We start from the raw sequence: 43,871 nt of genomic DNA on the forward strand, positions 1-43,871 counted from the left end.
AGCAGGATCATCCCGGAGCCGACGAGGAAGGGGACGGCGGGGATCGCGTCCTCCCCGGACTCCTCCGGCTTCTCGGACGGCTTTCGCAGCCCGGTCGCGTCCACGCCGGCCGCCCGGAACGCGGCATGCGGAAACGGGTGAAGAAATCTCTCCGGAATCGGCCCGGCCAAAAACCCGGAAGGCGGCTCCGGGAATTTCTCTATAAATCCGATTCCGTTACCTTCCAGTGGCGTTCGGCGGCCGGGGAATGTGGCGTTCCCGACAGTTCTTGCGGGGGCGACGGCCGGGCCGGACGGAGGGCCGGTCACGCCCTGAAGCAGGCAGGGGGCGGCTATGAGCAGGGGGGTCGCGAGGATCAGCGCGCTCAGGCGGTTGTCCGCTACCGGTCTCACGTGGGTCCGGCTCCTTTCGCGATCCCGGGGTCGTCGCTACGGATTATCGGCGCGATTCCCGGGATCTCCCCGGTGTGGAGGGGCCTTGGCATCAAAGCGTTATGTGATAATTAGACATATATCCATGAATCGCCTGAATTTTTCTGTGATTCATGGAGGCGCTTGTGGCCTGCATGACGCTCCGGAAGCCCGATCGCGCAGGTGAGAGCGCTCCCAAGGGCCGGACATGTCCTCCTATGGAGGAATCAACCCTCCGGTGGTGATGTTGTCGCCAGGAGGAGACCCGTGGGAGGTCCCGGCGGGTACCGGCCATAAGCTGGGCCCCCTGCCGGTGCGGACGGATGTGAGGAGGTGACGCCCCGTGCTGCGAGACTCGTTCGGCCGGGTGGCGACTGATCTGCGGGTGTCCCTCACGGACCGCTGCAACCTGCGCTGCTCCTACTGCATGCCCCCCGAAGGGCTGGAGTGGCTGCCCAAACCCGAGCTGCTGACCGCCGACGAGATCGTCAGGCTGGTGACCGTCGCCGTGGAACGGCTGGGCGTCACTGAGGTCCGCTACACCGGCGGTGAGCCGCTGCTGCGCCGCGAACTGGTCGACATCGTGGCCCGCACCTCGGCCCTGCGCCCCGCGCCCCAGGTCTCCCTGACCACGAACGGCATCGGCCTGGCCAGGCTGGCCGTCCCCCTGGCCGAGGCGGGCCTGAGCCGGGTCAACGTCTCCCTCGACACCCTCGACCGGGAGACGTTCAGGAGACTCGCCCACCGCGACCGGCTGCCCGACGTGCTCGACGGCCTGGCCGCCGCCGACGCCGCGGGACTGCGCCCGGTGAAGATCAACTCCGTGCTGATGCGCGGCGTCAACGACCACGAGGCCGCCTCGCTGCTGCGCCACTGCCTGGAACGGGGCTACGAGCTGCGCTTCATCGAGCAGATGCCGCTGGACGCCCAGCACGGCTGGCGCAGGGAGGACATGATCACGGCCGAGGAGATCCTCGCGAGACTGCGGGAGAGCTTCGACCTGACCGAAGCCGACCCGGGGGAGCGCGGCAGCGCCCCGGCCGAACTCTTCCTGGTCGGCGGCGGGCCGGCCAGGGTCGGCGTGATCGGTTCGGTCACCCGCCCGTTCTGCGGCTCCTGCGACAGGGTACGGCTCACCGCCGACGGCCAGGTCCGCAACTGCCTGTTCGCCACGGACGAGTCCGACCTGCGTGCGGCGATGCGTGCGGGCGCGGACGACGAGGAGCTGGCCGAGCGCTGGCTGGCCGCGGTGCGCGTCAAGAAGGCAGGGCACGGCATCGACGACCCGTCCTTCCTGCAACCGTCCCGCCCGATGTCCGCCATCGGCGGATGAGCGGGATGAGCGTCCGTCACGACGCCTGCATCCTGGCGGGCGGCATGGCGAGAAGGCTCGGTGGACAGGACAAACCGGGCCTCCACGTCGGCGGACGCCCACTGGTCGAGCGGGTCGCGGCGGCCGTACCGGACGCGGGGCGGCTGATCGTCGTCGGTTCCCCCCGTCCCGGCCTGCCCGGGGCCGTCTTCCTGCGCGAGTGCCCGCCGGGCGCGGGGCCCGTCCCCGCGCTGCGGGCGGGGATGACCGCTGTGACCGCGCCCTGGGTCGCGCTGCTCGCCGCCGATCTGCCGTTCCTGACGGCCGGGCACGTCTCGGCGCTGTTCGCCGCCGCCGAGGGGGCCGCGGGGGCGGTGCTCCTCGACGAGGAGGACAGACAGCAGTGGCTCGCCGGAGTCTGGCGTACGGCGGAGCTCACCCGGGCACTGGACGGCTACGAGGGGCGGTCGCTGTACGGACTGCTCGGCCCGCTCGGGCCCGTCGGGCTCCGCCTTCCCGGGAAACCGTGGTTCGATTGCGACACACCGGATGATCTGCTGCGTGCCGGAGGCGGTGAGCCGGGCGCGGCGGAGAACGCCGACAAGGCCGTCGACGAGGAGCGAGCGATGAACGTGCTGGAGGAGTGGACCGAACTGGTCTGCCGGGAACTGGGCGTCGACCCGGCGCGGGTCGACAGGGACGCGGTGCTCGACCTGACGAAGGAGGTCGCCCACGGGGTGGCACGCCCGGCCGCCCCGCTGACGGCTTATCTGCTGGGCCTGGCCCAGGGAGCGGGAACCGCGGGCGACGACACGCTCAAACGGCTGATCGAACTCGCTCAGGAATGGGAGAGAAAGACCGGAGACTGAGATTCCGGAGAAAAGGGCGACGCCGGGTGGTTACGGGGGCAAACCACCCGGCGTCGCTTCATCGGCGTTCCGACGGGGGCCCGGAACGCCGGCACCAGTGCCCCGACGGGGGACCAGGGCACTTGCTTAAAGCGTACACCTCCAACCCCTGAGATGCGTCAAGAGTTAGTCACGACCCGATCTCGCGTCGGTGGCGTGGGATCTCGTTCTGGCTGTCATCCGTAATGCCGAAGCCAGTTTCCGCCTCGCGACGTGGTGCGTTGGCCCCGATCACGGCAACATACGGTAAAAAGATCGCACCGGCGAAGAGCAGCAGTCTCACGGGCAGCGGGGCGGGCACCGTGAAGGCGAGGATGAGGCAGAGCAGCCGGATCCCCATCTTGATGAGGTAGTTCCTCTCACGCCTGCCGATGTCCTCGCTCAGGGAGGGCTGCGCGTCGGTCACCTGGTGGACCTGTCGGCGTCTGTGCCATTTCCTCACATCTCCAACCTAGACCTCGCCTCCGGCGGGCGGGAAAGCGCGTGCGACCCTGGCCTCCAGGGGCCTACGGGGGTCTCCGGGGCCTTCGGGCAAGGAGGACACGATGACGGATCGTACGTACCGGGTGACCGAGATCGTGGGCACGTCGGGGGAGAGCATCGAGGCGGCCGTGCGCAACGGTGTCCGGAGGGCCTCGCAGACCCTGCGTCACCTCGACTGGTTCGAGGTGACCGAGGTCAGGGGGCACATCGTGGACGGTGAGATCGGGCACTTCCAGGTCGGCCTGAAGGTGGGCTTCCGCCTGGAGGACGACGCCTGAGGCCGCGCGGCGCCCGGGGCCGTCCGTGGGGGACGGCCCGCGGGCGCCGCGGAGGGCTCAGCTGGCCTGGCTGACCGTCGACATGTTGAAGTCGGGGACCCGCACCGCGGGCATGACGGCGCGGGTGAAGTAGTCGCTCCACTCACGGGGCAGCGTCCGCTCGGCGGCGCCGACCTCGGTGAGGCGGCCGAGCAGGCCGACCGGGCTCTCGTTGAAGCGGAAGTTGTTCACCTCACCCACGACCTCACCGTTCTCGATCAGGTAGACGCCGTCGCGGGTCAGGCCGGTCAGCAGCAGGCTCTGCGGGTCGACCTCGCGGATGTACCACAGACACGTCAGCAGCAGGCCCCGGTCGGTCGAGGCCACCATCTCGTCGAGCGAACGGCCGTCCCCGGGACCCGTCATGATCAGGTTGTCCGTCGCCGGGGTGACGGGCAGACCGGTCAGCTCCGCCGAGTGCCTGGTCTGCAGCAGGTTCGCCAGCCTGCCGTCGGAGATCCAGTCGGTCGGCGCCAGCGGCAGTCCGTTGTCGAAGACCGAACTCTGCCTGTTCGAGGAGTGCGCCACCACGAAGGGGGCGGACTCGACGCCGGGCGCCGCGGGGTCGCTGCCCAGACGGACGGGCAGCGGGCAGAGCGTGTCCCCGACACGGGTGCCGCCACCGGGCCTGGAGAAGACCGTGCGGCCCTCCATCGCGTCCCTGGCCCCGGCCGTCCAGTACAGGTAGATCATCAGATCGGCGACGGCCGACGGCGGAAGCAGCGTCTCGTAGCGGCCCGCGGGCAGGTCGATCCGCCTTCTGGCCCATTCGAGACGTGTGGCCAGTGAGGCGTCGAGCGCAGCCACGTCGACGTCGGAGAAGTCCGGGGTCGCCACACCCGCCCAGGCCGAGCGCCGCATGTCCGGCGACTTGGCGTTCAGCTCCAGGCGCCCCGTCGGCTGTGTGTGGCGGAGCCTGGTGCCCGCCGAGGTGCCGACGAAGGTGGTGGTGACGAGGTGCTCGGCGAAGCCGTACAGCCTGCGCCCGCCCGACTCGGCGGCGGCGAACGTCTCGCCGAGCGCCGGGGCGAACGCGCCGAAGACCCCGATGGAGGTCGGCTCGGCCGCCTCCTGCCAGTCGGCCGACTGGGCGCCCTCGGCCAGTGGCCTGGCGTCCTCGGACGGCCTGGCGTCCTCGGCCGCGTGGTCGGCCGCCGCGACGATGTCGGCGAGCTGCTCGGGGCGGGCCGCCGCCCGCGAGACCACGCCGACCCCCCGTCCCGCGACCGAGATCACGGTGAGCTGCGACGAGCGGGTCACGCCGTTGGTCGTGAGCGTGTTGCCCGCGAACCGCAGGTTGGCGCTTGAGGTCTCGTCCACGATCACGACGGTCTCGTCGGCCGTGGACAACTCCAGTGCCCTCTCGATGATTTCCTGGGGACTCATCCCACTCCTTGCCCGGTGGTCCGCAGGGGCGTCCCCCGGCGTGCGGTGTTCGTCGGTTGCCCGCTCGTGGGCGTGCTCTCCAGGCCCGGGCCAGGGAGGGCGCACCCGTCTCCCCACCGGCTCACGTGCCACTCTCCCGCAGGGTATTCAGGACACGCACATCCCGGAAGAGCGCCGTGGGGCAGCCGTGGCTGACCGGGGCCACCTGGCCGGGCTGGCCCTTGCCACAGTTGAACGCGCCGCCGAGCACGTAGGTCTGCGGTCCGCCGACGGCCGCCATCGACCGCCAGAAGTCGGTGGTCGTCGCCTGGTAGGCGACGTCGCGGACCTGGCCGGCGAGCCTGCCGTTCTCGATCCGGTAGAACCGTTGCGCCGTGAACTGGAAATTATATCGTTGCATGTCGATCGACCAGCTTTTGTCACCGACCACGTAGATGCCGCGTTCGACCCCGGAGATGAGCTCCTCGGTCGAGGGGCCCTCGGGGGCGGGCAGCAGCGAGACGTTGGCCATGCGCTGGATCGGGGGGTGGCCGGGGGAGTCGGCGAACGCGCAGCCGTTTGAGGCGCCGAGCCCCTTCAGCAGCGCCATCCTGCGGTCGAGCTGGAAGCCGGTCAGGACGCCGTCCGAGACGATGTCGAACCGCCTGGCCGCCACGCCCTCGTCGTCGTACCCGATCGTGGCCAGGCCGTGCTCGGCGGTGCGGTCACCGACGACGTTCATCGCCCGCGAGCCGTACACCAGGGTGCCGAGCTGGTCGAAGGTGGCGAAACTGGTCCCGGCGTAGGCCGCCTCGTAGCCCAGGGCCCGGTCGAGCTCGGTGGCGTGCCCGACCGACTCGTGGATCGTCAGCCACAGGTTCGACGGGTCGATCACCAGGTCGTAGCGCCCGGCCTCGACGGAGGGGGCGGCGAGCTTCTCCGCGAGGTGCTCGGGGATGCGGGCCAGCTCGCCGGGGAAGTCCCAGCCGGTGCCGGTGAGGTACTCGTAGCCGCGCCCGACCGGAGGGGCGAGCGTGCGCATCGACTCGAACCTGCCGTCCTGGGTCCGTGTCGCCTCGAGCTGGGGGTGCACACGCACCCGCTGCTGCGTGATCGAGGCGCCCGCCGTGTCGGCGTAGAACTTCTGCTCCTTGACCTGCATCAGCGAGGCCTGTACGTGATCGACCCGCGGGTCTCGCAGCAGCCCCTCCGACCAGGCCGCCAGCAGGGCGACCTTGTCGCGCATCGGCACCTCGAACGGGTCGACGTCGTAGGAGGAGACCCAGGTGACCTCCGAGTGGACCGGCTCGGGGGCCAGCTCGACCGGCTCGCGGTTGACCGGCGCGCAGACCACGGCCACCTCGACCGCCTGCTCCGCGACCCGCGCGGCCGCCTCCGCGGTGAGCTCGACACCGGCCGCGAACCCCCAGGTGCCGTTCTTGACGACCCGTACGGCGTAGCCGAGGTCGTCGGCGTCGGAGGACCCCTCGGGCAGCGCGTCGGACAGGTTGAGCGTCTCCGCGCGGACGCGCTCGAACCGGAAGTCGGCATGCTCGGCGCCGAGGTCGCGGGCGCGCTGCAGGGCCGCGTCCGCCAGTCGCCTCATCGGCAGGGCGAGGAAATCGGGATCGATCTGGCGCATGTCAACGATCCTAACCCTGTGATCTTGTCCCTCACGGACAAGAGGTTTACCGCCGGGTAGCCGCTAGCGTCGTGTGCATGGCTCGATCTGTTCTCGTAACCGGCGGCAATCGCGGCATAGGCCTCGCGATCGCCCGCGAATTCGCCAGGGCCGGTGACTCCGTCGCCGTGACCTACCGCTCAGGGCAGCCCCCGGAGGGTCTGTTCGGCGTGCGCTGCGATGTGACCAGCATGGCCGACGTCGACGCGGCGTTCGGGAAGATCGAGGCCGAGCACGGCCCGGTCGAGGTGCTCGTCGCGAACGCGGGCATCACCAAGGACACGTTGCTGCCGACGATGAAGGAGGAGACCTTCACCGACGTCATCGACGCCAACCTGACCGGCGCCTACCGGGTCGCCAAGCGGGCCACGCGCGGCATGCTCAGGCTCAAGCGCGGCAGGATCGTGCTCATCTCCTCGGTGGTCGCCATGCTCGGCTCGGCCGGGCAGAGCAACTACGCCGCCTCGAAGGCCGGGCTGATCGGCTTCGCCAGGTCGGTGGCCAGAGAACTGGGCTCGCGCGGCATCACGGTCAACGTGGTCTCGCCCGGGTTCGTCGAGACCGACATGACGGCCGAGCTCGAAGAGGCCTACCAGGAGCAGATCCGTAAGAACATCCCGCTGGGACGCTACGCGAGCACCGAGGAGATCGCGCGCGTGGTCGGGTTCCTGGCGAGCGAGGACGCCGCCTACATCACCGGGGCCGTGATCCCCGTGGACGGCGGCCTGGGAATGGGGCACTGACAATGGGAATTCTCGAAGGCAAGCGCATTCTGGTCACCGGTGTCCTGACCGAGGCCTCCATCGCGTTCTCCGTCGCCAAGCTGGCCCAGCTGGAGGGCGCGCAGGTCGTGCTGACCGGCTTCGGCAGGCTCAGCCTGGTCGAGCGCATCGCCAAGCGGCTGCCCGAGAAGCCGCCGGTGATCGAGCTGGACGTGCAGAACACCGAGCACCTCGACTCGCTGGCCGACCGGGTCGGCGAGCACCTCGACGGTCTCGACGGCGTGGTGCACTCCATCGGCTTCGCCCCGCAGAGCTGCCTCGGCGGAAACTTCCTGAACACCTCGTGGGAGGACGTGGCCACTGCGGTGCACGTCTCGACCTACTCGTTCAAGTCGCTCGCCGTGGCCTGCCTGCCGCTGATGAAGGAGGGGGGCGCGGTCGTCGGGCTCGACTTCGACGCCAGCAAGGCGTGGCCGGTCTACGACTGGATGGGCGTGGCCAAGGCCGGGCTTGAGTCCTGCTCCCGCTATCTGGCCCGTGACCTGGGCAAGCACAACATCCGGGTCAACCTGGTGGCCGCGGGGCCGCTGCGCACGATGGCCGCCAAGAGCATCCCGGGCTTCGCCGAGTTCGAGGACAGCTGGCCGGAGAAGGCACCGCTCGGCTGGGACCTGCGCGACACCGTGCCCGCGGCCAAGGCCTGCCTGGCGCTGATCTCCGACTGGTTCCCCGCGACGACCGGGGAGATCGTGCACGTCGACGGCGGCGTGCACGCGATCGGCTGACCCGGCGGCTCAGGCCGTCCTGTGCCGCTTCATCCGCAGCGGCTCAAGCGGGATGGACTTCTCGCCGATCCGCCTGACGTACAGCAGGCGGACGGCGAGGATCGCGGCGAGCAGCAGCACGGCGGTGAACGCCGTGCCCAGCGGGTCCGGTGTCCTGGTCGGCGTGACGGCCCGCTGGAACGTGCGCATGACCGGGCCCGCGGGCCACAGCAGCTCCAGCCGGGGCGCCTCGGCGTCGACCGTGGGCGGCGGGGTCTCGGAGCCGGTGACCTCTCCACGCCTGCCGTCGCGCTCGTCGCCCCCGTCGGTCTCCGCCACGTGCCTGCGGGTCTGCGGAGGACGCGCCTGCTCACTCGGCGGCCGCCGCGTGGTCTCGTCCGCGGGTACGGTTCCGCCGTCGTGGGAGGGCAGAGGGCTCGGGGAGGCGTGCGGGGACGGTGTCGTCTTGTGGGCCGGGCTCGCCGAGGTGCCCGCGCATCCGGGGGAGTCGGACAGCGGGGAGCAGGCGCCGCCCGGGTTCTGGGACGCCGGGACGTCGTTGTCCGCCGGATCCTGGATGTCGGGGACGTCCTGGACGTCCGCGGTGTCCTCGCCCCAGGGGGTCATGAGGACCTCGGGGACCGTGTCGGGAAGGACGGACGGCTGGGGCTGGTCCAGAACGCTCTCCGCGTCCAGCACGTCGGCCCCGCTCTGCGCCTTTCCGATTTTATCGCCTTTTTTAGCGTTATCGTCTTTCTTGCTTTTTTCGGCTTTTTCGGTATGCGGTGGAGTTTCCGTGCTCTGTCCGTAGCCGTAGCCGTGGCCCTCCCCGCCGGGAGAGGGGCCGCCGGCCGGTCCGCTCGCGGGGCCGCTCGTGGCATCACTCATGGCGCTGTTCATGGCTCCGCCCGGAGTGGCGCTCACGGTGTCGTCCGGCGGGCCCCCCGCCGTGTCGCTCACGGTGGTGTCCGCGGTGGAGTTCACGGTGTCGTCCACGACGACGACGCCGCCGAGCGGGGCGCCGCTCACAGCGTCGTTCACGGTGTCGTTCACAGTGTGATTCGCGGTGTCACTCACGGTGTCGCCCAGGACGCCGACCGCCTCGCACAGGCCGCCGGTCACCCCGCCGAGAAGTCCGCCGCCCTCACAGTCACCCGCCTGGGTGACGGCGCTCACGGGGGCGGGTGCGACGGCGAGCAGTACGCCGCCGAGTGTCAGCGCTAAGGCGCCGACGGAGATCGCGGTTCGCAATTGTCCCCCTTGTGCATCGGTGACGGAACGTCGCTGACACCTGAGTGCCCCTCCTGTCACCATTGACAGTTTTGTGGGGAGGCCAGGGTTTTCCACGTAAAGTTGCCATTCGGTATCGAGTAGTGATACGCGAGATGGATTCTCGTTCTGTTCGGGCTCGCTTTCCTCGTTTCGAGTTCCTCAGTCCGCCGAGACGTCGTCAAGGGCCTCTCTGATCTCCACCGGCAGGACGAGGTCCTCCGACTGGAGCACTCCGGTCAGCTGGGCACAGGTCCTGGCGCCGACGATCGCCGCCGTGACCCCCGGCTGGTCACGTACCCAGGACAGGGCGACCGACAGTGGCGAGACCCCCAGCCCCTCGGCCGCGGTCGTCACCGACTCCACGACCCGCCGGCACCTCTCGTCCAGGTACGGCGTGACGAAGTCGGCGAAGTGCGGGGTCGCGGCCCGGGAGTCGGCGGGGATGCCGGTGCGGTACTTGCCGGTGAGGACCCCCCTGCCCAGGGGCGACCAGGCCAGCACCCCCGCGCCGACGTGCTCGGCCGCCGGGACCAGCTCGCGCTCGGCCTCCCGCGTCAGCAGTGAGTACTCGACCTGGGCCGCGACGATCGGCGTCCGCCCGGGGACCGCCCGCTGGCTGACGGCCGCCGCCGCGAGCTGCCAGCCCGTGTAGTCGCAGACACCCGCGTAGGCCGCCCTGCCTGAGGACACGATGGCGTCCACCGCGGCCAGGGTCTCCTCAAGCGGCACCTCCTGGTCGAAGGCGTGCAGCTGCCACAGGTCGACCTCGTTGACCCCGAGGCGACCGAGGGAGGCGTCGATGGCCGAGATCAGGTGCCTTCTTGAGGCGTCGCGCGGCCTGTGCCCGGCCGGGGTGAGCACGGCCTTGGTCGAGATCACCAGCTCGGAACGGGGCACCGAGTCCCGCATCATCCGCCCGAGCAGCCGCTCCGCCTCGCCGCCCGAGTAGACGTCCGCGGTGTCGATGAGGGTGCCGCCGGCTTCGGCGAACGTCCGGAGCTGCGCCGCGGCCTCCTCCGCGCCGGTGTCGCGTCCCCATGTCATCGTCCCGAGTCCGAGGCGGGACACCGACAGGCCGCTCCGGCCCACATAGCGCTGCTCCATGATCCGGCCAGGGTACCGCCCGGCCGGTTAAAAGTAGTGGAGCGAGGCCTGCAAGACTTGCCCGCGTGACGACCCTGTTGCTGGCCAGACACGGCCTGACCCACCTCACCGGTCCCGTGCTGGCGGGCTGGACGCCAGGACTCCACCTCAGCGACGCGGGCCGGGCCCAGGCCGAGGCGCTGGCCGTACGGCTGGGCCCGCTGGAGCTGGACGCGATCGTCTCCAGCCCGCTGGAACGCTGCCAGGAGACGGCCGGAGCCGTGGCGGCCGGGCGGGAGACGGAGGTGGTGACCGACGAGCGGTTCGGGGAGTGCCGCTACGGAGACTGGACCGGCCGCCCGATCGCCGAGCTGGCCAAGGAACCCCTGTGGCGGGTCGTGCAGACCCATCCGAGCGCCGTGACCTTCCCCGGCGGGGAGTCGCTGGCCGCCGTACAGCACCGGGCGGTGAGCGCCGTCAGGGAGTGGAACGAGCGGCTCGGCCCGAAGGGGGTCTATCTCGTCTGCAGCCACGGAGACGTGATCAAGGCCATCGTGGCGGACGCGATGGGCCTGCACCTTGACCAGTTCCAGCGGATAACCGCCGACCCCGCCTCACTCACCGCGATCCGCTACACCCCCCTGCGCCCCTTCGTGCTCAGGCTCAACGACCTGGGTGGAGAGGTCGCCGGACTGCGCCCGCCAGAGGAAACCCAGGACGGAGCGGGGGAGAAGGACGGGGGACAAAACCTCACCGAGAGCGACGCCGCGGTCGGCGGCGGCGCCGGGACCACGTAAGGTCAGGGCTATGCCGGTCTTCGACTACGACCCACCTGAGAGATTCGTGGCCGGTGCCGTGGGGCAACCGGGATCGCGAGCGTTCTTCCTGCAGGCCCGTGGGCAGGGCCGGCTGACCACGGTCGGACTGGAGAAGTTCCAGGTCGCCGCGCTGGCCGACCGGCTGGACGAGCTGCTCGACGAGGTGCTGCGGCGCGGAGGGGCCCAGGTGCCCGCCGCCGCCCCCGCCGCGCTGACGGACAACGACCCGCTCGACGTGCCCATCAGCGAGGACTTCAGGGTGGGCGCCATGGCCCTGGCCTGGGACGCGGAGACCGCCCAGGTGGTCATCGAGGCGCAGGAGGCCGTCGCGGAGGACGAGGAGGACTTCGAGCCCTCCCCGCTGTCGGAGCCCGCGGTGCTGCGCGTGCACATCAGTCCCGCCGCCGCCAGGGCCTTCACCAGGCGTGCCATGGCCCTGGTCGCCGCAGGGCGCCCACCGTGTCCGTTGTGCGGCCAGCCTCTCGATGCGGATGGGCATATTTGCGTGCGCCTCAACGGTTACCGGGGTAGGAGCGCTTCACAGGCAGAAGGAGGCGAATGAGTGCCGAGGGCGAGTTCACGCTGAGCGCGGCTCCCATGGCGGGACTGGACGACGAGACCGCTCTGCGTCTGCTCCGCGACGGGCACCTGGAGGTCGAGGGCCGTCTGGTCGAGGCGAGCAACATGACGCTCTACTGTTCGGTCCGGCTCGGCGGCCTGTCCGCCGCCTGCGTGTACAAGCCGGTGCGTGGAGAACGCCCGCTGTGGGACTTTCCCGACGGCACCCTCGCCGCCCGCGAGGTGGCGGCCTTCGAGGTCTCCGCGGCCACCGGCTGGCGGATCGTCCCGCCGACGGTCTACCGTGACGGCCCGTTCGGCCCGGGAATGTGCCAGATGTGGATCGACGCCGACCCCGACGCCGACCTGATGGTCCTCATCCGCAGCCGCCAGCCCTCCCTGCGGCGGATGGCGGTCTTCGACGCCGTCGTCAACAACGCCGACCGCAAGGGCGGCCACCTGCTGCCGCTGCCCGGGGGGCACGTCCACGGCGTCGACCACGGGGTCTGCTTCGCCACGGAGAACAAGCTGCGCACCGTGCTGTGGCAGTGGCGCGGCAAGCCGCTGTCCCGTGAGGCCGTGAACGTCCTGGCCCGCCTCGAACGCGACCTGGAACAGGGAGGTCTCGGCCGCCGCCTGCGCGAGCTGCTGACCCCCGCCGAGGTCCAGGCGACGGGCGAACGGGTTCGCAGGCTCCTCGACACCGGCCTGCACCCCCTGCCCTCCCAGGACTGGCCCGCCATTCCCTGGCCCCCGATCTGAGGACCTTGATCTGAGGTCCCGATCTGAGGGGCCCGGTCCGACCCGTCCGGCGGCGGGGGCGTAGCCTGCCGGGCATGTGCACGGTTGTGGTCAGCGTCGATCCCGGCGCCGACGTTCCCCTGATCATGGTCGGAGTGCGCGACGAGTTCGTCGACCGGCCGTGGTCGCCCCCGGGGCCGCACTGGCCGGGCCTGTTCGGCGGCCGCGACCTGCTCGCGGGCGGGACCTGGCTCGCCGTACATCCGGAGGAGGGCAGGATCGCCGCGCTGGTCAACGGGCAGGGCGTGCCCGCCCCGCAGGAGGGCAGGGTCTCACGTGGGGGGCTGCCGCTGACGGCCGCGGCCGAGGGCGGTCTCACGGGCCTCGACCCCGCCGGCTACGACCCCTTCCACCTGGTCCTGGCCGACCGGGCCGGAGTCCGCCTGTGGCACTGGGACGGGACCGGGCTGTGGGACGAGGAGCTCCCCGGGGGAACGCACATGATCGTCAACAGCGGCTGGGAGCGCGGCGAGGAGAACGAGCGGGTCGCCTTCTTCCGCCCGCTGTTCGCCAAGGCCACCAGGCCGGACACCCTCGGCGGCCCCTGGCGGGAGTGGCGGGAGGCCGCCACCGGTGCGGGCCTGGCCAGGGACGATCCCCGGGCCATGATCGTCAGGCGTGAGCTGCCCGACGGGCGCGTCTTCGGCTCGCTGTCGGTCTCCCTGCTCGGGCTGTCCGCCGAGGGCGTCCGCTACGACTTCACCGGCGATCCGCGGGACCCGGCGGCCTTCCGTCGCGTCCTGCCGGAATGATCCACGGGGTCGCCGAGGTTGAGAAAGTGCCCCTGTACCACCCACCGTCCCTGCCTGACCGGGACGGTCTGTCTGCTGGATAGGCTCATCACATGAGATCGTGGTCTGCGCCGAAGGTCCCTCGGCTTCCCGGTGCCGGTGTCCCGTTGCGGTTGTTCGACACCGCCTCCGGGGAGACCGGCCCCACCAGGCCGGGCCCGACGGCGCGGATGTACGTCTGCGGCATCACGCCGTACGACGCGACCCACCTCGGGCACGCCAACACCTACCTCGCCTTCGACCTGGTCAACCGCGCCTGGCGGGACGCCGGTCACGAGGTCCACTACACCCAGAACGCCACCGACGTCGACGACCCCCTGCTTGAGCGGGCGGAGCTGACCGGCGTCGACTGGCGTGAGCTGGCCGAGCGTGAGATCGAGCTCTTCAGGACCGACATGGAGGCGCTGCGCATCCTCCCGCCGCGCGAGTACGTCGGGGTGACCGAGGTCGTCGACCAGGTCGCCGAGCTGATCGAGCGCCTGCGCGACAAGGGCGCGACCTACGAGCTCGACGGCGACGTCTACTTCGACGTCGCGGCGGCGCCCAAGTTCGGCGCCGTCTCCGGATATCCGGAGGAGCTGATGCTCACCCTGTCCCGCGAGCGCGGCGGCGACCCGGACAGGGCGGGCAAGAAGCACCCGCTCGACTGGCTGCTGTGGCGCGCCGAGCGTCCCGGTGAGCCGTCCTGGTCCTCACGCTTCGGCAGGGGCAGGCCGGGCTGGCACATCGAGTGCACCGCCATCGCGCTGGCCAACCTGGGCAGCGGGTTCGACGTCGCGGGCGGCGGCTCCGACCTGATCTTCCCGCACCACGAGTGCGGCGCCCACGAAGGTCACGTGGCCTGTGGGGAGTGGCCCTTCGCCAAGGCGTACGTCCACGCGGGAATGGTCGCCCTCGACGGCGAGAAGATGTCCAAGTCCAAGGGCAACCTGGTCTTCGTCTCCAAGCTCCGCCGGCAGGCCGACCCGATGGCCATCCGGCTGGCGCTGCTGGCCCACCACTACCGCGCCGACTGGGAGTGGACCCCCGACCAGCTGGCCTCCGCGGAGGTACGGCTGGCCCGCTGGCGCTCGGCGACCGGGCTGCAGACCGGCCCCGAGGCGCGTGACCTGCTCGAAGAGGTCAGGGCCAGGGTCGCCGACGACCTGGACGCCCCGGGGGCGCTGGCACTGATCGACGGCTGGGCGGAGCGGGCGCTGGCGGACGGCGGCACCGACCCGCAGGCGCCCGGGCTCGTCAAGGACATCACCGACGCGTTGCTCGGCGTCGAACTCTGAGAACGCGTGGGCCCGTGCCGCGGGAGAGCGGCACGGGCCCGAGGCCGGGACGCGCTACCGGAAGGGAATCCGGTGCTCCGGCGGGAGACCTGAGGTCAGGGTCAGAGGATCCGGACCTGCTCGGCCTGCAGGCCCTTCTGGCCCTGCGTGATGACGAAGCTGACCCGCTGGTTCTCCTCCAGGGAGCGGTAGCCCCCGGAGTCGATGGCCGAGTAGTGCACGAAAACGTCGGCGCTGCCGTCATCCGGCGCGATGAATCCGAAACCCTTTTCGGCGTTGAACCACTTGACGGTGCCTTCGGACAAAACCCACTTCTCCTCGTCGGGAGCCTCACCGGACCGCCAAGCCGGCGGTTCGGGGCTGCGTTGCGGGCCTCGCCTGCACCCACGAAAACCATCGGGAGAAACCGGAAAGCCCGCCGTCGGCGGACCTCATTGAGCACTTGAGATGATAAGGCTTGCTGAGAACTACGACTGCAACCGGGCGACTTTATCAGAATGGTTACCGTCTGACAAGTCACGAGTTGGCGGCGAAGAACCGTTCCCGCTCCTCCTCGGGGAGCCGGTCGACGAACAGGACGCCGTCGAGGTGGTCGGCCTCGTGCTGCAGGACCCGGGCGAGGGTCCCCAGGGCGCGGACGGTCACGGGCTTGCCGAACATGTCGCGGCCCCGGGCCGTGACCATGTAGGAGCGTTCCAGCGGCCACCAGAGGCCGGGCGCGGACAGGCACGCCTCGTCGGCCACGATCCTGCGCTCTGACGCCTCGACGCGCGGATTGACCAGATGCCCGGATCTGCCGTCGAGCTCGTAGACGAGGACCCGCAGCGAGACGCCGATCTGCGGGGCGGCCAGACCGGCTCGGCCCGAGCCCGCGCGCAACGTCGCCTGGAGCGACTTGACCAGGCCTCGCAGCTCGCGGTCGAAGTCGGTCACCGGTTCGGCCGCGGTCCTGAGCACCGGGTCTGTGAACAGTCTGATCGGCTGGACGGTCACGCGCACTCCCCGGGTCGGCGGGCGGACAGGCACACGATTCCCATTGTCGCCTCCGGCCAACCCCCGTGGGGGCCGCTTGGCGGTATGGGCGAAGGGGCGCACCGGCCTTCCCGGCCGGTGCGCGGGCTCACTCCGGCGGGGCGCCGCCGGCGGGGTCCTCGCCGGGGGCGCGCTCCAGGCGCAGCTCGCGGATGATCTCCTCGGCGCTGTCGTCCCGCGACGGCAGGAAGCCGGTGCCGACGAACATCTCGTAGTAGGCGTGGCGGAAACACCCGGCCAGCAGCAGCCGGGCGCTGGCCAGCGGGTCCGCGTCCGCCGAGATCCGGCCTATCCGCTGCTCGGCCGCGAGGTACTCGGCAAGGGGGACGACCTCGGACATGGGGCCCATCTCGCTGTCACGCATCGCCTCACGGAAGCGGACGGTGACCGAGGGGGAGGTGAAGGCGGGCAGCGCCGCGGCCTGGACCTCCAGGTAATAGTCGATGCCCGCCCTCGCGATGGGCAGCAGGTTGTCGTTCACCCGCCCTTTTCCGACGAGATACATGAGGTCGTCGAGAATGCGCACCCAGACCGGAAGCCGGTCCTGCAGCAGGGCGAGGAACATGTCGACCGCCTGCCCAGGGGTCGTGCCCCGCACATGAGGGTAGGAGGGGACGTTCTCACCGTCCTCACGTTTCATGATCACGGCCATCTCGAGGACACGGCGTCGCGCCTCCTGTGCCTTCTGGTGCGGATCGAGCTGTGGAGTGGCCATGATCGCCCTAACGTGCGCTGTCACGTGGACAATGTTCGGCGCGGTGACGGGCCCGTTCACCGGTGTTTACAGAACGGTGTTTCTCCTGGTCGTCCAAACGTCGTGAACCGGTTTTCCAACCCGGTGCGACCCGAAGGAAGACCCGGATGGTCACCGATTATCACTCTAAATCAGTGGAGAAAGGAGTAAACGATTATAACTATGTCGCGGGCGTCTCAGCCATCGCCGTCGCGATCTCTGCGCCGGAGATAGCGTTCGAACTCCGCGGCGATGGCGTCGCCGCTCGCCTCGGGCAGCTCGGCGGCGTCCTTGCGCTCCTCGAGCTCCTTGACGTAGTCGGCCACCTCGCTGTCCTGCGAGGCCAGCTCGTCCACCCCGTGCTCCCAGGCCCGCGACTCCTCCGCCAGGGCGCCCATCGGCATCGGGATGTCGAGAAGGTCCTCCATCCGGCTGAGCAGCGCCATGGTGGCCTTGGGGTTGGGCGGCTGCGCCACGTAGTGCGGCACCGAGGCCCACAGTGAGACCGCGTGCACCCCGGCGGTGCCGAGCGCGTGCTGGAGCACGCCGACGATGCCGGTCGGCCCCTCGTAGCGGTTCAGTTCCAGGTTGATCGCCCTGGCCAGCCCCTCGTCGGTCGCCGAGCCGACGATCGGCACGGGCCGGGTGTGGGGGGAGTCGTTGAGGAGCGCACCGAGCAGTACGGCCAGCTCGACGCCCAGCTCGCGGCAGATCACGACGATCTCCTCGCAGAACGAGCGCCAGCGCATGTTCGGCTCGATGCCGCGCACCAGCACCACGTCGCGGTCGGCGCCGGGAGGACGGGCGAAGGACAGCTTGGTCGTCGGCCACGTGATGGACCTGGTCAGGCCCTCACCCATCTCCACGATGGGGCGCGTCACCTGGAAGTCGTAGTACTCCTCCGGATCGAAGGAGACCAGCGGGGTGGCCTTCCACTCCTCCTCAAGGTGTGCGATCACTCCGCTCGAAGCCTCGCCCGCGTCGTTCCACCCCTCGAACGCGGCGATGAGCACCGGGTCGACGAGCTCGGGTAGACCTTCGAGTTCGATCACGCGCGGCCTCCTCCTGGTTTCCTCGCCGTACTGTCTATCCCGCTAAGCCTATGCTGTGAGGGGGCCTTTACGTCACCTTCCCAGGGGTGCGCATGATCGGGACGGGCACGGCACGTTCGCCCCGTCCTGCCCGCCGCAGGTGCCGTACGGCGGGGCGATGACGGTCGCAGGGGCCCCAGTAGTCTTGTCCCATGACGAGCACCCCGTCTTTCCGTGAGGCTCTGGCCGAGCGGGTGATGGTCGCCGACGGGGCCATGGGGACGATGCTCCAGGCCCACGAGATCACCCTCGACGACTTCGAGGGGCACGAGGGCTGCAACGAGGTCCTCAACGTCACCCGCCCCGACATCGTCCGCGCCGTGCACGACGCCTACTTCGAGGTCGGCGTCGACTGCGTCGAGACCAACACCTTCGGCGCCAACCTGGCCGCGCTGGGCGAGTACGACATCCCGGAACGCGTCTTCGAGTACTCGGAGGCCGGGGCCAGGGTCGCCAGGCAGGCCGCGGACCACTGGTCGGCGCCCGGCCGTCCCCGATACGTGCTCGGATCCATCGGGCCCGGCACCAAGCTGCCCACCCTGGGGCACCGGCCGTACGGTGTGCTGCGCGACGCCTACTACGACAACGCGGCCGGTCTGATCTCCGGCGGGGCCGACGCCCTCATCATCGAGACCTGCCAGGACCTGCTCCAGGTCAAGGCGGCCGTCGTCGGGGCGAAGCGGGCCGTGGCCGACGCGGGCGGGGACGTGCCGATCATCGCCCAGGTGACGATCGAGACCAACGGCGCGATGCTGCTCGGCTCCGAGATCGGCGCCGCGCTCACGGCCGTCGAGCCCCTCGGCGTCGACGTCATCGGGCTCAACTGCGCCACCGGCCCGGCCGAGATGAGCGAGCACCTGCGCCATCTGGCCAACCACGCGCGGGTGCGCCTGTCCTGCATGCCGAACGCGGGCCTGCCCGTGCTGACCTCGGACGGCGCCTACTATCCGCTCTCCCCGGAGGAGCTGGCCTCCGCCCACGAGACCTTCGTCCGCGACTACGGCCTGTCCCTGGTCGGCGGCTGCTGCGGCACCACGCCGGAGCACCTGCGCCAGGTGGTCGAGCGGGTACGCGGCCACGAGGTGCCCGCCCGCCGTCCCCGTCCAGAGCCGGGCGCCTCCTCGCTCTACCAGAGCGTCCCCTTCCGCCAGGAGACCTCCTACCTGGCCATCGGCGAGCGCACCAACGCCAACGGCTCCAAGGCCTTCCGCGAGGCGATGCTCGCGGGCGACTGGGAGGAGTGCGTCGAGATCGCCAGGGCGCAGGCCCGCGACGGCGCCCACATGCTGGACCTGTGCGTCGACTACGTCGGCCGTGACGGCGCCGGCGACATGCGGGAGCTGGCCTTCCGGCTGGCCACGGCCTCGACCCTGCCGATCGTGCTCGACTCGACGGAGCCCGCCGTGATCGAGGCGGGACTGGAGATGCTCGGCGGGCGCGTGATCGTCAACTCGGTCAACTACGAGGACGGCGACGGCCCGGACTCGCGCTTCCACAGGATCATGCGGCTGGTCCGCGAGCACGGCGCCGCGGTGACCGTCATGACCATCGACGAGCAGGGCCAGGCCCGCACCGCGGCCGACAAGGTCAGGATCGCCTCCAGGATCATCGACGACCTGCGCCGCGACTGGGGGATGCGGATCGAGGACATCGTCGTCGACACCCTCACCTTCCCCATCGCGACCGGCCAGGAGGAGACCAGGCGCGACGGCGCCGAGACCATCGAGGCGATCAAGGAGCTCAAGCGGCTGCATCCCGGCGTGCAGACCGTGCTCGGCCTGTCCAACATCTCCTTCGGCCTCAACCCGGCCGCGCGGGTGGTCCTCAACAGCGTCTTCCTCAACGAGTGCGTCAACGCGGGCCTCGACTCGGCCATCGCGCACGCCTCCAAGATCCTGCCGATGTCACGCATCCCCGACGAGCAGCGCCAGGTCGCCCTGGACATGGTCTACGACAGGCGCAGGGAGGGCTACGACCCGCTGCAGCGGTTCATGGAGCTGTTCGAGGGGGTGGACGCCGCCTCGGTCAAGGCCGACAGGGCCGCCGAGCTGCTCGCCCTGCCGCTGTGGGAGCGGCTCAAGCGCCGCATCGTCGACGGCGAGCGCAAGGGGCTCGAAACCGACCTCGACGAGGCCCTGACCCTGCGCCCCGCCCTGGAGATCGTCAACGACGTGCTGCTCGACGGCATGAGGACCGTCGGCGAGCTGTTCGGCTCCGGCCAGATGCAACTGCCGTTCGTGCTCCAGTCGGCCGAGGTGATGAAGACCTCCGTCGCCTATCTCGAACCCCACATGGAGCGGGTCGAGGGCGAGAGCAAGGGCCGCATCGTGCTGGCCACCGTCAAGGGCGACGTGCACGACATCGGCAAGAACCTGGTCGACATCATCCTGTCCAACAACGGCTACGAGGTCGTCAACCTCGGCATCAAACAGCCGGTCTCGGTGATCCTCGAGGCGGCCGAGGACAAGGGCGCCGACGTGATCGGCATGTCCGGCCTGCTGGTCAAGTCCACGGTCGTCATGAAGGAGAACCTGGAGGAGATGAACTCCAGGGGCATCGCCGGGCGCTATCCCGTGCTGCTCGGCGGCGCCGCGCTCACCCGCGCCTACGTCGAGCAGGACCTCGCCGAGCTCTTCCAGGGTGAGGTCCGTTACGCCCGCGACGCCTTCGAGGGGCTGCGCCTGATGGACGCCTTCATGGCGGTCAAGCGCGGTGAGGAGGGCGCCAGGCTGCCCGAGCTGCGCGAACGGCGGGTCAGGACCGGGGCGAGACTGGTCAGGACGCCGGAGGAGGAGCTGCCCGCCCGCTCGGACGTGGCCGCGGACAATCCCGTGCCGAGGGCGCCCTTCCACGGTGAGCGCGTCGTCAAGGGCATCCCGCTCGCCGACTACGCCGCCTTCCTCGACGAGCGCGCGACCTTCATGGGCCAGTGGGGCCTGAAGGCCGCGCGGGGCGGGGACGGCCCCTCCTACGAGGAACTGGTCGAGACCGAGGGCAGGCCCCGCCTGCGCATGTGGCTGGAGCGGATGCAGACCGAGGGCCTGCTCGAGGCGGCCGTCGCCTACGGCTACTTCCCCTGTGTCAGCGAGGGGGACGCGCTGATCGTCCTGGACGAGGCGGGCGGGGAGCGCACCAGGTTCACCTTCCCGCGCCAGCGCCGTGACCGGCACCTGTGCCTGTCGGACTTCTTCAGGTCCAGGGAGTCCGGTGAGACGGACGTGGTCGCCCTCCAGATCGTCACCATGGGCGGCCGGATCTCCGAGGCGACGGCCGAGCTGTTCGCCAAGGACGCCTACCGCGACTACCTGGAGCTGCACGGCCTGTCGGTGCAGCTCACCGAGGCGCTGGCCGAGTACTGGCACGCCCGGGTCCGCGCGGAGCTCGGCATCGGCGGCGACGAGTCGCTCGAGGACATGCTGAAGGTCAACATCACCGGGTGCCGTTACTCCTTCGGCTACCCCGCCTGTCCCAATCTGGAGGACCAGGTCCAGCTGACCCAGCTGATCGACCCGGCCAGGATCGGGGTGAGCCTGTCGGAGGAGTTCCAGCTCCATCCGGAGCAGTCGACGTCCGCGCTGGTCGTCCACCACCCTGAGGCCAAGTACTTCAACGTCTGACGTGTAAGGGGTTTTCAGGGTATGGACGCGGTTCTCTTCGACATGGACGGTCTGCTCGTCGACAGCGAGAAGATCTGGTTCCAGGTCGAGAGCGAGGTGATGGAACGGCTCGGCGGCGGCTGGGGGCCGACCGACCAGGAGAACCTGGTCGGCGGTTCGATGCCCTCGACCGTCGCCTACATGTTGAGGGCCTCCGGCTCCGACGCGGACCCCGCGGACGTGGCGGCCTGGATGCTGGAGGGTATGACCTCCAGGCTCGCCGAGGGGGTCGAGATGATGCCGGGCGCCGCCGAGCTGCTGGCGGCCGTACGGCGGGCGGGGCTGCCGACCGCGCTGGTCACCTCCTCGCTCAGGCCCATCGCCGAGGCCTGTCTCGACGGCATCGGCAGGCACAACTTCGACCGGGTCGTCACCGGGGACGACGTGACGAGGACCAAGCCGGACCCCGAGCCCTACCTGCTGGCCGCGAGTCTGCTCGGGGTCGGCCCGGCTCGCTGCGTCGTGCTTGAGGACTCCCCGAACGGTGTGACCTCCGCCACCGCGGCGGGCTGCCGGGTCGTGGCCGTGCCCAGTGTGCTGCCCGTCCCTGCGGCCCCGGGGCGCCTGGTCGTCGGCTCGCTGCGCGAGGTCGGCGTCGAGACGCTGCGGGAGCTGTCCGCCGCGAGCCTGTGACCCACCCGGACTCTTCCCTGAGAGGGTCCCCGGCGGCCCCCTAGGGGACGTTCCCTCCGCTGGGAGGAGGAACGGCCCTCGCGCGACATGCCAGGATGGATCGGGTAAGCCGACTTTGAGGGGCGGTCCGCATGTTGTCGTTCGGTCAGATCGCGTGGTTGCCACTGTGCGCCGGGGTCACCGGGGTGGGGCTGGTGCTGAGCTTCCTGGCGCTGCGCCGCAGAGGCGCGGCCGCGGGGCTGAGAGGGGCGGCCTGGTCGCTGCTGCCCATGGCGGCGTACCTCACCGGTGCGCTGCCCGCGCTCTGGCAGGCGGGCACGGCCATCGCCGGATTCCTCACCGGCCTGGTCTTCAACCCCATCGTGTGGTCGGGGGTCGCCGTCACGGGACTTTCCGCGCTGCTGTTCCTGGTGTCCGGCGTGCTGCGCCGACGCGCCGCCCCCAAGGCGGCCGCGGCTCCCGCGGCCTCCGCCGCCCCCGCCGCGCCCGGGGTCACGGCCGGGTCCCCGGCCACCCAGCCCCTGCCACGGCGTCAGCCCCAGGCCGGGGCGAAGCCGGGCGCCCAGACAGGTGCCAAGCCCGGCGCCCGGGGGGCCTCGCCCGCCGCAGACGATGACTTCTCGGATATCGAGGCCATTCTCAAGCGCCGCGGGATCGGATGACCCAGCGTCACCCCTTGGGTGCAATGTCACAAATCTGAGACACAAGCCGAACGGCTTCCGGACATTCGCTTCAAGATCAAAACAAATGAATTTCGCATGAATCACAGTTGAGCCACATGGTGTGCCAGGGGACTAGTCAGCGCAGATCAGCCCATAGATTCTGCGTCACGGGACCGTCAAACGGCCCATAGACTTCAGGCGCGCTACCCGACCCGGGCACGCGTAATAGGACAATGTCGTCTGGGACCCAGGGGGCCACTGGTATGACCGCACCGCTCGATGTCTCCGGGCAGGCCATGGAGGCCCAGCCCGAGGCCGTTCTCGAAGGGGCGGGCGGAAAGGCCATCGAAGGCCGTTCGCTCGGGCGGATCGCGTGGATTCGCCTCAAACGCGACAAGGCGGCGATCATCGGCGCCTTCATCGTGGTCTTCCTGACCTTGGTCGCCATCTTCGCCGAACGTCCCTTCGGGGGCCTGATCGCGTTGTTCGGTGACAACCCGAACATTCCGAACAACGACCTGATCGACCCGCTCACCAGCGCCCCCAGCGGCGCCTGGGGCGGCATCAGCCTGGAGCACCCGTTCGGCCTCGAACCGGTCAACGGGCGCGACCTGTTCGCCAGGGTCCTGTCGGGTGCCCAGATCTCGCTGCTGGTCGCCTTCCTCGCCACCCTGATGTCGGTGGTGATCGGCTCGCTGATGGGCGTGCTGGCCGGCTTCTTCGGCGGCTGGGTCGACACGCTGATCAGCCGCCTGATGGACATCTTCCTGGCCTTCCCGCTGCTGCTGTTCGCCATCGCCATCGTGGGCGCGCTGCCCGACTCGGCGCTCGGCCTGACCGGCAACGGCCTGCGGATCGCCGTGATCGTTTTCATCATCGGTTTCTTCAGCTGGCCGTACATCGCGCGTATCGTGCGCGGTCAGACGTTGTCGCTGCGTGAGCGGGAGTTCGTGGACGCCGCGCGTTCACTCGGCGCGGGCAACGGCTACATCATCTTCCGCGAGATGCTGCCGAACCTCGTGGCGCCGATCCTGGTGTACGCGACGCTGCTCATCCCCACGAACATCCTCTTCGAGGCCGCGCTGTCCTTCCTCGGAGTGGGCGTGAACGAGCCGCAGGCCTCGTGGGGCGGCATGCTGACCCGGGCGGTGGACTACTACCAGATCGCCCCGCACTTCATGATCGTTCCGGGCCTCGCGATCTTCATCACCGTCATGGCCTTCAACCTGCTGGGCGACGGGCTCAGGGACGCCCTCGACCCGCGCGCCCGATAGCGGAACACGACCGTTTCTCCATATCACTGTCACTCATGACAAGGGGTGTACCACCACGATGAGGAAGACCAACGTCCTGGCGCTCGCGGCGCTGGGCACCGTGCTGACGATGGGGCTCGCCGCCTGTGGCGGCACAGCCGGTGGCGGTGGCAACACGTCCCCCGCGAACAACAGCTCGGCGGGTGGCGACAACGCCTCGGCCGCCAAGTACAACGACGGCTACACCAAGGTCGTCAACCCGTCGGACGCCAAGGGCGGCACGCTCAAGTTCGCGCTGACCGACGAGCCGGACTCCGCCGACCCGGGCAACACCTACTACGCCTGGAACTGGAACTTCACCCGGCTCTACGCCCGCCCCCTGATGACCTACACGGCCAAGCCCGGCCCTGAGGGCCTGAAGCTGGTCCCCGACCTGGCCGAGGCCCCCGGTGAGGTCAGCGCCGACGGCAAGACGTGGACCTACAAGCTGAAGAAGGGCATCAAGTACGACGACGGCACCGAGGTCAAGGCCGCGGACGTCAAGTACGCCATCGCCCGCAGCAACTTCACCGCAGAGCTCACCGACGGTCCGAAGTACTTCGCGCAGTACCTCGACGCCGGCGACTACAAGGGTCCCTACAAGGACAAGAACCTCGACGACTTCAAGGGCATCGAGACCCCCGACGACTACACGGTCGTCTTCAAGCTCAAGGCGCCCTTCTCCGAGTTCGACTTCCTGGTCGCCAACCCGCAGTCCGCCCCGGTGCCGCAGGCCAAGGACACCGGTGTCGACTACGAGAAGGCCGTCGCCTCCACCGGCCCCTACAAGTTCGAGAGCTACGAGGTCGGCAAGCAGCTCAACCTCGTCAGGAACGAGAACTGGGACCAGGCGACCGACACCACCCGCAAGCAGCTGCCTGACCGCATCGAGGTGCAGTACAAGCAGAACGCCGAGGACATCGACAACCGCCTGATCGCCGGGCAGATCCAGGTCGACCTGGGCGGCACCGGTCTGCAGCCCGCAGGCCGCGCGAAGGTCGTCAGCAACCCGCAGCTGAAGGACTCGACGGACAACCCGTTCACGCCCTTCAACCGCTACGCGATGATGTCCACCAAGGTCGCGCCGTTCGACAACGTCGAGTGCCGCAAGGCCGTGCAGTACGCCACCGACAAGGTCGCCACCCAGGCGCCGTGGGGCGGCCCGCTCGGCGGTGACATCGGCACCACCGCGATGACCCCGACCACGGTCGGCTACAAGCCGTTCGACCTCTACCCGAACGGCGCCGACCACAAGGGCGACCTGGCCAAGGCCAAGGAGGCCCTGGCGGCCTGCGGTCACCCGGACGGCTTCTCGACCAACATCGCGGTCCGCGGTGACCGGACCAAGGAGGTCCAGGTCGCCGAGGCGATGCAGGCCTCCCTCGACCGGGTCGGCATCAAGCTCACGATCAAGAAGTACCCCTCGGGTGACTGGAGCGCGCAGTACGCCGGCAAGCCGGACTTCGTGCACAAGAACAACCTGGGCATCATGATCGCCGGCTGGGGCTCCGACTGGCCGTCCGGCTTCGGCTTCCTGTCGCAGATCGTCGACGGCCGGGCCATCAAGCCCTCCGGCAACTACAACATGATGGAGCTCGACGACAAGGCCATCAACGAGCTGCTCGACAAGGGCGTCCAGACCTCCGACGCCGCCGCCCGCAACGAGATCTGGGCCCAGGTCGACCAGAAGGTCATGGAGTCGGCCGCGTTCATGTCCTTCGTCTACGAGAAGACGCTGATCTTCCGTCCCGCCAGCCTCACCAACGCGTACGTGCACCCCGCCTGGGGCATGTACGACTACACGTGGCTGGGTGTCAAGCAGTAGTCCTTCTCTAGCTAGCCAAAGGCAGGTGAAGGCCTGACGATGCCCGGGAGTGACCCTCCCGGGCATCCCGGCCGAACGATCGTGGTCGCTTTCATCGTCCGCCGCGTGATCGCCGCCGTGCTGATGCTCGCCGTCGTCAGCATGGCCACTTTCGCGATCTTCTTCCTCATCCCGCGCGCCCTGGGACAGACCCCTGAGGGCATGGCGTCGCGTTACGTGGGAAGGGACGCCACACCCGAGGCGATCCAGGGAGCCGTCAAGCGGCTGCACCTGGACGACCCGCTGCTCGTGCAGTACGGGCGTTTCGTCAAGGGCATCGTCGCCGGTGAGGATTACTCCCTCGGCCCCAAGAAGGCCGAGTGCCCCGCGCCCTGCTTCGGCTTCTCGTTCAACAACAACCAGCCGGTCTGGCCGACGCTGCTCGACCGGTTGCCCGCGACGCTCTCGCTGGCCCTCGGCGCCGCCGTCCTGTGGCTCGCCACCGGTGTCAGCATCGGTGTCATCTCCGCGCTGAAACGCGGCACCGCACTGGACAGAGCGGCCATGACGATCGCCCTGGCCGGAGTGTCGTTGCCGATCTACTTCACCGGCCTGGTCTCCCTGTCGGTGTTCGCCTACACGCTCGGGATCTTCCCCGGCGGCGGCAGCTACACCCCGATCACCCAGGACCCGGTCATGTGGTTCCAGGCGCTCGTGCTGCCCTGGATCACCCTGGCCTTCCTCTACGCCGCCCTGTACGCACGACTCACCAGGGCGGGCATGCTGGAGACGATGGGCGAGGACTACATCCGTACCGCCCGCGCCAAGGGGCTCAAGGAGCGCACGGTCGTCACCAAGCACGCCCTGCGCGCCACGCTGACCCCCATCCTCACCATCTTCGGTCTCGACCTCGGGCTGCTGCTGGGCGGTGCGGTGCTCACCGAGAGCACCTTCTCCATCCAGGGAGTCGGCAAGCTGGTGATCGACGCGATCCGCGGCAACGACCTGCCGGTCGTGCTGGGGGTGACCCTGTTCGCGGCGTTCTTCATCGTCCTGGCCAACCTCATCGTGGACATCCTGTACGCGGTGGTCGACCCGAGGGTGAGGCTCTCATGACGACTCAGCCACCCGAGTCCTTCCTCGAACTGCGCGACCTGCGCATTCACTTCCCGACCGAGGACGGCCTGGTCAAGTCCGTCGACGGCCTGTCGTACAAGCTCGACCGGGGCAAGACCCTGGGCATCGTGGGCGAGTCCGGCTCCGGCAAGAGCGTGACGAGCCTGGGCATCCTCGGCCTGCACAAGGGCGGCAGCGCGAAGATCTCCGGTGAGATCTGGCTCGACGGCGAGGAACTCGTCAGCGCCGGCGCCGACCACGTGCGGACGCTTCGTGGCAAGAAGATGGCGATGATCTTCCAGGATCCGCTGTCGTCGATGCACCCCTTCTACTCGGTCGGCGCCCAGATCGTCGAGGCCTACCGGATCCACAACAAGGTCAGCAAGGCCGTCGCGCGCAAGCACGCGATCGACATGCTCGGCCGGGTGGGCATCCCGCAGCCCGACAGGAGGGTCGACGACTTCCCCCACCAGTTCTCCGGTGGCATGCGCCAGCGCGCGATGATCGCCATGGCGCTCTCCTGCGATCCCGAGCTGCTGATCGCCGACGAGCCGACCACGGCCCTCGACGTGACCGTCCAGGCGCAGATCCTGGACCTCATGACCGACCTGCAGCGCGAGTTCAACTCCGCGCTGATCATCATCACCCACGACCTCGGCGTGGTGGCCGAGCTGTCGGACGACATCCTGGTGATGTACGGCGGCAAGTGCGTCGAGTACGGCTCCGCGGAGGACATCTTCTACCGTCCGGAGCACCCCTACACCTGGGGCCTGCTGGGGTCGATGCCCCGCCTGGACCGTGACCGGACCGAGCGCCTGCTCCCGATCAAGGGCAGCCCGCCCTCCCTGATCAACGTCCCGAGCGGTTGTGCCTTCAACCCCCGGTGCGCCTACGCGGGCCGTACCGAGGGCAAGTCCACCACACAGGTGCCCGAACTGCTGGAGACCGAGGGCGGTCACCTGGTCCGCTGCCACATGCCCCGCGCGGAGCGGCGGTCCATCTGGGACAACGAGATCAAGCCGATGATGGAGAGCACGTGAGCGAGCGTAGCCAGCGAGCCGGTGGGCACACCGTATGCCCGCGAGTGACGGGAGAGGGCGCGTGACCTCGCACGAGGACCACAAGAACAAGGCCGAGGCCGAGGTCCTGCTGTCCGTCCAGGGGCTCCAGAAGCACTTCCCGGTGACCAAGGGGCTGCTGCGCCGCCAGGTCGGCGCGGTCAAGGCCGTCGACGGGGTCTCCTTCGACGTCCGCAAGGGAGAGACGCTCGGCCTGGTCGGTGAGTCCGGCTGCGGCAAGAGCACCACCGGCAGGCTGATCACCCGGCTGCTCGAACCGACCGGGGGGAAGATCCACTTCGAGGGTCACGACATCACCCACATGTCGGCGTCGCGGATCCGCCCGCTCCGCCGGGACATGCAGATGATCTTCCAGGACCCCTACTCCTCGCTCAACCCCAGGCACACGGTCGGCGCCATCGTCGGCGCCCCCTTCCGCATCCAGGGGATCGAGACCGAGCAGGGCACGAAGAAGGCGGTCCAGGACATCCTCGAACTGGTCGGCCTCAACCCGGAGCACTACAACCGCTATCCGCACGAGTTCTCCGGCGGCCAGCGCCAGCGCATCGGCATCGCCCGCACGCTCGCGCTCAAGCCCAAGCTCATCATCGCCGACGAGCCGGTCTCCGCGCTGGACGTGTCGATCCAGGCCCAGGTGGTCAACCTCCTGGAGGACCTGCAGGACGAGCTGGACCTGACCTACGTCATCGTCGCGCACGACCTGTCGGTCATCCGGCACATCAGCGACCGGGTCGCGGTCATGTACCTCGGCAAGATCGTCGAGCTGGCCGACCGCAAGTCCCTGTACGACACGCCGATGCACCCGTACACCAACGCCCTGATGTCGGCGGTGCCGATCCCCGACCCGGCCAAGCGTAACGACCGCGAGCGCATCCGGCTCCAGGGCGACGTGCCCAGCCCGCTCAACCCGCCGCCCGCCTGCCGCTTCCACACCCGCTGCTGGAAGGCGCAGGAGGTGTGCAAGACGGTCGAGCCGCCGCTGGTCGAGCTGGCCCCCCGGCACCAGGTGGCCTGCCACTTCCCGGAGAACGCCCCGGAGTCAGGCCTGGCGACCCCGGCCGAGACGGTCTCCGCCTGAGGCGCCCACGCGCCGGGGTGCCGAGGCATCCGGACCTCCCGCCCCGTACGGCCCCGCCGTACGGGGCGGTCGGCGTTCAGGGGAGCAGGGCTCCGGCGAGGGTGCCCAGCAGCACGGCGGGCAGGAACCCGGTACGGCGGGCGCACAGCCCGGCCACCGCGGCGGCGACGGCCAACCGGACCGAGGGGGTGCCGCCGGGCGCGGCCTGGACGATCACCACGGCGGCCAGCAGGGCCACCGGCAGCGCCGCGGCCGCCGCGCCGAACCCCGGGCCGCCGACGCGTCCCGAGGCCGCCGCGCTCACCCCGGCCAGCCGCAGCAGGTAGGTCGTCACCGCCAGCCCCGCCACGAACAGCACGACGCTCACGCCCGTCTCACCGCCCTCGGCAGTACGGCCAGCGCCGCGAGCGCGACCGGCAGGCCCGCGGGCAGCCACCACGAGGACACCAGCGCCGTCGCCGCGGCGCCCGCCGCGACGGCCAGATCGGCACGGGTGCGCAGCAACGGGGCCAGCAGGGCCGCGAAGGCCGCGACCGCGGCGCCGTCGACGGCCCGCCGGGCCTCGGCGGGCAGCACGGCCCCCAGCGTCGCGCCCACGACGGTTCCCGCCACCCAGCCCGCGAAGAGCACCGACCCGACGACGAGGAAGGTCCGCCTGCGCGCGCGGGGGGACTCACGCGTCACCGCCGCGGCCACCGACTCGTCGGAGACCAGGTGCGCGGCGAGCGCGCGCCCCCACCGGGTCGGGAAGACGTCGCCGAGCGCCAGGCCGAAGGCGGTGAGCCGCAGGTTGACCAGTGACGCCGTGGCCACTGCGACGGCCACTGAGGCGGCCGCCGCCGTCCCCGAGATCGCCGGAGCCGGCGTTCCCACGTCGTCCAGTGCGGCCAGCCCGACGATCTGGCTTCCGCCCGCGTGCACCGCCACGCTGGCCAGCACCGCCTCCCAGACGGACCAGCCCCGCTCGACCGCCGCCGCGCCGAACACCGCCGAGTAGACGGCCGCCCCGCCCGCCGCGCCCAGCGCGAGCCCGAGGTCCTCCCGGAGGCCGTCCCGTCGCCCGGGAGGGGGCGTGCCCGTTCGTCGTCTCATGCGCCGATCCTCGGCGAACGATCCCCGTCCTGTTCAACAGCCTCCGGCTATGCCCATAGCCGGAGACTATCGTTGCGGGATGGAGGTTACGCTGCCCGCGGTACGGGCCTTCGTGGCCGTCGCGAGGGAGGGCTCGTTCGGCGGGGCGGCCGCCCGGCTCGGCGTCAGCCAGCCCACGGTGAGCGCCGCCGTCAGGCGCCTGGAGACCGCCGTCGGACGGCCGTTGCTGGTCCGCGAACGCGACGGCGTACGGCCGACCGAGCTGGGCCACCGGCTGCTGGCCCATGCGGTGGCCGTGGTGAGCGCCGCCGACGACTTCGAGGCGCTGCTGGCGGGGGAGACCCCGGAGCTGACGGTCGGCTTCATGGGTGAGGCGGCGGGCCCGCTGACCTCCCGGCTGCTCGCCGTCGTGCGTCGCGCCCGCGGCGGGGAGGTACGGCTGCGCCGGTTCGACTTCGACGACCCGTCCTGCGGCCTGCTGACCGGGGCCAGCGACCTGGCCGTGGTGTGGCCGCCGCTGGAGGCGGGCGACGCCCTGGAAACCCTGCTCCTGGGCACCGACCGGCGTGCCGTGGCCGTACCCGTCGGAGACCCTCTCGCCGGGCTCGCCACCGCGGGCCCGGCCGAGCTGGCGGGCCGCGTCTGGGTGGTGCCGCGCAGCCGGGACGAGGTCTGGCGGGCCTTCCGCCGTCCTGAGGCGGTCGGGGTGACGGACGTCGCGGGGGAGGTCGGCTCGGACGCGATCGAGGAGACCCTGGAGCTGGTCGCGGCGGGACGGGGCGTCGCCCTGCTGTCGGAGGGGACCGACGAGCACTACGCCCGCGCCGGAGTGGTCTTCGTCCCGCTCACCGGCGGGCCCAGGTGCGCCACCGCCCTGGCCTGGCGGCGCGCGGACACCCGCCCTGTGCTGGCCGGCGTGCTGCGGGCGCTCGGGGCTAGGGAATGGCGCCCGGAGTGATCAGGCCGGTCTCGTAGGCCAGGACGACGGCCTGGACACGGTCGCGCAGGCCGAGTTTGGTGAGCACGTTGCCGACATGGGTCTTGACCGTGGTCTCGCTGACCACCAGCTCGGCGGCGATCTCCGCGTTCGACATGCCTCTGGCGATCAGCTTCAGCACCTCGAGCTCCCGCTCGGTCAGCCGGTCCAGACGGGCCGGGGTCGACTGCTGGTAGGCCGAGGGCAGCCGGGCCCCGAAACGGTCGAGCAGCCTGCGCGTGACGCTCGGCGCGACGATGGCGTCTCCCGCGGCGACCACCCGGATGGCCTGCACCAGCTCGTCGGGCGGGACGTCCTTGAGCAGGAAACCGCTTGCCCCGGCGCGCAGCGCCTCCACGATGTACTCGTCGAGGTCGAAGGTCGTCAGCACCAGCACCCTGGGCACGTGCGCCCCACCGGTCGCCTCACGGACGATCCTCCGGGTCGCCTCGATGCCGTCGACCCCGGGCATCCTGACGTCCATCAGCACCACGTCGGGCAGCAGAGCCCGCGACTGGTCCTGGGCGGCCTTGCCGTCCCCGGCCTCGCCGACCACGGTGACGTCGGGCTCGGCCTCCAGGATGAGACGGAAGCCGGTGCGCAGCAGTGGCTGGTCGTCCACCAACAGCACTCTGATCGTCATCACACGTCCTTGAGGGGGAACCGGGCATTGACCTCGAACCCGCCCTCTGGGCGCGGGCCGATCCTCAGGACTCCACCATAGAGGGCCACACGCTCACGGATGCCGACAAGGCCGTGGCCGCTGCCCTCCCCGGGGACGGCGTCGCCGTCGAGGCCCCGGCCGTCGTCCTCGACCTCAACGGCCAGCTGGCCGTGCTCGTGCCGTACCGTCACCCAGGCGCGGGCCATGGGACCCGCGTGCCGCAGGCTGTTGGTCAGCGCCTCCTGGACCAGCCGGTAGGCGGCCAGGTCGATCCCGGGCGGCAGCGTCCCCGGGGTGCCCTCGACCCACAGCTGCGCGCGCAAGCCCGCCTCCCGCATCTGGTCGACCAGCGCGGGGATCTCGGAGACCCCGGGCTGCGGGTTGCGTTCGGCGGGGGAGGCGTCGGTTCTGAGCACACCCACGATGTTGCGCATCTCCGCCATCGCGGTGCGGCCCATCTCCTCGATCGCGGACAGGGCCTCCCGCGCCCCCTCCGGGTTGGTCGCCAGCACCCGGCGCGCCGCGGAGGCCTGGACGGTCATCACGCTGACGTGGTGGGCGACCACGTCGTGCAGCTCCCTGGCGATGCGGGAGCGTTCCTCCGCCCTGGCCGCCCTGGTGTCGGCCTCCCTGGCCCGTTCGGTGCGCCGGGCCCGGTCGCGCAGCTCCTCCAGGTACGCCCTGCGCAGCCGTACGCTCCGGCCGGTGATCCACATGGTGACGGTGAGGACCGTGACCGGCAGGTGGACGCCCCAGTCGCCGAGCGTGCCGCCGGGAACCGCCGAGACGAAGTGGCACACCAGGCTCCACACCAGCGCGCACAGGCTCAGCGCCAGGCCGCGGTGGGCGGCGACCGTGTAGACCAGCAGCAGCACCGCGGGCCACAGCGGCAACCCGTCGACGCCCAGCGTCGACAGGGCGATCCCCGCCAGACAGGTCGTCAGCAGCATGGAGAAGGGCGCGCGGCGGCGCAGGACCAGGGACAGGCACCAGGCCACGGTCAGCGCGGCGACGAGGCCCTCCTGCGTCCCCTCGCGGGGTGGGACGGCGCGCAGGAGGAGCACGGCGGCTCCCGCGAGCGCCACCGCGAGGGCCGTGTCGGGGACCAGTGGACGGTCGTTGAGCCAGGCCCGCAGGACGCCGGAGGGGTTGCGCACACAATCAATTTAGGCGCCCAGTCTCCGCCGCCGCCCTGCTGCGGGTGGATATCACACTCATACCCACGGATGACGCGGAACGCCTCAGAGGTGCTGCGGAGGCGCTCAGAGCTCGTCGGTCGCGGCCCTGGCGGGACGTCTTCTCGTGCTGCGCACGGTGTCGCCGGGCTGCCGCTCGGGCAGCGGCGGGGGAGTGCCGCCGAACTGCGGGCACAGCTCCTGGTAGTTGCACCAGTCGCACAGGCGGCTCGGTCTCGGCGGCCACTCGCCGGTCTCCATGGCCCGTTCGATGGCCGTCCACAACGCCCGCACCTTGCGCTCCGTCGCCAGCAGGTCGGCCTCGTCGGGGGCGTAGCGCAGGACCTCCCCCTGGCCGCCGAGGTACATCAGCTGCAGCACGCGCGGCACCGAGCCGTGCAGCCGCCACAGCGCCAGCGCGTAGAACCTCATCTGGAACAGCGCCTTGGCCTCGAAGGCGGGGCCGGGCGCGCTGCCGGTCTTGTAGTCGACGACCCGGACCTCCCCGGTCGGCGCGACGTCGAGCCTGTCGATGTAGCCCCGTAGCACCAGGCCGTTGTCCAGCGTCGCCTCGATGTAGAGCTCCCTCTCGGCGGGCTCGAGGAGGGTCGGGTCCTCAAGGGTGAAGTAGCGCTCGACCATGACGGCCGCCTGGGAGAGCCACGCGGCCCGCTCCGCCTCGTCGGTGAACATGTCCTCATAGGACGGCTCGGCGGCCAGCAGTCTGCGCCACTGCGGTTCGAGCAGGTCGAGCGCCGCGGCCCGGGTGCGCTCGGCGGCCGGCAGGTCGTAGAGGCGTTCGAGCACCGAGTGGACCATCGTGCCGCGCACCGCGGCGGGTGACGGCGGCTCGGGCAGCCGGTCGATCACCCGGAAACGGTAGAGCAACGGACATGTCATGAAGTCGCCCGCCCGGGACGGCGACAACGCTCCGATGATCGTGGGCTCGGTCGGTGGCATGTCCGCACTGTAGGTCACGGTGACGACAGTTCGGGACGGCTCACGGAACCCCACGCGGACCTCACAGGTTCTTCCGGGGGTCTCACGGGCGCGAGGTCTCGGGAAGATCTCGGAGGGGTCTCGGGAGGACCAGGTTGGCCGCGGGCGGCTGCGGGTGGCCCGATGGCGCGTAGCATCGAGGCCTGAAGACGATGTGAGCGAGGAACGGTGAGCCAGCGGTGAGCAGCGACAGCCCGCGCCAGGACAAGCCCGGACTGCGGATGGGACGGCCCTTCGGCATTCCCGTCTACGTCTCGCCGACCTGGTTCATCGTCGCGGCGTTCATCACCTTCACCTTCCAGGGTTCGGTGAGCGCCCAGCTGCCCGAGCTGAACGTCCCGATGACCTACGTCGTCTCCTTCGTCTTCGCGGTGCTGCTGTACGTCTCGGTGCTCCTGCACGAGCTGGCCCACTGCGTGGTCGCCAGGATGTACGGCCTGCCGGTCCGCCGCATCACCCTCTACCTGCTCGGCGGCGTCTCGGAGATCGAGCGCGAGCCGGAGACTCCCGGCAGGGAGTTCATGGTGGCCTTCGCCGGGCCGCTGCTGTCCCTGGGTCTGGCGGTCATCGGGTTCCTGGCCTACCGGGTCATCGACCCCGACACGATCGCGGGCGTCCTGGTCTTCCAGCTGTGGCTGGCGAACCTGATCGTCGGGGTGTTCAACCTCCTGCCCGGCCTGCCCCTGGACGGCGGGCGCATGCTCCGCGCCGGGGTGTGGAAGCTCACCAAGAGCTCAGGCTCGGGCACCGCGACCGCCGCCTGGGTCGGCCGGGCGCTGGCCGTCCTCCTGGTCGCGGTGCCGGTCGGCCTCGCGCTGATCAGCGGGCAGGCGCCGAACACCAGCATGCTCATCTGGTCGATCCTGCTGGCCTCCTTCATCTGGCTCGGCGCCACCCAGTCGCTGCGCAGCGCCCGGGTTCGGGCCCGCATCCCGCAGGTCAACGCCCGGGCCCTGGCCAGGCGCGCCATCCCGGTGACCGCGGACGTGCCGCTGGCCGAGGCGCTGCGCCGGGCCACAGAGGCGCAGGCGGGGGCGATGGTCGTCGTCGACCACGACGGCCGCCCGACCGGGATCGTCAACGAGGTCGCGGTCGAGGCGACCCCGGAGAACCGCCGCCCCTGGGTGAGCGCGGGCTCGCTGGCGCGCAACCTCGAACCGTCGCTGGTGCTGGCCGCGGACCTGACGGGAGAGGCCCTGATCGACGCCATGCGTGAGACCCCCGCCGGTGAGTACCTCCTGGTCGAGCGCGGCGGCGAGATCTTCGGGGTGCTGGCGACCTCCGACGTGAACCGTGTGTTCAGCGGGGTCTAGACGGTACGGCACGGGCCCGTCCCGCGGCCGCTGGGGGAGAGACGCCGTTCGGGTTCGCCGGCCCTCGTCCCTGAGGGTCTTCTGCTGTACTTTTTGCTACGGTCCGATGCGGTTGATTTGATTGACCCGGTCCCACCTGCCGTGTTCTGGACGCGCACAACCGTCCGGGCTGGGTGCGGCTGGTGACGGACGGGCCGATGCGGGTTCCGTTCATCGGGTGGCGTTTCCGGGAGGGAGAGTTCTGTGACCGACGAGGGCTTCGGAGTGGTGCGTCCACTTCCAGGCAACGGGCTGGTCGCCCATGTGGGGGGCCTGCTGCTGGTGTGTGACGCGGCTGAGCCCGTCGTCGAGGACCTTCTGGGCGCGCTCAGGGAGACGGCGGCCTCCGGCGGCGACGGCCGGGCCCTGGCCCGCCGTGTCGCCCAGGTGCTCGCGGTCGTGATGGGCGAACCCGTGGCGTGCGCCGTCGCCGGTCCGGTGGCCTCCGGGGTGGCCGTGCTGGTCAGCGGCCCGGCGTTCGCCTCGGTCACCGGTCAGGGCGGTGAGGTGCAGCTCGCCGGGCGCGACGCGCTCACCTGGTCCGACCGGCTGGTGCCCGGCCCGGTCACCCGGGTCGAGCTGCGCCTTCCCGAGGCCGGGCAGGCGCATCCGCTGACCCGGCTGGACAGCGGCGTGGTCACCGCGGGCGGCGTCCTGTGCGACCCCGCCGAGCCCGGGCAGGAGCCCGTAGGGATCCCGCGCCGTGAGCCGGCGGCCGAGGCCCTCCCGCAGGCCGCGCCCGCGGCGCCCGCCGCGGAGCCGATGCCCTCAACGGGAGCTCAGGCGGCGCCCGCCGAGTGGGGCGAGCCCATGCGGTCCCAGCCGTCCGTGGACTGGTCCGTACCCGAGGCGGCGTCCCCTGAGCCCCCGGTGCCCGCAGCGCCCCCGCTGCCCCCGGGGCCGCCCGCCCCCTACCCGATGGGCTCCCCGGACCACTACGCCTCCGGCCCGCCCGCGCACCAGTCCGCTCCCCAGGGATGGCACTCCGATCCGGGGCCGCAGATTCCCGCCATGGCCCAGCACGAGGAGCCGGAGCCCGTCCCCGACGTCCGTGACCAGCCCTTCGAGTACGAGCTGCTCATGCCGGGCGGTCTCCAGGGCACGGCGGAGTCCCCGGTCTCCCCGGCGCCCGCGGACCAGCAGGCCGAGTCCCGCCCGCTGGTCTACGGGGTCGACTGCAAGAACGACCACTTCAACGACCCGCGCGTGCCGTACTGCGCGGTCTGCGGCATCGCGCTGGTTCAGCGCACGCTCGTCCCCTACAAGGGGCCGCGCCCGCCGCTCGGCGTGCTCCTGCTCGACGACGGCATGACCCTCCGCCTCGACAGTGACTATCTGGTCGGCCGCGACCCCGAGCGGGCCCCCGAGGTCGCCGACGGGTCGGTGCGTCCCGCGAAGGTCACCAGCCCCGACGGGTCGGTCTCGCGCCGTCACCTGCGGGTCGCGCTGGACGGCTGGGACGTCAACCTGGTCGATCTGGGCTCGGTCAACGGCACCCAGATCCAGCCGCCGGGCGACCCCAACTTCTACGACATCCCGCCGAACGAGCCGGTCGCCATCCTGCCGGGCACGACCGTGCGGATCGGCGTCTCACGCACGATGCGTTACGAGTCGCACCGTAACCGCTGACGACCGGCGCGGACCGCGCTCAACTCCGTACGGAGGCCTCGACGACCTCGACGGGGGCTCCGGCAGGGGTCTGGCGCAGCGTGGAGACGAGCGCGGGCCAGTCCACCGGGTCGGCGTCCCGCTCGGCCCGGACCAGCAGGTGCGCCGCCGGCCCCGTGGCCTGCCCGGCGCCGTCCCCGGCCACGGTCAGGGCGTCCTCGGGCACCGGGCCGCCGGTCACCTCGACCCCGAGCCGGGTCAGCCGCCTGACGAGGGCCGTGGCCCTGCCGCCGCCCTCGACGACCAGCGGGCGCCCGCAGGCCAGGGCCAGGGTGAGCGCCACACGGACGGCGTCCTCGCCGGCCTGTCCATGAGGCACCGCGACCGGCCCGCCGGGCGGCAGGCCCGAAGGACCGGGTGAGGCCACCGTCACCACGGGGCAGGCGACCCCGTCGCGGATCGCGGCGTGCCCGGGGGTTCCCCGGGGCAGTACGACGAGGCCGGGAGCGGTCTCCACGGCCAGCTCGGCGAGTTCGGCGCCGACGGAGGCGCTGAAGCGGCTCACCACCCTCACCTCGGGGCCGTGCGCGCGCACGACGTCCGCGAGGATCTCAAGTTCGTGGAGGGTCTCGGCCAGCTCGGCCAGCTCCGACGACAGGCCCCCGCCGAGTTCGAGACGGCCGCCGGGATAGGGCCGCAGATGGGCGAGGATCACCTCGGCGGGCGCGGCGGAGCGGGCCAGGAGGGCCGCCAGCTCCGCCAGTGGGACCTGCTCGGCGGGGGAGCCGGGCACGACGACCAGCACGCGGGTGGCGGCGCGTGTGCCGAGGGCCTCCCGTCCGGCCTGCTCGATGTCGCGCGCGACCCGCCGCCCGGGGTAGACCTTGCGCAGCAGCGGCTCCGTCATCGCCGTGGTCAGCAACGCCATCACCACCATCAGCGAGTACAGCTCCTCGTCGAGGACGCCCTTCTGCAGCCCGACGGACAGGATGACGAGTTCGGTGAGCCCCCGGGTGTTGAGCAGCGTGGCGATCGCCAGCGCCTGCCGTCCGGGAAGCCGTGTGCGGGCCGCGGCGTAGGAGCCGAGCAGCTTGCCGCCGATCGCGACCACCAGGATCGCGGCCAGCGTCCCCAGGCTGGACAGGTCGAGCGTGCGGAGGTTGACGTCGAGCCCCGCGACCACGAAGAACATCGGCAGCAGCAGGAGCACGGCGAGCTGTTCGAGGCGCTCCAGGATCTCGTGGTTGAGCCGTTCGGCGCCCTCACGGGGCATCACGGCGCCGAAGACGAACGCTCCGAAGATGAAGTGCACATGCATCCACTCGGTGGCCCAGGAGGAGGCCAGCAGGCCGATGAGCACCAGGGAGAGCAGCCCCGGGGTCAGCCTGCCCGCCCGCTGCCTGGCGGGCACCAGGCGGGCCAGCAGCGGCCGGACGACCAGGAACATCAGCAGCCCGTACGGCAGGGCCAGCGCGACCCGCCACTGGTCCGCGCCCTCGTTGACGCCTCCACCGGCGCTCGCGAGGCCCGCCACGACGGCGAGCGCCGTCCAGGCGAGCACGTCGATCACCGCGGCCGAGGCCAGCGAGAGGCCGCCGACCGTGGAGCGTTGCATCCCCCGGTCGGTGATGATCCTGGCCAGCACGGGGAAGGCCGTCGCCGCCATCGCCGCGCCCATGAACAGCACGAACGGCAGCGTCCTGGCCCCGTCGACGTGGTCGCCCGCGATGCCGAGCGCCAGCGCGCAGCCGAGCACGAACGGCACGAGCGTCGAGCCGAGCGCCACGGTCACCGCGGTCCTGCCCCTGCCCCTGACCAGCTTCTGGTCGAGTTCCATGCCGACGACGAACATGAACAGCACGAGCCCGACGTCGGCCAGGGCGCGCAGCGGGGGCATCATCCCGTCGCCGAACAGCCGGTCGCCGAGGAGTGGCCCGAGCAGGGTCGGGCCGAGAAGGATGCCGGCCACGATCTCCCCGACGACCGGTGGCTGGCCGAGTCGCCGGGCCACGGCCCCCAATAATCGCGCTGAGATGAGGACGATCACGAGGTCGAGCAGCAGCAGATCAACATGGAACACTGGGACACGCTTCCCCGTAAGTAATGAAAGTAATGAAAAGCCCCGAGGGTGACCAAGGCGACGTTACCGTCTTAATGGATCATCGCGAGCGTCGCGAGGCACGTCGAAGGGAACGCCGGTGGAGGGTATCGCCGATTACGAGTTCGTCCGTCCGCTGGGAACGGGCAACCATGGCGAGTTCTACCTGGCGAGGAGACCGCGGCGGCTGCCGGTTGAGACCGACCTGGTGGCGGTGAAGGTGGTCGGCGGCACCGGCAAGGACGCCTTCCGGCGGGCGACCAGGGAGCTGAAGGCCTTCGCCACGGTGCGCTCGCCCTACCTCGTGACGCTCTACGACGCCGGGCAGCAGGGCGGGGTCTTCTACTACTCGATGGAGTACTTACCCGAGGGCTCGCTGAGACTGCCCGCCGGGACGCCCTCGCGGGAGCGGGTCCTGCGTTCGGTCGCGTGCGCGGCCCAGGCCGTCCAGGCGCTGCACGAGGGGGGCATCCTGCACCGGGACGTCCATCCGGGCAACGTGCTGCTCACCGAGACCGGGGGCAAGCTGTCGGACCTGGGCCTGTCGCAGGTGTTCGCGCCCGGCGCGACGGTGACCGGGATGGGCGGCATCGGGTCGGCCGAGTTCACCGACCCCGCGCTGCTGCGGGGCGGTGACCCCTCTCCCGAGGGGGACGTGTGGTCGCTCGGAGCCACGCTGCACTGGTCGATGACCCGCACCGGCCTGTACGGCGAGCTGCCCGTTCACGACCCGCTGCTGACCCTGCGCAGGGTCAGCACGACGCCGCCGTCGGTCAGCGGCGATCTGGAGCCGGAGCTGGCCGACCTCGTCCGAGCCTGCATCGGGGACATGGCCGCGCGGCCGACCGCCAGGGGGGTCGCGGACCGCCTGCACGCGCTGCTCGACTGAGAGGGGCCGGGGTCCTACCCCCGCAGCCTGTACCACTGCAGGTCGTCCAGGCGGGTGCCGTCAGGGCCGGGCAGCAGGCCGTGGACCAGACCCTCCTTGGTGAAGCCCGCGCGCTCAAGCACCCGGTGCGAGGCGTGGTTGTCCGGGGCGGTGCCCGCGACGACCCTGGCCAGCGGGGTGTGCTCGAAGACCCATTCGACGAGCAGGTTCACCGCCCGTGCGGTGAGACCCCTGCCGCGGAAGGCGGGCAGCAGGCTGTAGCCGGTCATCGCCTGGCCCAGCATCGGGATGATCGAGGTCAGCTGGATGTGCCCGGCGAAGGCGTCCGTCGCGGCCTCCCTGATGGTCAGCTCGACACGTTCGCCCGCCAGCCAGTGCGCCCCCGCCTCCCGGCACAGTTTCTCGACCCTGGCCATGTCCGGCCCCTCCGGGGGGACGCTGTAGCGCACGACGTCGGGCAGGTTCTCCAGCCCGTGGTGGTCGGCGGCGTCCTCGGGGCCCAGGGGCCTCAGCCGTACCACGCCGTCGGACAGCGAACCGCCCGGCAGGGCGGGCAGGAAGGGCTGGACGCGTTCGCCGGGCTCGCCGTACAGGCGGGCGAAGGCGATCAGGTCGCTCCTGCCGCCGTCCCTGCGGGCCTCGGCCGAGCGCCTGACGCCCTCGCGCTGGAAGCCCGCGGCGAGCGCGACCCGCTGACTGGCCAGGTTCTCGACATCGGCCAGCAGTTCGATCCGCCGCACGCCGAGGGCGAAGGCCCACTCGGTGAGCGCCCTGGTGGCCGCCGTCGCGACCCCCCGTCCCTGCGCCCACGGCGCGACCAGGTAGCCGACCTCGCCGTTGCCGCGCGCGTCGAGCGGCTTGAGGCCGATGTTGCCCATCCACTCGTCCGTCTCGGTGTCGGCGATGGTGAAGGAGGCGCCGCCGTCCCGCCAGGACCGCTCGGCCGCCCTCAGGTAGGCGAACGCGTCGTCACGGGTGTACGGCGCCGGCAGGGTCGGCAGGAAACGGCTGATCCGGGAGTCGTCGCAGGCACGGGCGATCGCCTCGACGTCGGTCTCGGCCGGTGGGCGCAGCACGACGTCCCGGGAAAGGATCACATCTTGTGGGAGCATCCCCAAGTGCTATCAGTTCCCCATGAAGGGGGACCAATCATTTCGGTCCGGTCACGCGCCCCGGCGTGCGCCGAGGCCTTCACCGGGCCTTCGTCGGGCCTTCGTCGGGCCCTCGCCGGGGTCTCTCCCGGGTCTTTCCTGCGGGACAGGGTGGCGGCCGGGCGCCGATAACCTTGCGGGCATGGGTTTTCGCAGGCATGGGCCGTTTCAGGCCGGGGATCAGGTTCAGCTCACCGATCCCAAGAACAAGCGTCACACGGTGACGCTGAAGGAAGACGGGGTCTTCCACACACACAAGGGCGGCATCCCGCACAGCGACCTGATCGGCCAGCCCGAAGGGTCGGTGGTGCGCTCGTCCGGCGGCACCCAGTATCTCGCGTTCCGGCACCTGCTCCAGGACTACACGCTGTCCATGCCGCGTGGCGCCGCGGTCATCTACCCCAAGGACTCGGCGCAGATCGTCGGCATGGCCGACATCTTCCCGGGCGCGCGCGTCGTCGAGGCGGGGGTCGGCTCGGGCGCGCTGACCTGCTTCCTGCTGCGCGCGGTCGGCTCCGAGGGCCGGGTCACCTCCTACGAGCGGCGTGAGGACTTCGCCGAGGTCGCCACCAAGAACGTGGAGAAGTTCTACGGCGGCCCGATGGACCAGTGGCGCCTGGTCGTCGGTGACTTCGTGGACGCGCTCGACGAGAGCGACGTCGACCGGATCATCCTGGACATGCTCGCGCCGTGGGAGTGCGTCGACGCCGCGGCCAAGGCCCTCACTCCGGGTGGTGTCATCTGCTGTTATGTGGCGACAACCACCCAATTGTCCCGCACGGTGGAAACTCTCCGCGAACACGGGAGTTTCACCGAGCCTCATGCGTGGGAGACCCTGGTTCGCGACTGGCATGTCGAGGGACTCGCCGTACGGCCGGACCACAGGATGGTCGGGCACACCGGGTTTCTCGTCACCGCGCGTCGCATGGCGGACGGGGTGACCCCACCACCTCGTCGCAGGCGTCCAGCAAAGGGGGCATATGGCGAAGAGTCCACCTCTTCCACCAGTTGATGACGATTCAGCCACGAGGGTGCGCCGGAGAGTGACGCGGGAACAGAACTCCGTGTTCTTATGCTCCAAGGACTAAACGCACCATAAGGGATTGTTAAGTGCCTACTTAATGTAGGCATACGAACACTGCTCGGCCAGGTAAGGGACAGCCCCCAGATGGGTAGGGTTTTGAGTAGTCGGTCTCGACTGGGAAGGAGGTGACGCCGTGGCAGCTCGCGACGACGCCGAGGCTCGTGCCGCGCAGCGCGAACGGGAGGTCGCCGACCTCACAGCACAGGTCTCCTTCCTGCAGGAGGAGATCACCACGCTACGTCGGAAGCTGACGGAGTCTCCCCGGCAGGCCAGGATTCTCGAAGAGCGTCTCCATGAAGCACAGGCGAACCTCGCGGCCGTAACCGGCCAGAACGAGCGGCTCGTGGCCACCCTCAAGGAGGCCAGGGACCAGATCGTCGCGCTCAAGGAGGAAGTCGACCGGTTGGCGCAGCCGCCCTCCGGCTTCGGCGTGTTCCTTGAGTCCAGGGAAGACGGCACGGTGGAGGTCTTCACCGGCGGTCGCAAACTTCGAGTGAACGTCAGTCCAGCGGTGGACGTCGACTCGCTGAAGCGTGGCCAGGAGGTCATGCTCAACGAGGCGCTCAACGTCGTCGAGGCCCTCGGATACGAGGAGGTCGGCGAGATCGTCATGCTCAAGGAGCTCCTTGAGGACGGCCAGCGCGCGCTGGTGATCTCGCACGCCGACGAGGAGCGGGTGGTGAGACTGGCCGAGTCGCTGCTCGACCAGCCGATCCGCGCGGGCGACTCGCTGCTGCTTGAGCCGCGCTCCGGTTACGTCTACGAGCGCATTCCCAAGTCCGAGGTCGAGGAACTCGTCCTGGAGGAGGTGCCCGACATCTCCTACGAGGAGATCGGCGGGCTCATGCGGCAGATCGAGCAGATCAGGGACGCCATCGAGCTTCCCTACCTGCACGCCGACCTCTTCCGCGAGCACAAGCTCCGTCCCCCGAAGGGCGTGCTGCTGTACGGCCCGCCCGGATGCGGCAAGACGCTCATCGCCAAGGCGGTGGCCAACTCCCTGGCCAAGCAGGTCGCGGAGAAGACCGGCCAGTCGGGCAAGAGCTTCTTCCTCAACATCAAGGGTCCCGAGCTTCTCAACAAGTACGTCGGCGAGACCGAGCGGCACATCCGCCTGGTCTTCCAGCGCGCCAGGGAGAAGGCCTCCGAGGGCACCCCGGTGATCGTGTTCTTCGACGAGATGGACTCGATCTTCAGGACCCGTGGTTCCGGCGTCTCCTCCGACGTCGAGAACACCATCGTTCCCCAGCTGTTGTCCGAGATCGACGGTGTCGAGGGCCTGGAGAACGTCATCGTCATCGGCGCCTCCAACCGTGAGGACATGATCGACCCGGCGATCCTGCGGCCCGGCCGTCTGGACGTCAAGATCAAGATCGAACGGCCGGACGCCGAGGCGGCCAAGGACATCTTCTCGAAGTACCTCATCGAGGACCTTCCGCTGCACACCGACGACCTTGCCGAGCACGGTGAAAGCCGTGGCGGCACGATCTCGGCGATGATCCAGCGGGTGGTCGAGCGGATGTACACCGAGAGCGAGGAGAACCGCTTCCTCGAGGTGACCTACGCCAACGGTGACAAGGAGGTCCTGTACTTCAAGGACTTCAACTCCGGCGCGATGATCCAGAACATCGTGGACCGCGGCAAGAAGATGGCCATCAAGCAGTTCCTGGACACCGGGCAGAAGGGGCTGCGGATCCAGCACCTGCTGGCGGCCTGCGTGGACGAGTTCTCCGAGAACGAGGACCTGCCCAACACCACCAACCCCGACGACTGGGCCCGCATCTCCGGCAAGAAGGGCGAGCGGATCGTCTACATCCGCACCCTCGTGACGGGCAAGCAGGGCACCGAGGCGGGCCGGTCCATCGACACGGTCGCCAACACCGGTCAGTACCTGTAGAAGCACCACCAAGGCGGGGGGGGGGCCCCCGGGGGGCCCCCCCCCCCCCGGGGGGGCCCCCGGGGGCGGCGGGAAGGCGCCCCCCGGGGGCGGGGGGGGGGGGGCCGCCAAAACGGGGGCAAACAAACCGGCCCGGGGGCCCCCGGTG

At 70.4% G+C, this 43,871-nt stretch carries 41 protein-coding genes (1 of these 41 cut by a window edge); 24 read left to right on the forward strand and 17 right to left on the reverse strand.

Features of this window, described 5'->3' with window-relative positions; all coding sequences use genetic code 11:
- A protein-coding gene (locus ACFYY8_RS36235) for a hypothetical protein (protein ID WP_390048994.1) crosses the window boundary here: on the reverse strand, positions 1-104 show its start. 145 nt of this gene lie to the left of the window's left edge; 104 of the gene's 249 nt are visible here — the first part of the coding sequence; its start codon is at positions 102-104; its stop codon lies off the left edge, out of view.
- Positions 105-753: 649 nt separating this feature from the next.
- On the opposite strand from ACFYY8_RS36235, the gene moaA reads away from it, so the two are divergent.
- Both moaA and ACFYY8_RS36245 read left to right on the forward strand, forming a co-directional pair.
- The gene (gene moaA / locus ACFYY8_RS36240) at positions 754-1,743 is read left to right on the forward strand and encodes a GTP 3',8-cyclase MoaA (RefSeq protein ID WP_390048996.1); all 990 of its coding nucleotides are present in this window, start codon (positions 754-756) and stop codon (positions 1,741-1,743) included.
- A gap of 5 nt (positions 1,744-1,748) precedes the next feature.
- On the forward strand, positions 1,749-2,591 hold the full coding sequence (locus ACFYY8_RS36245) for an NTP transferase domain-containing protein (RefSeq protein WP_390048998.1): 843 nt from the start codon (positions 1,749-1,751) through the stop codon (positions 2,589-2,591).
- Between the two features lie 169 nt (positions 2,592-2,760).
- Here ACFYY8_RS36245 and ACFYY8_RS36250 read toward each other — a convergent pair whose 3' ends face one another.
- Positions 2,761-3,036, reverse strand: a complete 276-nt coding sequence (locus ACFYY8_RS36250; RefSeq protein WP_390049000.1) for a DUF3099 domain-containing protein — start codon at positions 3,034-3,036, stop codon at positions 2,761-2,763.
- 139 nt (positions 3,037-3,175) lie between these two features.
- Between ACFYY8_RS36250 and ACFYY8_RS36255 the strand changes: the two genes are divergently transcribed.
- The gene (locus ACFYY8_RS36255; RefSeq protein ID WP_390049002.1) at positions 3,176-3,391 is read left to right on the forward strand and encodes a dodecin; all 216 of its coding nucleotides are present in this window, start codon (positions 3,176-3,178) and stop codon (positions 3,389-3,391) included.
- Positions 3,392-3,448: 57 nt separating this feature from the next.
- Here the strand turns inward: ACFYY8_RS36255 and ACFYY8_RS36260 are convergent, their stop codons facing one another.
- Both ACFYY8_RS36260 and ACFYY8_RS36265 read right to left on the reverse strand, forming a co-directional pair.
- Positions 3,449-4,816, reverse strand: a complete 1,368-nt coding sequence (locus tag ACFYY8_RS36260) for a metallopeptidase TldD-related protein (protein ID WP_390049005.1) — start codon at positions 4,814-4,816, stop codon at positions 3,449-3,451.
- Positions 4,817-4,937: 121 nt separating this feature from the next.
- Positions 4,938-6,437, reverse strand: coding sequence for a TldD/PmbA family protein (locus ACFYY8_RS36265; protein WP_390049007.1), 1,500 nt, complete (start codon positions 6,435-6,437; stop codon positions 4,938-4,940).
- A 77-nt stretch (positions 6,438-6,514) separates the two neighbouring features.
- Between ACFYY8_RS36265 and ACFYY8_RS36270 the strand changes: the two genes are divergently transcribed.
- Together ACFYY8_RS36270 and fabI are read left to right on the forward strand one after the other, a co-directional pair.
- Positions 6,515-7,219 (forward strand): beta-ketoacyl-ACP reductase, encoded by a 705-nt coding sequence (locus tag ACFYY8_RS36270; RefSeq protein ID WP_352013125.1) that lies wholly within the window; start codon positions 6,515-6,517, stop codon positions 7,217-7,219.
- 2 nt (positions 7,220-7,221) lie between these two features.
- The gene (fabI, locus tag ACFYY8_RS36275; protein WP_390049012.1) at positions 7,222-7,983 is read left to right on the forward strand and encodes an enoyl-ACP reductase FabI; all 762 of its coding nucleotides are present in this window, start codon (positions 7,222-7,224) and stop codon (positions 7,981-7,983) included.
- 9 nt (positions 7,984-7,992) lie between these two features.
- On the opposite strand, the gene ACFYY8_RS36280 is transcribed toward fabI, so the two are convergent.
- Both ACFYY8_RS36280 and ACFYY8_RS36285 read right to left on the reverse strand, forming a co-directional pair.
- A complete protein-coding gene (locus ACFYY8_RS36280; RefSeq protein WP_390049014.1) occupies positions 7,993-9,213 on the reverse strand; it encodes a hypothetical protein in 1,221 nt (406 codons plus the stop codon).
- Positions 9,214-9,393: 180 nt separating this feature from the next.
- Positions 9,394-10,338 carry an aldo/keto reductase gene (locus tag ACFYY8_RS36285; RefSeq protein WP_390049016.1) on the reverse strand — a complete coding sequence of 315 codons (945 nt, stop codon included), beginning with the start codon at positions 10,336-10,338 and terminating at the stop codon, positions 9,394-9,396.
- A 65-nt stretch (positions 10,339-10,403) separates the two neighbouring features.
- Here ACFYY8_RS36285 and ACFYY8_RS36290 point away from each other — a divergent pair, with 65 nt between their 5' ends.
- From ACFYY8_RS36290 to mshC, 5 genes are all read left to right on the forward strand, one after another.
- The gene (locus ACFYY8_RS36290; protein WP_390049018.1) at positions 10,404-11,114 is read left to right on the forward strand and encodes a histidine phosphatase family protein; all 711 of its coding nucleotides are present in this window, start codon (positions 10,404-10,406) and stop codon (positions 11,112-11,114) included.
- Positions 11,115-11,124: 10 nt separating this feature from the next.
- Positions 11,125-11,697, forward strand: a complete 573-nt coding sequence (locus tag ACFYY8_RS36295) for a DUF3090 domain-containing protein (RefSeq protein WP_352013120.1) — start codon at positions 11,125-11,127, stop codon at positions 11,695-11,697.
- Entirely contained in the window at positions 11,694-12,455 is a 762-nt protein-coding gene (locus tag ACFYY8_RS36300; protein WP_352013119.1) for an SCO1664 family protein, read from the forward strand. The genes ACFYY8_RS36295 and ACFYY8_RS36300 overlap by 4 nt, the downstream gene beginning before the upstream one ends.
- A gap of 74 nt (positions 12,456-12,529) precedes the next feature.
- Positions 12,530-13,246 carry an NRDE family protein gene (locus tag ACFYY8_RS36305; protein ID WP_390049021.1) on the forward strand — a complete coding sequence of 239 codons (717 nt, stop codon included), beginning with the start codon at positions 12,530-12,532 and terminating at the stop codon, positions 13,244-13,246.
- 92 nt (positions 13,247-13,338) lie between these two features.
- A complete protein-coding gene (mshC, locus tag ACFYY8_RS36310; RefSeq protein ID WP_390049023.1) occupies positions 13,339-14,562 on the forward strand; it encodes a cysteine--1-D-myo-inosityl 2-amino-2-deoxy-alpha-D-glucopyranoside ligase in 1,224 nt (407 codons plus the stop codon).
- Between the two features lie 101 nt (positions 14,563-14,663).
- On the opposite strand, the gene ACFYY8_RS36315 is transcribed toward mshC, so the two are convergent.
- The 4 genes from ACFYY8_RS36315 to ACFYY8_RS36330 all read right to left on the reverse strand — a co-directional run bounded on the left by ACFYY8_RS36315 (position 14,664) and on the right by ACFYY8_RS36330 (position 17,379).
- Entirely contained in the window at positions 14,664-14,867 is a 204-nt protein-coding gene (locus tag ACFYY8_RS36315; RefSeq protein ID WP_390049025.1) for a cold-shock protein, read from the reverse strand.
- Between the two features lie 211 nt (positions 14,868-15,078).
- On the reverse strand, positions 15,079-15,555 hold the full coding sequence (def, locus tag ACFYY8_RS36320; protein WP_390049027.1) for a peptide deformylase: 477 nt from the start codon (positions 15,553-15,555) through the stop codon (positions 15,079-15,081).
- Between the two features lie 127 nt (positions 15,556-15,682).
- On the reverse strand, positions 15,683-16,333 hold the full coding sequence (locus tag ACFYY8_RS36325) for a hypothetical protein (protein WP_390049029.1): 651 nt from the start codon (positions 16,331-16,333) through the stop codon (positions 15,683-15,685).
- A gap of 191 nt (positions 16,334-16,524) precedes the next feature.
- Complete coding sequence (locus ACFYY8_RS36330; protein WP_352013113.1) at positions 16,525-17,379, reverse strand: PAC2 family protein; 855 nt, start codon at positions 17,377-17,379, stop codon at positions 16,525-16,527.
- A gap of 191 nt (positions 17,380-17,570) precedes the next feature.
- Here ACFYY8_RS36330 and metH point away from each other — a divergent pair, with 191 nt between their 5' ends.
- From metH to ACFYY8_RS36370, 8 genes are all read left to right on the forward strand, one after another.
- Positions 17,571-21,035, forward strand: a complete 3,465-nt coding sequence (metH, locus tag ACFYY8_RS36335) for a methionine synthase (protein ID WP_390049031.1) — start codon at positions 17,571-17,573, stop codon at positions 21,033-21,035.
- Between the two features lie 21 nt (positions 21,036-21,056).
- Positions 21,057-21,707 (forward strand): HAD family hydrolase, encoded by a 651-nt coding sequence (locus tag ACFYY8_RS36340; RefSeq protein WP_390049033.1) that lies wholly within the window; start codon positions 21,057-21,059, stop codon positions 21,705-21,707.
- A 131-nt stretch (positions 21,708-21,838) separates the two neighbouring features.
- On the forward strand, positions 21,839-22,369 hold the full coding sequence (locus tag ACFYY8_RS36345) for a cellulose synthase (protein ID WP_390049035.1): 531 nt from the start codon (positions 21,839-21,841) through the stop codon (positions 22,367-22,369).
- A gap of 263 nt (positions 22,370-22,632) precedes the next feature.
- Entirely contained in the window at positions 22,633-23,643 is a 1,011-nt protein-coding gene (locus ACFYY8_RS36350; RefSeq protein WP_390049037.1) for an ABC transporter permease, read from the forward strand.
- Positions 23,644-23,701: 58 nt separating this feature from the next.
- Positions 23,702-25,486: an ABC transporter substrate-binding protein gene (locus ACFYY8_RS36355; RefSeq protein WP_390049039.1), complete on the forward strand. Its 1,785-nt coding sequence runs from the start codon at positions 23,702-23,704 to the stop codon at positions 25,484-25,486.
- 81 nt (positions 25,487-25,567) lie between these two features.
- On the forward strand, positions 25,568-26,581 hold the full coding sequence (locus tag ACFYY8_RS36360; RefSeq protein WP_390049041.1) for an ABC transporter permease: 1,014 nt from the start codon (positions 25,568-25,570) through the stop codon (positions 26,579-26,581).
- Positions 26,578-27,621: an ABC transporter ATP-binding protein gene (locus tag ACFYY8_RS36365; RefSeq protein ID WP_390049043.1), complete on the forward strand. Its 1,044-nt coding sequence runs from the start codon at positions 26,578-26,580 to the stop codon at positions 27,619-27,621. Before ACFYY8_RS36360 ends, ACFYY8_RS36365 begins: the two co-directional genes overlap by 4 nt.
- A 61-nt stretch (positions 27,622-27,682) precedes the next feature.
- Complete coding sequence (locus ACFYY8_RS36370) at positions 27,683-28,738, forward strand: ABC transporter ATP-binding protein (RefSeq protein ID WP_390049045.1); 1,056 nt, start codon at positions 27,683-27,685, stop codon at positions 28,736-28,738.
- A gap of 76 nt (positions 28,739-28,814) precedes the next feature.
- Here ACFYY8_RS36370 and ACFYY8_RS36375 read toward each other — a convergent pair whose 3' ends face one another.
- Both ACFYY8_RS36375 and ACFYY8_RS36380 read right to left on the reverse strand, forming a co-directional pair.
- Positions 28,815-29,105 (reverse strand): AzlD domain-containing protein, encoded by a 291-nt coding sequence (locus ACFYY8_RS36375; protein WP_390049047.1) that lies wholly within the window; start codon positions 29,103-29,105, stop codon positions 28,815-28,817.
- Complete coding sequence (locus tag ACFYY8_RS36380; protein WP_390049049.1) at positions 29,102-29,830, reverse strand: AzlC family ABC transporter permease; 729 nt, start codon at positions 29,828-29,830, stop codon at positions 29,102-29,104. The genes ACFYY8_RS36375 and ACFYY8_RS36380 overlap by 4 nt, the downstream gene beginning before the upstream one ends.
- Positions 29,831-29,909: 79 nt before the next feature.
- Here ACFYY8_RS36380 and ACFYY8_RS36385 point away from each other — a divergent pair, with 79 nt between their 5' ends.
- Positions 29,910-30,788 carry a LysR family transcriptional regulator gene (locus tag ACFYY8_RS36385; RefSeq protein WP_390049051.1) on the forward strand — a complete coding sequence of 293 codons (879 nt, stop codon included), beginning with the start codon at positions 29,910-29,912 and terminating at the stop codon, positions 30,786-30,788.
- Here the strand turns inward: ACFYY8_RS36385 and ACFYY8_RS36390 are convergent.
- The 3 genes from ACFYY8_RS36390 to ACFYY8_RS36400 form a co-directional block, all read right to left on the reverse strand.
- Positions 30,766-31,449 carry a response regulator gene (locus ACFYY8_RS36390; protein WP_390049053.1) on the reverse strand — a complete coding sequence of 228 codons (684 nt, stop codon included), beginning with the start codon at positions 31,447-31,449 and terminating at the stop codon, positions 30,766-30,768. The genes ACFYY8_RS36385 and ACFYY8_RS36390 overlap by 23 nt on opposite strands.
- Entirely contained in the window at positions 31,449-32,627 is a 1,179-nt protein-coding gene (locus ACFYY8_RS36395) for a sensor histidine kinase (protein ID WP_390049056.1), read from the reverse strand. The genes ACFYY8_RS36390 and ACFYY8_RS36395 overlap by 1 nt, the downstream gene beginning before the upstream one ends.
- A 105-nt stretch (positions 32,628-32,732) precedes the next feature.
- Complete coding sequence (locus tag ACFYY8_RS36400) at positions 32,733-33,605, reverse strand: RecB family exonuclease (protein ID WP_352013100.1); 873 nt, start codon at positions 33,603-33,605, stop codon at positions 32,733-32,735.
- 260 nt (positions 33,606-33,865) lie between these two features.
- Between ACFYY8_RS36400 and ACFYY8_RS36405 the strand changes: the two genes are divergently transcribed.
- Both ACFYY8_RS36405 and ACFYY8_RS36410 read left to right on the forward strand, forming a co-directional pair.
- Positions 33,866-34,957 (forward strand): site-2 protease family protein, encoded by a 1,092-nt coding sequence (locus ACFYY8_RS36405; protein WP_390049079.1) that lies wholly within the window; start codon positions 33,866-33,868, stop codon positions 34,955-34,957.
- A gap of 243 nt (positions 34,958-35,200) precedes the next feature.
- Positions 35,201-36,625: an FHA domain-containing protein gene (locus ACFYY8_RS36410; RefSeq protein WP_390049058.1), complete on the forward strand. Its 1,425-nt coding sequence runs from the start codon at positions 35,201-35,203 to the stop codon at positions 36,623-36,625.
- Positions 36,626-36,644: 19 nt separating this feature from the next.
- Here the strand turns inward: ACFYY8_RS36410 and ACFYY8_RS36415 are convergent, their stop codons facing one another.
- Positions 36,645-38,684 (reverse strand): cation:proton antiporter, encoded by a 2,040-nt coding sequence (locus ACFYY8_RS36415; RefSeq protein WP_390049060.1) that lies wholly within the window; start codon positions 38,682-38,684, stop codon positions 36,645-36,647.
- 118 nt (positions 38,685-38,802) lie between these two features.
- On the opposite strand from ACFYY8_RS36415, the gene ACFYY8_RS36420 reads away from it, so the two are divergent.
- Positions 38,803-39,591 carry a protein kinase gene (locus ACFYY8_RS36420; protein ID WP_390049062.1) on the forward strand — a complete coding sequence of 263 codons (789 nt, stop codon included), beginning with the start codon at positions 38,803-38,805 and terminating at the stop codon, positions 39,589-39,591.
- Between the two features lie 14 nt (positions 39,592-39,605).
- Here ACFYY8_RS36420 and ACFYY8_RS36425 read toward each other — a convergent pair whose 3' ends face one another.
- A complete protein-coding gene (locus tag ACFYY8_RS36425) occupies positions 39,606-40,703 on the reverse strand; it encodes a GNAT family N-acetyltransferase (RefSeq protein ID WP_390049064.1) in 1,098 nt (365 codons plus the stop codon).
- A 181-nt stretch (positions 40,704-40,884) separates the two neighbouring features.
- Between ACFYY8_RS36425 and ACFYY8_RS36430 the strand changes: the two genes are divergently transcribed.
- Together ACFYY8_RS36430 and arc are read left to right on the forward strand one after the other, a co-directional pair.
- Positions 40,885-41,754: a tRNA (adenine-N1)-methyltransferase gene (locus tag ACFYY8_RS36430; RefSeq protein WP_390049066.1), complete on the forward strand. Its 870-nt coding sequence runs from the start codon at positions 40,885-40,887 to the stop codon at positions 41,752-41,754.
- A gap of 205 nt (positions 41,755-41,959) precedes the next feature.
- Positions 41,960-43,723: a proteasome ATPase gene (gene arc / locus ACFYY8_RS36435; RefSeq protein ID WP_390049068.1), complete on the forward strand. Its 1,764-nt coding sequence runs from the start codon at positions 41,960-41,962 to the stop codon at positions 43,721-43,723.
- The last annotated feature ends 148 nt before the right edge of the window (positions 43,724-43,871 follow it).

This window comes from Streptosporangium sp. NPDC001559 (assembly GCF_042893955.1).
GTDB lineage: Bacteria > Actinomycetota > Actinomycetes > Streptosporangiales > Streptosporangiaceae > Streptosporangium.

Coding starts and splice junctions, on each gene's coding strand:
- ACFYY8_RS36270 (WP_352013125.1), top strand. CDS start 6,515: ATGGCTCGATCTGTTCTCGTAACCGGCGGCAATCGCGGCATAGGCCTC.
- ACFYY8_RS36355 (WP_390049039.1), top strand. CDS start 23,702: ATGAGGAAGACCAACGTCCTGGCGCTCGCGGCGCTGGGCACCGTGCTG.
- ACFYY8_RS36425 (WP_390049064.1), bottom strand. CDS start 40,703: ATGCTCCCACAAGATGTGATCCTTTCCCGGGACGTCGTGCTGCGCCCA.
- ACFYY8_RS36265 (WP_390049007.1), bottom strand. CDS start 6,437: ATGCGCCAGATCGATCCCGATTTCCTCGCCCTGCCGATGAGGCGACTG.
- ACFYY8_RS36340 (WP_390049033.1), top strand. CDS start 21,057: ATGGACGCGGTTCTCTTCGACATGGACGGTCTGCTCGTCGACAGCGAG.
- ACFYY8_RS36295 (WP_352013120.1), top strand. CDS start 11,125: ATGCCGGTCTTCGACTACGACCCACCTGAGAGATTCGTGGCCGGTGCC.
- ACFYY8_RS36260 (WP_390049005.1), bottom strand. CDS start 4,816: ATGAGTCCCCAGGAAATCATCGAGAGGGCACTGGAGTTGTCCACGGCC.
- fabI (WP_390049012.1), top strand. CDS start 7,222: ATGGGAATTCTCGAAGGCAAGCGCATTCTGGTCACCGGTGTCCTGACC.
- ACFYY8_RS36390 (WP_390049053.1), bottom strand. CDS start 31,449: ATGACGATCAGAGTGCTGTTGGTGGACGACCAGCCACTGCTGCGCACC.
- ACFYY8_RS36380 (WP_390049049.1), bottom strand. CDS start 29,830: ATGAGACGACGAACGGGCACGCCCCCTCCCGGGCGACGGGACGGCCTC.
- ACFYY8_RS36405 (WP_390049079.1), top strand. CDS start 33,866: ATGGGACGGCCCTTCGGCATTCCCGTCTACGTCTCGCCGACCTGGTTC.
- ACFYY8_RS36285 (WP_390049016.1), bottom strand. CDS start 10,338: ATGGAGCAGCGCTATGTGGGCCGGAGCGGCCTGTCGGTGTCCCGCCTC.
- ACFYY8_RS36400 (WP_352013100.1), bottom strand. CDS start 33,605: ATGCCACCGACCGAGCCCACGATCATCGGAGCGTTGTCGCCGTCCCGG.
- mshC (WP_390049023.1), top strand. CDS start 13,339: ATGAGATCGTGGTCTGCGCCGAAGGTCCCTCGGCTTCCCGGTGCCGGT.
- ACFYY8_RS36300 (WP_352013119.1), top strand. CDS start 11,694: ATGAGTGCCGAGGGCGAGTTCACGCTGAGCGCGGCTCCCATGGCGGGA.
- ACFYY8_RS36365 (WP_390049043.1), top strand. CDS start 26,578: ATGACGACTCAGCCACCCGAGTCCTTCCTCGAACTGCGCGACCTGCGC.
- ACFYY8_RS36345 (WP_390049035.1), top strand. CDS start 21,839: ATGTTGTCGTTCGGTCAGATCGCGTGGTTGCCACTGTGCGCCGGGGTC.
- ACFYY8_RS36385 (WP_390049051.1), top strand. CDS start 29,910: ATGGAGGTTACGCTGCCCGCGGTACGGGCCTTCGTGGCCGTCGCGAGG.
- ACFYY8_RS36350 (WP_390049037.1), top strand. CDS start 22,633: ATGACCGCACCGCTCGATGTCTCCGGGCAGGCCATGGAGGCCCAGCCC.
- ACFYY8_RS36305 (WP_390049021.1), top strand. CDS start 12,530: ATGTGCACGGTTGTGGTCAGCGTCGATCCCGGCGCCGACGTTCCCCTG.
- ACFYY8_RS36255 (WP_390049002.1), top strand. CDS start 3,176: ATGACGGATCGTACGTACCGGGTGACCGAGATCGTGGGCACGTCGGGG.
- ACFYY8_RS36245 (WP_390048998.1), top strand. CDS start 1,749: ATGAGCGTCCGTCACGACGCCTGCATCCTGGCGGGCGGCATGGCGAGA.
- metH (WP_390049031.1), top strand. CDS start 17,571: ATGACGAGCACCCCGTCTTTCCGTGAGGCTCTGGCCGAGCGGGTGATG.
- ACFYY8_RS36430 (WP_390049066.1), top strand. CDS start 40,885: ATGGGTTTTCGCAGGCATGGGCCGTTTCAGGCCGGGGATCAGGTTCAG.